General features: G+C 59.1%; 69 protein-coding genes (2 of these 69 cut by a window edge). 22 read left to right on the forward strand and 47 right to left on the reverse strand.

Annotated elements, in window-relative coordinates; genetic code table 11:
* Positions 1–273 carry the end of a L,D-transpeptidase gene (locus tag NCN06_RS08100; protein ID WP_226398437.1) on the forward strand. It extends 384 nt beyond the left edge of the window, so only the last 273 of its 657 coding nucleotides appear in the window; the start codon falls outside the window, past its left edge; it ends in the stop codon at positions 271–273.
* Here NCN06_RS08100 and hisIE read toward each other — a convergent pair.
* A complete protein-coding gene (gene hisIE / locus NCN06_RS08105) occupies positions 270–938 on the reverse strand; it encodes a bifunctional phosphoribosyl-AMP cyclohydrolase/phosphoribosyl-ATP diphosphatase HisIE (protein WP_226398438.1) in 669 nt (222 codons plus the stop codon). The two genes, NCN06_RS08100 and hisIE, sit on opposite strands and share 4 nt — an antisense overlap.
* Before the next feature lie 67 nt (positions 939–1,005).
* Between hisIE and NCN06_RS08110 the strand changes: the two genes are divergently transcribed.
* The gene (locus tag NCN06_RS08110) at positions 1,006–1,482 is read left to right on the forward strand and encodes a 6-carboxytetrahydropterin synthase (RefSeq protein WP_226398439.1); all 477 of its coding nucleotides are present in this window, start codon (positions 1,006–1,008) and stop codon (positions 1,480–1,482) included.
* Here NCN06_RS08110 and clpB read toward each other — a convergent pair.
* The gene (gene clpB / locus NCN06_RS08115) at positions 1,468–4,056 is read right to left on the reverse strand and encodes an ATP-dependent chaperone ClpB (RefSeq protein WP_250398846.1); all 2,589 of its coding nucleotides are present in this window, start codon (positions 4,054–4,056) and stop codon (positions 1,468–1,470) included. The genes NCN06_RS08110 and clpB overlap by 15 nt on opposite strands.
* A 144-nt stretch (positions 4,057–4,200) precedes the next feature.
* Between clpB and NCN06_RS08120 the strand changes: the two genes are divergently transcribed.
* Positions 4,201–4,410 (forward strand): DUF8662 family protein, encoded by a 210-nt coding sequence (locus NCN06_RS08120; protein ID WP_115023525.1) that lies wholly within the window; start codon positions 4,201–4,203, stop codon positions 4,408–4,410.
* 61 nt (positions 4,411–4,471) lie between these two features.
* Here NCN06_RS08120 and NCN06_RS08125 read toward each other — a convergent pair whose 3' ends face one another.
* From NCN06_RS08125 to NCN06_RS08185, 13 genes are all read right to left on the reverse strand, one after another.
* Positions 4,472–4,750, reverse strand: coding sequence for a hypothetical protein (locus NCN06_RS08125; protein ID WP_226398441.1), 279 nt, complete (start codon positions 4,748–4,750; stop codon positions 4,472–4,474).
* Positions 4,751–4,769: 19 nt separating this feature from the next.
* A complete protein-coding gene (locus tag NCN06_RS08130; protein WP_226398442.1) occupies positions 4,770–5,165 on the reverse strand; it encodes a hypothetical protein in 396 nt (131 codons plus the stop codon).
* Positions 5,165–5,422 (reverse strand): Nif11-like leader peptide family natural product precursor, encoded by a 258-nt coding sequence (locus NCN06_RS08135; RefSeq protein ID WP_226398443.1) that lies wholly within the window; start codon positions 5,420–5,422, stop codon positions 5,165–5,167. Before NCN06_RS08135 ends, NCN06_RS08130 begins: the two co-directional genes overlap by 1 nt.
* Positions 5,423–5,427: 5 nt before the next feature.
* On the reverse strand, positions 5,428–5,787 hold the full coding sequence (locus NCN06_RS08140; RefSeq protein WP_226398444.1) for a c-type cytochrome: 360 nt from the start codon (positions 5,785–5,787) through the stop codon (positions 5,428–5,430).
* Between the two features lie 132 nt (positions 5,788–5,919).
* The gene (gene petE, locus NCN06_RS08145) at positions 5,920–6,279 is read right to left on the reverse strand and encodes a plastocyanin (RefSeq protein ID WP_186571870.1); all 360 of its coding nucleotides are present in this window, start codon (positions 6,277–6,279) and stop codon (positions 5,920–5,922) included.
* A 7-nt stretch (positions 6,280–6,286) separates the two neighbouring features.
* A complete protein-coding gene (locus NCN06_RS08150) occupies positions 6,287–7,306 on the reverse strand; it encodes an NAD-dependent epimerase/dehydratase family protein (RefSeq protein WP_226398445.1) in 1,020 nt (339 codons plus the stop codon).
* Positions 7,303–8,361 carry a uroporphyrinogen decarboxylase gene (gene hemE / locus NCN06_RS08155; protein WP_226398446.1) on the reverse strand — a complete coding sequence of 353 codons (1,059 nt, stop codon included), beginning with the start codon at positions 8,359–8,361 and terminating at the stop codon, positions 7,303–7,305. Before hemE ends, NCN06_RS08150 begins: the two co-directional genes overlap by 4 nt.
* An 81-nt stretch (positions 8,362–8,442) precedes the next feature.
* On the reverse strand, positions 8,443–10,740 hold the full coding sequence (glgB, locus tag NCN06_RS08160) for a 1,4-alpha-glucan branching protein GlgB (protein WP_226398447.1): 2,298 nt from the start codon (positions 10,738–10,740) through the stop codon (positions 8,443–8,445).
* A 60-nt stretch (positions 10,741–10,800) separates the two neighbouring features.
* Entirely contained in the window at positions 10,801–11,511 is a 711-nt protein-coding gene (locus NCN06_RS08165) for a DUF3887 domain-containing protein (protein ID WP_226398448.1), read from the reverse strand.
* Positions 11,512–11,521: 10 nt separating this feature from the next.
* On the reverse strand, positions 11,522–13,126 hold the full coding sequence (locus NCN06_RS08170; RefSeq protein WP_226398449.1) for a CocE/NonD family hydrolase: 1,605 nt from the start codon (positions 13,124–13,126) through the stop codon (positions 11,522–11,524).
* Positions 13,116–13,382 carry a DUF8664 family protein gene (locus tag NCN06_RS08175; RefSeq protein ID WP_502988833.1) on the reverse strand — a complete coding sequence of 89 codons (267 nt, stop codon included), beginning with the start codon at positions 13,380–13,382 and terminating at the stop codon, positions 13,116–13,118. Before NCN06_RS08175 ends, NCN06_RS08170 begins: the two co-directional genes overlap by 11 nt.
* A 61-nt stretch (positions 13,383–13,443) precedes the next feature.
* The gene (locus tag NCN06_RS08180) at positions 13,444–13,845 is read right to left on the reverse strand and encodes a DUF4332 domain-containing protein (RefSeq protein WP_226398451.1); all 402 of its coding nucleotides are present in this window, start codon (positions 13,843–13,845) and stop codon (positions 13,444–13,446) included.
* Complete coding sequence (locus tag NCN06_RS08185) at positions 13,845–14,282, reverse strand: Ycf51 family protein (RefSeq protein WP_166016685.1); 438 nt, start codon at positions 14,280–14,282, stop codon at positions 13,845–13,847. Before NCN06_RS08185 ends, NCN06_RS08180 begins: the two co-directional genes overlap by 1 nt.
* A gap of 66 nt (positions 14,283–14,348) precedes the next feature.
* Here NCN06_RS08185 and NCN06_RS08190 point away from each other — a divergent pair, with 66 nt between their 5' ends.
* From NCN06_RS08190 to NCN06_RS08210, 5 genes are read left to right on the forward strand one after another with little or no spacing between them, the layout of a single operon-like run.
* Complete coding sequence (locus NCN06_RS08190) at positions 14,349–18,791, forward strand: translocation/assembly module TamB domain-containing protein (RefSeq protein WP_250398847.1); 4,443 nt, start codon at positions 14,349–14,351, stop codon at positions 18,789–18,791.
* 3 nt (positions 18,792–18,794) lie between these two features.
* Positions 18,795–19,703: an ROK family protein gene (locus NCN06_RS08195; RefSeq protein ID WP_250398848.1), complete on the forward strand. Its 909-nt coding sequence runs from the start codon at positions 18,795–18,797 to the stop codon at positions 19,701–19,703.
* 8 nt (positions 19,704–19,711) lie between these two features.
* A complete protein-coding gene (locus tag NCN06_RS08200; RefSeq protein ID WP_250398849.1) occupies positions 19,712–21,019 on the forward strand; it encodes a glutamate-5-semialdehyde dehydrogenase in 1,308 nt (435 codons plus the stop codon).
* Positions 21,019–21,390 (forward strand): dihydroneopterin aldolase, encoded by a 372-nt coding sequence (locus tag NCN06_RS08205; RefSeq protein WP_226398455.1) that lies wholly within the window; start codon positions 21,019–21,021, stop codon positions 21,388–21,390. The genes NCN06_RS08200 and NCN06_RS08205 overlap by 1 nt, the downstream gene beginning before the upstream one ends.
* Positions 21,387–21,974 (forward strand): esterase/lipase family protein, encoded by a 588-nt coding sequence (locus tag NCN06_RS08210; RefSeq protein WP_226398456.1) that lies wholly within the window; start codon positions 21,387–21,389, stop codon positions 21,972–21,974. Before NCN06_RS08205 ends, NCN06_RS08210 begins: the two co-directional genes overlap by 4 nt.
* A 2-nt stretch (positions 21,975–21,976) precedes the next feature.
* Here NCN06_RS08210 and NCN06_RS08215 read toward each other — a convergent pair whose 3' ends face one another.
* Genes NCN06_RS08215 through thrS form a run of 6 tightly spaced genes read right to left on the reverse strand, consistent with a single transcriptional unit; the run spans position 21,977 to position 29,936 of the window.
* Positions 21,977–24,082, reverse strand: coding sequence for a M3 family metallopeptidase (locus tag NCN06_RS08215; protein WP_226398457.1), 2,106 nt, complete (start codon positions 24,080–24,082; stop codon positions 21,977–21,979).
* A gap of 1 nt (position 24,083) precedes the next feature.
* Positions 24,084–25,619 carry an NAD(P)H-quinone oxidoreductase subunit 4 gene (locus tag NCN06_RS08220; protein ID WP_115023507.1) on the reverse strand — a complete coding sequence of 512 codons (1,536 nt, stop codon included), beginning with the start codon at positions 25,617–25,619 and terminating at the stop codon, positions 24,084–24,086.
* Positions 25,620–25,676: 57 nt separating this feature from the next.
* Positions 25,677–26,624 carry a homoserine kinase gene (thrB, locus tag NCN06_RS08225; protein ID WP_226398458.1) on the reverse strand — a complete coding sequence of 316 codons (948 nt, stop codon included), beginning with the start codon at positions 26,622–26,624 and terminating at the stop codon, positions 25,677–25,679.
* Positions 26,625–26,638: 14 nt separating this feature from the next.
* The gene (locus tag NCN06_RS08230; RefSeq protein WP_226398459.1) at positions 26,639–27,673 is read right to left on the reverse strand and encodes a glucokinase; all 1,035 of its coding nucleotides are present in this window, start codon (positions 27,671–27,673) and stop codon (positions 26,639–26,641) included.
* A 35-nt stretch (positions 27,674–27,708) separates the two neighbouring features.
* A complete protein-coding gene (locus NCN06_RS08235) occupies positions 27,709–28,104 on the reverse strand; it encodes a DUF1824 family protein (protein ID WP_250398850.1) in 396 nt (131 codons plus the stop codon).
* Positions 28,104–29,936, reverse strand: coding sequence for a threonine--tRNA ligase (gene thrS / locus NCN06_RS08240; RefSeq protein WP_250398851.1), 1,833 nt, complete (start codon positions 29,934–29,936; stop codon positions 28,104–28,106). Before thrS ends, NCN06_RS08235 begins: the two co-directional genes overlap by 1 nt.
* A 3-nt stretch (positions 29,937–29,939) precedes the next feature.
* Here thrS and NCN06_RS08245 point away from each other — a divergent pair, with 3 nt between their 5' ends.
* Entirely contained in the window at positions 29,940–30,296 is a 357-nt protein-coding gene (locus NCN06_RS08245; protein ID WP_226398462.1) for a DUF2605 family protein, read from the forward strand.
* Here the strand turns inward: NCN06_RS08245 and NCN06_RS08250 are convergent.
* The 5 genes from NCN06_RS08250 to NCN06_RS08270 all read right to left on the reverse strand — a co-directional run bounded on the left by NCN06_RS08250 (position 30,281) and on the right by NCN06_RS08270 (position 34,281).
* A complete protein-coding gene (locus NCN06_RS08250) occupies positions 30,281–30,874 on the reverse strand; it encodes a glycoside hydrolase family 24 protein (RefSeq protein ID WP_226398503.1) in 594 nt (197 codons plus the stop codon). The genes NCN06_RS08245 and NCN06_RS08250 overlap by 16 nt on opposite strands.
* Before the next feature lie 312 nt (positions 30,875–31,186).
* The gene (gene trpS / locus NCN06_RS08255) at positions 31,187–32,200 is read right to left on the reverse strand and encodes a tryptophan--tRNA ligase (protein WP_226398463.1); all 1,014 of its coding nucleotides are present in this window, start codon (positions 32,198–32,200) and stop codon (positions 31,187–31,189) included.
* A 3-nt stretch (positions 32,201–32,203) separates the two neighbouring features.
* Entirely contained in the window at positions 32,204–32,818 is a 615-nt protein-coding gene (locus NCN06_RS08260) for a DUF8668 family protein (RefSeq protein ID WP_250398852.1), read from the reverse strand.
* 16 nt (positions 32,819–32,834) lie between these two features.
* Positions 32,835–33,362, reverse strand: a complete 528-nt coding sequence (locus NCN06_RS08265; RefSeq protein WP_226398465.1) for a hypothetical protein — start codon at positions 33,360–33,362, stop codon at positions 32,835–32,837.
* Entirely contained in the window at positions 33,355–34,281 is a 927-nt protein-coding gene (locus NCN06_RS08270) for a cation diffusion facilitator family transporter (protein WP_226398466.1), read from the reverse strand. The genes NCN06_RS08265 and NCN06_RS08270 overlap by 8 nt, the downstream gene beginning before the upstream one ends.
* A gap of 145 nt (positions 34,282–34,426) precedes the next feature.
* On the opposite strand from NCN06_RS08270, the gene NCN06_RS08275 reads away from it, so the two are divergent.
* Both NCN06_RS08275 and psbA read left to right on the forward strand, forming a co-directional pair.
* The gene (locus tag NCN06_RS08275; RefSeq protein WP_226398467.1) at positions 34,427–35,707 is read left to right on the forward strand and encodes a YcjF family protein; all 1,281 of its coding nucleotides are present in this window, start codon (positions 34,427–34,429) and stop codon (positions 35,705–35,707) included.
* Positions 35,708–35,850: 143 nt separating this feature from the next.
* On the forward strand, positions 35,851–36,927 hold the full coding sequence (psbA, locus tag NCN06_RS08280) for a photosystem II q(b) protein (RefSeq protein ID WP_166016669.1): 1,077 nt from the start codon (positions 35,851–35,853) through the stop codon (positions 36,925–36,927).
* A gap of 114 nt (positions 36,928–37,041) precedes the next feature.
* Here the strand turns inward: psbA and NCN06_RS08285 are convergent, their stop codons facing one another.
* Positions 37,042–37,218 (reverse strand): galactose oxidase, encoded by a 177-nt coding sequence (locus tag NCN06_RS08285; RefSeq protein ID WP_226406685.1) that lies wholly within the window; start codon positions 37,216–37,218, stop codon positions 37,042–37,044.
* A 169-nt stretch (positions 37,219–37,387) separates the two neighbouring features.
* On the opposite strand from NCN06_RS08285, the gene NCN06_RS08290 reads away from it, so the two are divergent.
* Together NCN06_RS08290 and NCN06_RS12860 are read left to right on the forward strand one after the other, a co-directional pair.
* The gene (locus NCN06_RS08290) at positions 37,388–37,585 is read left to right on the forward strand and encodes a hypothetical protein (RefSeq protein WP_115023495.1); all 198 of its coding nucleotides are present in this window, start codon (positions 37,388–37,390) and stop codon (positions 37,583–37,585) included.
* Between the two features lie 85 nt (positions 37,586–37,670).
* On the forward strand, positions 37,671–37,826 hold the full coding sequence (locus NCN06_RS12860) for a DUF8642 family protein (RefSeq protein WP_226398470.1): 156 nt from the start codon (positions 37,671–37,673) through the stop codon (positions 37,824–37,826).
* 168 nt (positions 37,827–37,994) lie between these two features.
* Here the strand turns inward: NCN06_RS12860 and NCN06_RS08295 are convergent, their stop codons facing one another.
* From NCN06_RS08295 to NCN06_RS08325, 8 genes are all read right to left on the reverse strand, one after another.
* Positions 37,995–38,441, reverse strand: coding sequence for a hemagglutinin (locus NCN06_RS08295; protein WP_350223188.1), 447 nt, complete (start codon positions 38,439–38,441; stop codon positions 37,995–37,997).
* 109 nt (positions 38,442–38,550) lie between these two features.
* Positions 38,551–38,952 (reverse strand): OsmC family protein, encoded by a 402-nt coding sequence (locus NCN06_RS08300; protein WP_115023493.1) that lies wholly within the window; start codon positions 38,950–38,952, stop codon positions 38,551–38,553.
* Positions 38,953–38,969: 17 nt separating this feature from the next.
* A complete protein-coding gene (locus NCN06_RS08305; RefSeq protein WP_115024262.1) occupies positions 38,970–39,152 on the reverse strand; it encodes a PM-15 family protein in 183 nt (60 codons plus the stop codon).
* A 57-nt stretch (positions 39,153–39,209) separates the two neighbouring features.
* The gene (locus NCN06_RS08310; RefSeq protein ID WP_226398472.1) at positions 39,210–39,752 is read right to left on the reverse strand and encodes an ATP-binding protein; all 543 of its coding nucleotides are present in this window, start codon (positions 39,750–39,752) and stop codon (positions 39,210–39,212) included.
* Entirely contained in the window at positions 39,745–40,179 is a 435-nt protein-coding gene (locus tag NCN06_RS08315; RefSeq protein ID WP_226398473.1) for a nuclear transport factor 2 family protein, read from the reverse strand. Before NCN06_RS08315 ends, NCN06_RS08310 begins: the two co-directional genes overlap by 8 nt.
* A gap of 14 nt (positions 40,180–40,193) precedes the next feature.
* Positions 40,194–41,093, reverse strand: a complete 900-nt coding sequence (locus NCN06_RS08320; protein ID WP_226398474.1) for a DUF481 domain-containing protein — start codon at positions 41,091–41,093, stop codon at positions 40,194–40,196.
* Between the two features lie 4 nt (positions 41,094–41,097).
* Complete coding sequence (locus tag NCN06_RS12785; RefSeq protein WP_255453056.1) at positions 41,098–41,223, reverse strand: hypothetical protein; 126 nt, start codon at positions 41,221–41,223, stop codon at positions 41,098–41,100.
* An 80-nt stretch (positions 41,224–41,303) separates the two neighbouring features.
* Positions 41,304–41,573 carry a hypothetical protein gene (locus NCN06_RS08325; protein WP_115024260.1) on the reverse strand — a complete coding sequence of 90 codons (270 nt, stop codon included), beginning with the start codon at positions 41,571–41,573 and terminating at the stop codon, positions 41,304–41,306.
* A gap of 96 nt (positions 41,574–41,669) precedes the next feature.
* On the opposite strand from NCN06_RS08325, the gene NCN06_RS08330 reads away from it, so the two are divergent.
* Complete coding sequence (locus NCN06_RS08330) at positions 41,670–41,894, forward strand: hypothetical protein (protein ID WP_115023489.1); 225 nt, start codon at positions 41,670–41,672, stop codon at positions 41,892–41,894.
* Here the strand turns inward: NCN06_RS08330 and NCN06_RS08335 are convergent.
* Positions 41,877–42,647, reverse strand: a complete 771-nt coding sequence (locus NCN06_RS08335) for a sulfite exporter TauE/SafE family protein (protein ID WP_226406693.1) — start codon at positions 42,645–42,647, stop codon at positions 41,877–41,879. The two genes, NCN06_RS08330 and NCN06_RS08335, sit on opposite strands and share 18 nt — an antisense overlap.
* Before the next feature lie 34 nt (positions 42,648–42,681).
* Entirely contained in the window at positions 42,682–43,179 is a 498-nt protein-coding gene (locus NCN06_RS08340; RefSeq protein ID WP_115023487.1) for a hypothetical protein, read from the reverse strand.
* 77 nt (positions 43,180–43,256) lie between these two features.
* Between NCN06_RS08340 and NCN06_RS08345 the strand changes: the two genes are divergently transcribed.
* Positions 43,257–43,427 carry a PM-15 family protein gene (locus tag NCN06_RS08345; protein WP_170951140.1) on the forward strand — a complete coding sequence of 57 codons (171 nt, stop codon included), beginning with the start codon at positions 43,257–43,259 and terminating at the stop codon, positions 43,425–43,427.
* A gap of 148 nt (positions 43,428–43,575) precedes the next feature.
* Here NCN06_RS08345 and NCN06_RS08350 read toward each other — a convergent pair whose 3' ends face one another.
* Positions 43,576–43,734 carry a hypothetical protein gene (locus tag NCN06_RS08350; RefSeq protein WP_226398476.1) on the reverse strand — a complete coding sequence of 53 codons (159 nt, stop codon included), beginning with the start codon at positions 43,732–43,734 and terminating at the stop codon, positions 43,576–43,578.
* A gap of 188 nt (positions 43,735–43,922) precedes the next feature.
* Here NCN06_RS08350 and NCN06_RS08355 point away from each other — a divergent pair, with 188 nt between their 5' ends.
* The 4 genes from NCN06_RS08355 to NCN06_RS12865 all read left to right on the forward strand — a co-directional run bounded on the left by NCN06_RS08355 (position 43,923) and on the right by NCN06_RS12865 (position 45,211).
* The gene (locus tag NCN06_RS08355; protein ID WP_115024259.1) at positions 43,923–44,141 is read left to right on the forward strand and encodes a CP12 domain-containing protein; all 219 of its coding nucleotides are present in this window, start codon (positions 43,923–43,925) and stop codon (positions 44,139–44,141) included.
* Positions 44,142–44,251: 110 nt separating this feature from the next.
* Complete coding sequence (locus tag NCN06_RS08360) at positions 44,252–44,749, forward strand: DoxX family protein (RefSeq protein WP_226398477.1); 498 nt, start codon at positions 44,252–44,254, stop codon at positions 44,747–44,749.
* 108 nt (positions 44,750–44,857) lie between these two features.
* Complete coding sequence (locus NCN06_RS08365; RefSeq protein WP_170951142.1) at positions 44,858–45,013, forward strand: hypothetical protein; 156 nt, start codon at positions 44,858–44,860, stop codon at positions 45,011–45,013.
* Between the two features lie 6 nt (positions 45,014–45,019).
* A complete protein-coding gene (locus tag NCN06_RS12865; protein ID WP_502988832.1) occupies positions 45,020–45,211 on the forward strand; it encodes a DUF8681 family protein in 192 nt (63 codons plus the stop codon).
* 282 nt (positions 45,212–45,493) lie between these two features.
* Here the strand turns inward: NCN06_RS12865 and NCN06_RS08370 are convergent, their stop codons facing one another.
* From NCN06_RS08370 to rpsU, 3 genes are all read right to left on the reverse strand, one after another.
* Positions 45,494–45,913 carry a hypothetical protein gene (locus NCN06_RS08370; RefSeq protein WP_250398854.1) on the reverse strand — a complete coding sequence of 140 codons (420 nt, stop codon included), beginning with the start codon at positions 45,911–45,913 and terminating at the stop codon, positions 45,494–45,496.
* 252 nt (positions 45,914–46,165) lie between these two features.
* Positions 46,166–46,405: a hypothetical protein gene (locus NCN06_RS08375; RefSeq protein WP_226398479.1), complete on the reverse strand. Its 240-nt coding sequence runs from the start codon at positions 46,403–46,405 to the stop codon at positions 46,166–46,168.
* 215 nt (positions 46,406–46,620) lie between these two features.
* Positions 46,621–46,797 carry a 30S ribosomal protein S21 gene (rpsU, locus tag NCN06_RS08380; protein ID WP_009790002.1) on the reverse strand — a complete coding sequence of 59 codons (177 nt, stop codon included), beginning with the start codon at positions 46,795–46,797 and terminating at the stop codon, positions 46,621–46,623.
* Positions 46,798–47,056: 259 nt separating this feature from the next.
* Between rpsU and NCN06_RS08385 the strand changes: the two genes are divergently transcribed.
* Positions 47,057–47,212, forward strand: coding sequence for a hypothetical protein (locus NCN06_RS08385; protein ID WP_166016653.1), 156 nt, complete (start codon positions 47,057–47,059; stop codon positions 47,210–47,212).
* 12 nt (positions 47,213–47,224) lie between these two features.
* Here NCN06_RS08385 and NCN06_RS08390 read toward each other — a convergent pair whose 3' ends face one another.
* From NCN06_RS08390 to NCN06_RS08410, 5 genes are all read right to left on the reverse strand, one after another.
* Entirely contained in the window at positions 47,225–47,542 is a 318-nt protein-coding gene (locus NCN06_RS08390; RefSeq protein WP_115023476.1) for a hypothetical protein, read from the reverse strand.
* A gap of 311 nt (positions 47,543–47,853) precedes the next feature.
* On the reverse strand, positions 47,854–48,351 hold the full coding sequence (locus NCN06_RS08395) for an early protein (E6) (RefSeq protein ID WP_226398481.1): 498 nt from the start codon (positions 48,349–48,351) through the stop codon (positions 47,854–47,856).
* Positions 48,352–48,354: 3 nt separating this feature from the next.
* A complete protein-coding gene (locus tag NCN06_RS08400; RefSeq protein WP_250398858.1) occupies positions 48,355–49,731 on the reverse strand; it encodes a DUF2130 domain-containing protein in 1,377 nt (458 codons plus the stop codon).
* A 236-nt stretch (positions 49,732–49,967) separates the two neighbouring features.
* Positions 49,968–50,369 carry a DUF1499 domain-containing protein gene (locus tag NCN06_RS08405; protein WP_226398482.1) on the reverse strand — a complete coding sequence of 134 codons (402 nt, stop codon included), beginning with the start codon at positions 50,367–50,369 and terminating at the stop codon, positions 49,968–49,970.
* On the reverse strand, positions 50,366–50,530 hold the full coding sequence (locus NCN06_RS08410; RefSeq protein ID WP_226423303.1) for a hypothetical protein: 165 nt from the start codon (positions 50,528–50,530) through the stop codon (positions 50,366–50,368). The genes NCN06_RS08405 and NCN06_RS08410 overlap by 4 nt, the downstream gene beginning before the upstream one ends.
* A gap of 36 nt (positions 50,531–50,566) precedes the next feature.
* Here NCN06_RS08410 and NCN06_RS08415 point away from each other — a divergent pair, with 36 nt between their 5' ends.
* On the forward strand, positions 50,567–50,743 hold the full coding sequence (locus tag NCN06_RS08415) for a DUF8681 family protein (protein ID WP_226398483.1): 177 nt from the start codon (positions 50,567–50,569) through the stop codon (positions 50,741–50,743).
* 198 nt (positions 50,744–50,941) lie between these two features.
* Here the strand turns inward: NCN06_RS08415 and NCN06_RS08420 are convergent, their stop codons facing one another.
* A complete protein-coding gene (locus NCN06_RS08420) occupies positions 50,942–51,115 on the reverse strand; it encodes a hypothetical protein (protein WP_226398484.1) in 174 nt (57 codons plus the stop codon).
* 183 nt (positions 51,116–51,298) lie between these two features.
* Here NCN06_RS08420 and NCN06_RS08425 point away from each other — a divergent pair, with 183 nt between their 5' ends.
* On the forward strand, positions 51,299–51,458 hold the 5' portion of the coding sequence (locus NCN06_RS08425; protein ID WP_170952120.1) for a hypothetical protein. It continues 17 nt past the right edge of the window; only the first 160 of its 177 coding nucleotides appear in the window; its start codon is at positions 51,299–51,301; the stop codon falls past the right edge of the window.

The raw sequence follows: 51,458 nt of genomic DNA on the forward strand, positions 1-51,458 counted from the left end.
AAAGGTGATGGGGAAACCGGTGAATACGGCATCGGCTACATCAGCCTGGCTCCTGTTCCGGCAACCGAGCAGCCCTTTCGCTTCAACACCTACGACGGCGTCTTTCGCTGGTACAGCTTTGCCATTCACGGCACCAACGACGAGACCAGGATCGGCAAGGCGGTGACTGGAGGTTGCATCAACACCGGTCAGCTCACCATGGGGGTGCTCTTGGACACGGTGGAGCTCGGCGATGAAGTGGTGATCAGCAGCGACAGCCCCTGCTTGCCTTAATGCCGGCGCGGGGCACCCCGTCGCGCTGTCAGTACTTCCTGAACTTTCCTCCAGCTGACACCGTGATGGGCCAGGGCGACCTGCATGTGGAAGACGATGTCAGCGGCCTCACCCGCGATCTCGTCGGCATTGTCGTCTTTGCAGGCCATCACGAACTCAGCGCTTTCCTCGCCAATCTTCTTGAGGATGCTGTTGTCTCCCCCCGCCAGCAGCTTGTTGGTGTAACTGCCCTGCTCCGGTTGGTCACGTCTTCCCTCGATCACTCGGAACAGTTCGGTGCAGGCATCCGTTGGCGGCAGCAGAGCTGCTGTTCCACCAGGAGTTCTTTCGTCACTGTTCTCGAAGAAACAGCTGCGGGCACCGGTGTGGCAGGCCACATCCCCGGTCTGCTCGATCGTCACCAACAGCACGTCGGCATCACAGTCGTAGCGGATCTCACGCATCGTCTGGATGTGACCGCTGGTGGCACCCTTGTGCCAGAGCTCCTGGCGTGAGCGGCTCCAGTAATGCACTTCACCGCTGCGCAGGGTCGCTTCGATCGCTTCCCGGTTCATCCAGGCCACCATCAGCACAGCCCCGTCCAGCCAGTCCTGCGCCACAGCTGGAATCAGCCCCGCTTCGTTAAAACGGAGTTGGTCAATGAAGGCGGGGCTGAGGGGCTGCATCAGGCCTCAAACATTCGGGCAACGCCTGAATCTTCCCGCAGCGTGCTCCATTCCGCGTTTTCCCCCCTTGCTCGTTTCTCCGACCCCTTACAGCTGCAGCAAAGCCTTCAGCGGATATCCCTGCTGTCATCGGCAGTGGCGTCACGAAGGACATTGCCGCTTCGTGCATGGGTACAGCCGCAGTTTCAACCTCTGGTTCGCCGCAACTGAGCTGGATGCCTGCGGTTTTGTCGTTGATTTCTCCAGCCTTCGCCCTTTCGAACAACAGCTGCGGCAGCAGTTTGACCACACCTTTCTGGTCAATGCCGATGATCCACTGCTGGCGGAGTGGCAGCGGCTGCACGACCTCGGGGCCCTGGATCTCCGCGTGATGGAGAACGTGGGCATGGAGGCGACGGCGGCCTTGATCTGGGCTTGGGCCAACAAGCTGCTGCAGGAGCGCGATAGCGGTCGCACCTGTTGCTATGCGGTGGAGGCTCGGGAGAACAGCAGCAACGCAGCCACCTATACCGCTGTTCCCCCGTGGTTCTCAGCGCAGAGCTAACTGGTCAGCCTCCAGCTCCACGCTGATCGCCTGCCCCTCGCCGTAACGACCCGCCAGGATCGCCTTGGCAATGGGTGTCTCAAGTTCCCGTTGAACAGCCCGTTTCAGCGGTCGTGCCCCGTACACAGGGTCATACCCAGCACTGGCGAGCCAGTCGGCGGCCCCGTGACTCAGGTTGAGCTCCAGCTTGCGGTCAGCCAGCCGCTTGCGTAGGCGTTCCACCTGGAGGGTGACGATCTGGCGCAGCTCCTCCCGCCTGAGGCTGTGGAAGATGATCTGATCGTCCAGACGATTGAGAAATTCCGGCCGGAAATGGGCCCGGAGAGCTTCATTCACCCTGGCTTCCATCGCTTCATGCTGCTCGGGATCAGCGGCCAGCTCCAGGATCGATTGGCTGCCGATGTTGCTGGTGAGAATCAGCACCGTGTTGGTGAAGTCCACGGTGCGGCCTTGCCCATCGGTGACGCGGCCGTCATCGAGGATTTGCAGCATCACGTTGAAGACATCGGGGTGGGCTTTCTCTACCTCGTCGAACAGGATCACGGCGTAGGGCCGACGACGCACCGCTTCTGTGAGCTGGCCCCCTGCTTCGTAACCCACATAGCCTGGGGGCGCACCGATCAAACGACTGACGGTGTGCTTCTCCATGTACTCCGACATGTCGATGCGCACCATCGCGTCATCGCTGTCGAACAGCCGGTTGGCGAGTGCTTTGGAGAGTTCGGTCTTGCCAACACCGGTGGGGCCGAGAAAGAGAAAGCTGGCGATGGGGCGGTTCGGGTCGCTCAGGCCTGCCCTGGATCGTTGGATCGCATCCGCCACCGCGGTGACGGCCTGGTTCTGGCCGATCACCCGCTGATGCAAGTCATCCTCCAGCTGCAGCAGCTTCTCCATTTCGCTCTGCACCAGCCGCGCCACGGGGATCCCGGTCCACTTGGCGATCACCTCGGCAATGTCGTCTTCACTCACCTCCTCCCGCAGCAAGCCTTTCTCGCCAGGCTCCTCCGAGGCGATCTGGGCTTCCTGCTCGAGCAACTGCTTCTGCAGGGAGGCCAAGGTGCCGTATTCCAGTTCCGCCGCTTTGTTGAGGTCGTAGCTGCGCTTGGCTTGTTCCACCTGCAGCTGCACCCGTTCGATCTCTTCTTTAAGCGACGAGAGCTCGTCGATGGCGCCTTTCTCCTGCTGCCACTGGGCATTCAGCGAACTTTGCTGTTCGCCCAGTTCCGCCAGTTCCCGTTCGATCCGTTGCAGCCGTTCCTGGCTGGCACTGTCGGATTCACGGCCGAGGGAGAGCTTTTCCATCTCCAGCTGCAGGATCTTGCGATCGATTTCATCGATCTCCTCAGGTTTGGAGGTGATCTCCATCTTCAGGCGCGCGGCGGATTCATCCACCAGATCGATCGCTTTGTCGGGCAAAAAGCGGTCAGCGATGTAGCGGCTGCTCAAGACAGCAGCAGCCACCAGGGCACTGTCGGCAATGCGGACGCCGTGGTGCACCTCATAGCGCTCTTTGAGACCGCGCAGGATGGAAATCGTGTCTTCCACCGTGGGTTGATCCACCAACACTTGCTGGAAGCGTCGCTCCAGGGCAGGGTCCTTTTCGATGTGCTGTCGATGCTCATCAAGGGTGGTGGCACCGATGCAGCGGAGTTCTCCCCGGGCCAGCATCGGTTTGAGCAGGTTGCTGGCGTCCATGGCTCCACCGGTGGCTCCTGCGCCCACCACCGTGTGGATTTCATCGATGAACAGCACGATCTGGCCTTCGGAGGAGGTGACCTCCTTGAGCACAGCTTTGAGGCGTTCCTCAAACTCGCCTCGGTATTTCGCTCCAGCGATCAGGGCCCCCATGTCGAGGGCGATGAGCTGACGATTCTGCAAGGCCTGCGGTACGTCACCGTTGACGATCCGCTGTGCCAGTCCCTCCACAATTGCGGTTTTGCCAACCCCCGGTTCGCCAATCAACACGGGGTTGTTCTTGGTGCGTCGGCTGAGGATCTGGATCGTGCGTCGGATCTCCTCGTCCCGCCCGATCACCGGGTCTAGCTTGCCGTCACGGGCAGCTGCCGTCAGGTCCCTCCCATACTTTTCGAGGGATTCATAGGTCCCCTCTGGGTTCTGATCGGTCACCGTCTGGTTGCCTCGCACAGCAGTAATGGCTTCTTTGAGTTTGGTGGTATCGACGCCCGCTTGGCTGAGCAGTTGCCTTCCGCAGCGTTCATCGTCCGACAAGGCCAGCAACAGATGTTCGATAGCGATGTAGCTGTCGCTGAATCCATCACGGGCTGTTTCTGCTCGATCCAGGCAGCTGTTCAGGGAACGTCCCAGAAAGACTGATTCCGGTGGAGATCCAAGGCTGGGTTGCTGCTTGAGATGGGTCTCGACCGACGCTTGGAAATTGGCGACGTCGACACCTGCTTTGCTCAGAATTCGGCCAGCCAAACCGTTCTGCTGCAGAAGAGCCAGCAGCAGATGCTCCGTTTCAAGGTGCTGATGTTTGCTGGTTTGCGCCAGTTGCTGGGCGGCGACGATGGCGGCCCAGGCTTTTTCAGTGAACTGTTCCGCCGTGGGTTGCATCTCTGATGCGCTTCAAACTCCGTTCACCGTATGGCGATTGATGCGAGGCCCGAGGGGGCAAACCGAAGGATTCGGTTGGGTGCTCTCACCAGGGGGCGGCAAACCGGAATGGGTTTTTAGAGTTCGCCGAACTGAGAAGGGCCGATGTCTGATCCACAGCTGGTGGAGTCTCTCGTCCAGAAGAGTTTGGCGCTGTCGTCGACAGCTGGCGGAGAGCTGGAGCGCAGCTGTTGGATGGTCGTCCATGAGCACCATCACGGGGTGAAGCCGACGGAGTACGACATCCGCGAGATTGACGAAGACCTCTACCTCGGTGTGCTGAAGGCTGCCAAACAGGCCCATCCCGCTTCGTGAGATTCAGTCTCATTCAGGGTCTGATTTGGCGTGTCAGGACGTGCGCTGAGTTGATGCTTGATCAACCGTTGAGGAGCTGCCTCAGCAATGCACGGTGAGCGTTTTCGGCCTCAATCGTCTCTCGCATCTCCTTGGGAAGACGGGCTTCCAGGATGTCCTGCTTTTTCATCTCCGTGGCGTAGCGACTTTTGAAGTCGCTGAAGTTGTTCAGGTAGGCCGTCGCGATCTCTGGGGTGAAGGCAATGACCTCAAGTGCGTGTTTGAAGTGGAGGTAGGAGACGGTCCAGGCGACCAGTTCCTCAAAACTCTCTAGGCCCAGGGGGTTGTCGGGAAGCGTCATTGGGTCGTGGTCGGTTGGTTCAGCCGAAACCCTCGGCCTTGGCTTGGTCGGTCAGCCCCCGCAATTGACCGTTGAGCAGTGCATCGCGCTCGCGGTCAGCCCCCACATGGGGTGCAACTTCCACCCCTGCGACCTGCATGGCCTGCATGGCGTCTGCTTCCTCTGCTGATCCTGTTTCGCTGCTGAGGTAGCGCTCCACAGTGGCTGCGCCGGTGGCATCCGCTGCGAAGTACACCGTTCCCGGGCCGCGGCGCACGACGGTTTGACGTCGCTGCCTTCGGCGTTGTTGCACGCTCGCCCAGAGCCGGCCTTGATTGGCGGTCATGAAGGCGTTCAGATCGGCGGCATCGGTGTCTTCGGCCAGAGCCATGCTGGTGCCATCAATGAAATCACTGAGCAGGGTGACAACGGCCATCAGGACGGTGTTGATTGAGACGGTCTTGATTGAGAGGGTGGTGATTGAAAGGAGCGTTGGATCCTGCTGGTTTCAAACCAGCGAGTGATGGCTGATTCCTGAGCATCGTCGCTGAGATCTCGCTGGATAACGTCGAAGCCATGGCGCTGGGCCAGGGCCAGTAATTCGATGTCATCGCTGCAACGCGCAGCATCGCGTCGCAATCCCTGGTGATGCTCGATCGCCCGCAGAAAATCTTGAAGAGCTTCACGACTCATCGCACTTACCAGCCCAATTCAGCCCGTTGTTCGACGTAGGTGGCCACCGCAATGATCTCCTCTTCACTCAGTTTGTCGGCATAGCCGGGCATTGCATTGAGGCCATCCTCGATTTCGTGCTCAAGAGCCTCCAAAGGGGCGCTCGTATAGGCCTCGACGTGGTTGCTCAAGTCGCTGATCTTCAGCGTGCGTTTGGCGCTGATCACATTGCCGCCTCCCATGTGACAGGCCGCGCAGTTGCTGTTGAAAATCTGCTCGCCTTGCTCAAAGGCTGATGTGTCAATCGCCATCGCCGGGGCTGACAGCAGATCAGTCGAACCGACGATCATCAAGAGCGTCAGGATCAGGCCTGCAGCGCGTGCCATCAAAATCCGTCCAATACTCCAAGGTATCCATCGTTTCTGGCAAAAAAAAGAACCCTGAGCTGTGATTGACACACAGCTCAGGGTTTTCAGTTCAATTGGGATGAAACCTTAATTTCTAGAGAAATTTTGGAATCACTCGACGATCACTTTGCCGACCATGCCAGCACCACGGTGGGGCTCGCAGTAGTAGTCGTAGGTGCCAGCGGTAGCGAAGGTTTCTTCCCAGGATTCGCCGGGGTTGAAGGCGAGATCGGAGTGGCTGTACTCATCGTTGCCTTCGAAGACAGCGTTATGAGGTGCCAATTTGTTGTTGACAAACTTGACGGTGTCGCCTGCCTTGATGTTTACGGTTGCAGGCTCGAAAGCGAGCATGCCGGCGTCGGTGCCTAGCTTCACTTCAACGGTGGCAGCTTGAGCTGTGCCGACGTTGAGGCCGATCAGCATCAGGAAGGCGCAGCAAGCAGCTGCAACGGTGCGGATGACGGAGCGCATGAAAGAGCTATGTCGATCCAGCAATTTTACGCTCTGCTCTGGGGGTTCCGCGGTTGGGCAATCCGGAATCACAAAGAACTGTTGCTAAGTCGGGAGCATGGCTGCTGCCACCGAAGCGTTCCGGCTGCGTCACCGGGTCATGAATGAAGTGTCGCTGGCGAATGCTGAATCGGTCCCAAGCGTTCACTTCAATGGGGAGAACGCGGATTAGCGTTTCAATCAGCCATGGCCAGAGCGGAATGCCTGGCGTGCGAGCAACACCGCGCCAGCGGCAGAGGGTGGCCACGGTGTCGTTCACTGAAATGGCTGGTTGACCCATGACCACGCGGCGCAGCGCCCCTTGACCGGGCTCACGGTTTGGCTCATGGGGATGTGTTGCCAACAGGCCGCAGATGCGGGCGATGTCTTCCGCATGGATGAAGTGGAAGCTCGCATCCACCCGCAGCCAACGGGCCAGCCACAGCCAACGGCTCACTTCAACCAAGCCTTCGGTGAGATAGCTGGTGGGGAAGGGGCTGGTGCCATCGACCCGTCCGCCAAACACCAAGGTGGGAAACACGGCGATGATTTTGCTGGCCAGGGGGTGCTCTTCCAGATCCCTGAGGCAGCGGGCCTTGGTTTGGATGTATTCCGTGCCGTAGGCCAGCGCTTCCGGCAGTGGACGTAGGTGCCGGTCGAGCACGCTGGCCGTTGAGAAATAGATGACCTGTTCCAGCTTGGCTGGATCCAGAAGCTCAAGCATCCGCTTCACGGCCACCACATTCACCTGTTCGGCCCGCTCGGGATCACCCCAGGCTGTGGCGGTGTGGATCACCCGGTTGATTGTTGCCAGCTCATGGGCAAACCGGTCTGTGTCCCGAAGATCCCCCACCAGAAGGCGGATGCGGGGGTGGTCTGCAGGAACAGCATTGAGCTTGGCGGGGTCCCTCAGCCAGAGAAGCAACTCTGCCTCGGAATTCTCCAGCAGCCAGCGGGAGACGTACTGACCGACGCAGCCGCTGGCGCCGGTCACCAGGATGCGGGTCAAACGGCAGCCCCGAGACGGTCCATCACGCTCTTGCCGGAGCGGAAGAAGGCTTCACCGTTCTCCTCGGGAGTTCCCGGCAGGATTCCATGGCCCAGATTGAGGATGTGCTTGCGACCGCGGGCCTTGCGGACGCAGTCATCGATGCGAGCCTCGATCGCCTCTGGGGTGCCGAACAGCAGGCCGGGGTCCACATTGCCCTGAACACCGATGTGCTCCGGCAATCGCGCCAGGGCTTCCGCCATGTCCACCGTCCAATCCAGCGAAATGATGTCGACGCCGGTGTTGGCCATCCGCTCGAGAACACCTGCGCTACCGGAGATGTAGAGGATGAAGGGGGTATCAGGGTGCGTCTGCTTGACCAGATCCACCACTTTTTTCTGATAGGGCGCAGCAAAGGTGTCGTAGTCAGCAGGGCTCAGCTGGCCAGCCCAGGAATCAAACATCTGCACCACCTGTGCACCGGAATCAATCTGGTAACGCAGGTAATTGGCGATCGACTCAGCGAAGTGGTCGAGCAGCTTGTGAAGGATGTCGGGCTCGCGGAAGGCCATGGCCTTGATCACCGCGTAGTTCTTGCTGCTCTTGCCCTCCACCACGTAGGCGGCGAGGGTCCAGGGGGCACCGACGAAACCAAGAACAGCCGCCTCGTTTCCAACGCTTTGGCGGAGACGTCCCAGAACTTCGCCCACGAAGGGCATCGACTCGGCTGGGTTCAGCGGGTGCAGGGCATCCACCTGGGCCATGCTTCGGATGGGGTCGCCAATTTGGGGGCCTTTGCTCTCAATGATGTCGAAGTCAATCCCCATCCCCGGTAGGGGCGTGAGGATGTCGGAGAACAGGATCACGCCGTCAGGCTTGAAGGCATGAAACGGCTGCATCGAGATCTCATAGGAGAGATCAGGGTTTTCGGACCGCTCACGGAAGCTGGGGTACTTGTCACGTAGGTCCCGGTAGATCTTCATGTAGCGCCCGGCCTGGCGCATCATCCAAACCGGAGGACGCTCCACCGATTCACCTCGCGCAGCACGCAGGAGCAGGGGTAAAGAGTCGCTCATCAAGCCCGGTCAGGTCAGCCGAAAACTTACCTGAATCAAAGGCTCCACTAGCGCTTCACCCCCTAATAGTCATCACCTTCGTCACAGGATGTTGTCAGGGTCGCTGCTACTGAGGCTGCGTTTCGGGTCGTGCTTGAACACCACCAGGCTCAGCGGTGGCAGGCAGAGATCCAGGGAGTTCTCATAGCCATGGATGCCCCACTCTTCCGTCGGTTTGCCGCCCATGTTGCCGAGGTTGCTGCCGCCGTATTTGGCCGCATCGGAGTTGAAGATCTCCTCGTAGAAGCCCGCGAGCGGAACGCCCACGCGGTAGTTGGAGTGGCTTTGGGGAGTGAAGTTCGCCACCACCACGAGCCAGGTGCCGCTGCTGCTCTCCCGACGCATGAAGCTGATGACGGAATGGCGGTTGTCATTGCAGTCGATCCACTGGAAGCCGAACTGGTCGAAGTCGTCACGCCAGAGGGCCGGTTCCGCCTTGTAGAGAACGTTGAGGTCATCCACCAGTCGCTGGATGCCTTTGTGAGGTTCGTAGTTGAGCAGATCCCACTCCAGATCCCCCCAAACGTTCCATTCGGCCCGCTGGCCGAATTCCATCCCCATAAAGATCGTCTTCTTGCCGGGGTGCGTCCACATGTAGGCCAGCAAAGCCCTTGTGTTGGCGTACTTCTGCCAGTCATCTCCTGGCATTTTGTGCAGGAGATGGCTTTTGCCGTGCACCACTTCATCGTGGCTCAGCGCCAACATGAAGTTCTCGGTGTAGGTGTACCAGATCGAGAAGGTGATGTTGTTCTGATGGAACTGGCGGAACCACGGGTCCAGCTCGAAGTAATCGAGCATGTCGTGCATCCAACCCATGTTCCATTTGAGGTTGAATCCGAGCCCTCCGATGTCCGTTGGCTGCGTCACCATCGGCCAGGTTGTTGATTCCTCCGCAATGGAGAGGGCCCCGGGGTAGTGCTGGAACAGCACGTGGTTGGCTTGCTGGAGGAAGCGGACCGCCTCGGTGTTCTCCCGCCCGCCGTTCTCATTCGGGAGCCATTCCCCATCGGGACGCAGGTAGTCGCGATAAAGCATCGAGGCCACCGCATCCACACGAATGCCATCGATGTGGAATTGCTCGAACCAGAAGATCAGATTGGCAACAAGGAAGTTGCGAACCTCATTGCGGCTGTAGTTGAAGATCAGGGTGCCCCATTCCTTGTGTTCCCCGATCCGTGGATCGCTGTGTTCGTAAAGGTGTGCACCATCGAAGAAAGCAAGGCCATGGGCATCCTTCGGGAAATGGCCGGGAACCCAATCGATGATCACCCCGATCCCTTCGGCGTGGCAGCGATCCACGAAGGCCCGGAATTCATCAGGCGTTCCGTAGCGGCTGGTGGGGGCGTACCAACCCGTCACCTGATAGCCCCACGACCCATCGAAGGGGTGCTCGGTGATCGGCATCACCTCGATGTGGGTGAATCCCCTCTCCTTGACGTAGGGAATCAGGCGATCGGCGAGCTCGGCATAGGTGAGGAGGCGAGCACCGGGCTTCATATCCGCCGCAGGAACCGGTTTGCGCGGGGTCCCGTCGGGTTGAATCCACGGCTCCTCCGCTGAGGCGTGGATCCAGCTGCCCAGGTGCATTTCGTACACCGAGATGGGTTGATCGAGCGCGTTGCTGCTGTCGCGCTTCTGCATCCACTCCTGGTCGTCCCAGCTGTATCCGTTCAGGCGGGCCACCACGGAGCTGTTGTCCGGGCGGACTTCGTGCTGGAAACCGTAGGGGTCAGCCTTTTGGTAGCAGTGGCCGTCCTGGGTGCGGATTTCGTATTTGTAGAGATGGCCTTCATTGAGTCCGGGAACGAACAATTCCCAGATGCCACCGAGACGCTGTTGCATGGGGTGGTGGCGTCCGTCCCAGGAGTTCAGATCTCCGATGACTGAGACGCTCAGAGCGTTGGGAGCCCAAAGGCAGAACATCACACCCGTGATGCCTTCTCGCTCGGTGAGGTGGGCACCCATCTTTTGCCAGATGTGGTGATGGTTGCCCTCAGCAAACAGGTGGCGATCCATTTCGCCCATCCATTCACCACGGAAGGCCCAGGGATCGTGCTGTTCGTGAACGATGCCGCCTCGTTCGACTCGGACCCGGTAGTCCAGGCCAGGGTCCTTGCCGATCTCTGCCTCAAACACCCAGGGGTGGTTCGGCGTGGTCATGGCGATTTGTTCGCCAGCCACCAGCAGGGTCACGCTTTGGGCCTCTGGCATCCACATCCGCACGGTCCAACCCTGATCTGAGGGCTGGGGACCGAGCACCGCGAACGGGTGGTCATGGCGACAATTCGCCAACCGTTCGCCGTCCTGCACCATCCAGTCGAGGACTGCGGCGACACCCATGGGAGACCTAAGAATTGGGCGCGATGTTAAGCCTGATTTACGAAACAAATCCGCTGATCTTCAGACGAAGTCCCTGGAAATGTCGACGTTGATGATCCGACCACGTTCGTCGAAGATCACAAACAAGTTTGATGTGGCCTTGCCGAAGGCAACAGCCACGAGGACGAGTTGCTGATCCCCCCCCTGGTGGGCGATTACAGCGTCCTTGACCTTGCGGAAACCACCAGCGACTCGGCTGAGCTTGGTCCACTTGCGTTCCAGGTCTCCAGGAGCCAGCTCTTCCTGAAGTTGCAAGGACATCTTGGACCTTGCGGCAATCCAACGGCCTGCCGCAAGGTCCCGGGTGAATTCCAGCGCTGTTGTTTCGATGGGTTGGATCTGATCGGTCCACTTCCAGGCGAGCAGCTTGCCGTCCTCGTCCAGCACCATCAGCATCCCTTCGTCACCGGATGCGGTGGTCACGACAGCGTCAATCGTGGTCGTGTTGTAGCCGGGAATCACGCTGACAATGCGGCTCGCTTCGATGGCTACGCGTTGGTCAAGGCGAGCCTGGACGGTCTTGACATCAACACTGGTCTGGACTGGAGCGGCTAGGGCGCCATGCATCACGTTCCCTTGGCGTTCCTTCAGAGCCTCCAGCAGGACTTCAGCGGCCGCTGTTGCCTGGGCTGGTGTGAGTTCAGTCCTGGTTAGCTCCTCCGCTGCTGCGGGACTGATCAACCCCATCGGGGCTGACAGAGCGATGGCCAGCAGGGCAGCAGAGAGCTTCAAAGCACAAACATCAGTCGAGCTTCAGTCTGCCGGAGGTAAAGGGGTTCAGCTGCAGGGTGGAGTCAGCAAGCTCGAGTGTCAGCGTCACCACACGATGCTCCTGGCTTGGTGCTCCGCAGGGCACGCCGTCGTGCCCAGGGTTGACGCCAATGGCAGGCCACGCTGCTGCTGCGATTGAGATCCGCAAGCGATCTCCCTGAGCCAGTGCGGCCTGAAGGGGTTGAAGGGTCACGTTGCGGATCGCTGATGTCAGCGCCTCTTCCCCTCGTACTCGCAGGACGCCCGTACTCAGTTGCTCAACTGTGTTGCCGTCAGCAGGCAGGCGCGACAGGCTGATGCAGAGATCAAACCCTGGCTGGTCTGCTTGGGCGTTCAGCAGCAGCAACGGCTGACCCGACAGCAGCAGTTCAGCCCCCAAAGGTTCAGAGGTGAATGTTGCGACATCGCTGCGTTGATCAACCGCATACCGGTCAACGGGGCCAGGGGTTGTTCCGAGGTGTCCACCAATGGCTGGAACCGGTCGCCAGGGGTCATGAACGATGCTTACGCCGCCCTCTCCCTCTCCATCCGTCACGAGCGCACCGTCGTGTGGATCGATGCAGGACAGTCCCTGGCTGCGCAGTCCCCATGAGATCGCTTCGACCGCGTCTGGTGCGGGGATGGCGTCCCAGTGATGGTGCGTGATGTTCCAGAGCTGGCTGGTTGGCGCCGGCTTCAGTGGTGGTCGATCCTGTAAGTGCTCTTGGAAGAACTGCAGCAAGAGCTGCTGGGTTTCCGGCCACCACTGCAGGTGGGAGGCCGGTCCGATATGGAGTGATGGCTGACCTCCAGCGGCTTGGCTGCGACACCAGAGGTCGAGAAGGCCTACCAAATGCGGGTCCCACCATCCGCCGATTAACAGCATCGGGCGTTGGAGCCAGTTCACGGGGGGGTGATGAACCGTCCATTGCTGCTCCTGGGCCGGGTCGCTTTGCAACCATCTCCAAGCCATGCCATCGGGGTCATGGCGTTCCAGCAGTGCAGGCCCGTCCCGCAGGTAACGGTTGTCTTCCAGGCTTCTGCGGATCTCCAGCCATGCCGTTGCATCACCGCGTCGCTGTGCCTGAAGAGCGGCGAGCTGGAGCCCCCAGCCGAGTCCAAGGTGCCACCAGTGGGCACCTCCTTCACAACTCCAGTGGCGACGTTCGTCCAGTCCGGTCATCGCCGGTGTTGTGCAATCCGGTGGCGGCGTGGATTCAGCTGCGGTGAGCTGGGTTAATCCCTGATACGAAAACCCGTAGGCCCCAAGGCGGCCATTGCACTCCGGCAGTTGGCGAACCCAGGCGTGGGTGGCGGTGGTGTCGGCCGCTTCCTGACCAAATCCCCCGAAGCTGCCCTCAGATTCCCCTTGACCTCGCACGTCTTGAACGACGACTAGGAATCCATGGGAGGCCCACCACGTTGGATGGGCGTAGGTGACCGTTGAGGCGATGCGGCTTCCATAGGGTTGCCGCATCAGCAAGGCAGGCCAGGGTCCGCCATGGCTGGGGTGCCAAAGCCTCGACTGCAGCACGACGCCATCAGGAAGCGTCAGCGCCGCATGGCGGCAGTGAACTCCATTGGTCTCAGCGGACATCGGGGCAATGCATCCCCACGACGTAGGTCACCAGGATTTCCGCATCCTGAAAGTTCAGGTTCTGACTTGTGGCGATCTTGCGGGTGGCTTTCTTGGAGTAGGCCGATTGTCCGTTGTCGTTCATGTCCCGGAATGAACGACACATCGCCTTGGCTTTTTCAGGATTGCGTTTGACGCTGTTGAGCAAATCTGAATCAGCAGCACCCACAAGTGAGGGAGACCCGATCAGAGCCAAAGCAACCAGAGCTGTGCGCAGGGGGGACAACCTCATCAATTCTTCTTACGCAGGATTGGACAGCAAGTCAGGGCTCTTGGGGTCAGTTCGCAAGTTGTTTGGCGCGTCGGATCCAGTCGCCGGCCACCTTCAGATCCACGACGGCGGGCCTTTTGGTCCCGAGGCTGCGCTCCAGCCTGCCGGTCTGGCGTACGAGGCGCTCGGGGCTGCACGCCGCTAAAGCGGCTGGTGTGGCAATGCCGGCATGCATCAGCAGCGCGGCGTCCTGGGGGGGGAGATCCAACCCGCAGACCAAGTTCGCCATGCCCCGTAGCCGTTTGAGATTGCGGGCCGATGCCTGACCGCTGCGGGCCAGTTGGCTCAACTCCAGATCCGTGAGGTCGCGGATGGCCGACCAGTGGTTGATGCCAGCCTGATCAAGCTCCTTTTTTTCCCTGCGAAACGACTGGGGAAGCTCCTGAATCGTGTCGTTGAAGTTCGGCATCAACGAAAGGTCTTGCTGACCTCGCCAAGGATGACGGGGCGGCCCTGGCCGTCGCCTTCTGTCTGGATTCCCCGTAACCGCACCAGCACAGTGCTGCTGCTGCGGCCGGAGCCACGCAGGTTCCCTTCCAGTTGCTCCAGGGTGGCCTGGACTGTTGAAGGCGCTAGGTCGGTCGGAACCTGTGCCACGACCAGGTCGTTGCCGTTGTCGAACACGATCGGCGCCCGTACAGCGCCCTCCACCACCACGGGTGGTGTGTAGCTCACGCCGAATGCCCAGCAGCTGACCGCCAGCAACAGCGTGAAGCTGCTGACGCCGACCAGGCGAAAACGGATGCCCCAACGGGCGAGGAAGGCAACACCTGTCAGCACTCCCAGCCCAAGACCGGACCAGCCCAGCCAGGGAGCGGCAGTAAGCAGCAGCTGATCGAAGGACATGGGGTCTGGTGGACTGAAAACAGTCTCCTTATATTGCGCGAGATTCCGGGATGTCCGTCGCGTCTGATGGGGAAAACGCGGCGCAGAGCCTTGCTAGCAGCGGGCAGTTTCGTTCTGATCGGTGCTGGAACAGCGGTTTTCATCGCCCTTGATCGTGTTGCGGAGCGCACCGTTGCCCGCTTCCGTCCCACCTTGGAAAGAGCTCTTTCGGCTCCTCTTGGTCATCCGCTGAAACTCGGTCCCTACAAGGGATTACGCCCTTGGGGAATGGCTATTGGCCCCAGCCAGATCCTGCCGTCAGAGGCGGATCGTTCTGAACTAAGCCTGGCGGGGTTTGAGGTCAGCCTTGCGCCCCTGGCCAGTCTTCGGCGTTTGCAGCCGGTTCTGCAGATCACCCTGCACAAGCTGCGCGGCCAGTTAGAGGTCAATGAGGCAGGTCATTACTGGACGTTTGGACCTGCGAGCGGCGAAGGCGACCTGCCGCGGCTTGGTATCCAGTACAAGTTGGCTGATCCCGCGTGGCTGCGTTTCGGCCCTCAGCGGCAGACCCTTGAACTCCGCAGCCAGGGCTCGGTTTTGCTGGGGGAGGCATTTTTCAGCACCGAATCTTCACTGCGCTGGGTCGACTCCAAAGGCTCGTTGCGCCTGGATGGTCAAGGGCACTGGGATCGCCCCAGCTTCAGGCTGCGCAGTCGGCTGGATCGGCTCAACCTGCAACCGTTCGGGACGGTCATGGCCCCCGCGGGGGATTTGGATGCCTCAGGACAACTGCAGGGCGATATCCAGATCAGCTGGACCGGTGGCGCCTTGAACTGCCGGGGTGGAGTCAGGCTGAACCGTCTCAAACTTGCGTCAGTCCAGAGCCGTCGCCTCAGCATTGGTTGCAAGGGTGATCAACTGAAGTTGGAGCCCGCAACACTGCGTTTCGGATCGTTTGAGGCTCTGGCCTCAGGCTCCGTGGCTTTGAACAAACGCTTTGATCTTCGCGCTGAAGTTCGCAGCTCAGATGTCAGCCCCGCGAGCAAGGATCGCTTGAAGCTCCGGATCCAGGGCCCCTGGGAGGAGCCCCGGTGGAGTGCCGATGGTCAGCTCCAGCTGCCCGAGACCATGGGCCTCAACACAGCTCTGACGTTGGATGGTCAGTGGCGCACCCCTTGGCTTCAACCTCAGCAACCGGCTGTTTTGGTGGACCGGCTCCGGCTCAGCGCCCCTGGACTTCGCTTCGGGCTTGCTGGAACGATCGGATCCAACCTGGATCTGCGCAGTACCGAGCTGCAGATTGATCCCCGCTTCTGGTCTGCCGTCCCGTCGCTTCAGGCAGGGTTGGGTCAAACCGCTCCGATCCTTGGAGCCGTTGACGTCAGTGGTGCTTTGGCCTCACCGGATCTGACCCTGAAGCTTGGCCAGGCGGTGAATCCTCTTCTGGAGCGCTGGTCGTTCCAGACCCGATGGTCCACGGCTGATTCGGCTCTGGTGCTGGATCGCTTCACCAGCCCGATGCTGCGGGCGGAAGCGCGCCTGCCTTTGCAACTGGAGCAGGGGCGGCTGCAAGCCGGTGAACTGCAGAGCGGCTTTGAACTCAAACCTCTGGAAATGAGCCGCTTCAGCCCCTTGGTCGGCACGCCTTTGAACGGCCGGGTGGCGGCGCGGGGGCGGCTGAACGGTGCACTGTCAGCCCTTCAGACAGATATCAGGCTGATGCTGGACCAACCCCGCTTCGGGGCCTTGCAGGTTCCCGAGCGTTGGCAAGGGCGCCTCAGTGGTGTGCTCGGCCGTGGCGCTCGTCTTGAGATGGCGGCCCAGCAGCCCTCAGTGCCCGGCTTGCTCGTGGCCGAGCTCGCCGCAGATGGTTGGCCTCAGGCCGTGCGTCTGGACCGTGGCGAGGGGCAGTTGCGCCTGGATGGTGTGGCGCCCAGAGGTGGGCAACGCCGCTACCGATGGAGTGCAGCGGACCTCAACATCGATGGTCTTCGATTCATCGTTACGCCGGTCAACCAGCCCAAAGCGGTGGCTGGCCAGCTGACGGGTGAGGGGAGCCTGGCCATGGCCCCGTTCGCGGTCAGTGGGTCTGCTGCGATCGCTGAACCCTCCTTGGCAGGAATCGCCATGGAGAGCCTCAATGTGGAGGGATCCCTGACGGACGGACGTTTTCAGGCAGATGCAACGCTTATCCCCCTGGTAGGCAGCATCCGGCTGAAGGGCCGTGGAGATCTAGGTGGGCGGATGCATAGCCAGATCGAGGCGGAAGGTCTTGATGTCACCTGGCTGACGCTCATTTCCCGTCAATTGAGAGGGAACGACACCCATCCCGGTCTGGCCTCTGGGCGTGCCGAGGATCTCGGAACTCTGTTCATCAATACTTTCGGCGGTTCCCTCGATGGGCAGTTACAAGCGTTGGCGCAATCGCGACGTGCTCTCGAGGCTTATGCCCTGGCCCATCCCAGCAAAGGACCAGAACTGGAGCGCTTGGAAGGACGGGTCAATGTTTCGGGAACGATCCAGGCTCCTGATCCAAAGCATCTGAAGGCCGATCTCATCGCCAAGGCCCATCTGTGGATTGAAGGGGACGACCAGGCCAAGGCTCTCCAGCTCGAACCCATGGTCGCCACATTGCGTGGGCCGTTGTTCGGTGGATCTGGTGACCTCTCGCTGCTGCAGGTCCCGCTACCGCTGCTGGCGTTGCTGGCACCTGTTCCGCCGCAGCTGCGCGGCAGCGTTGGCATCCGCGGCCGTTACGACCTCAGCGGAGATGCGCCCCTGCTGGTCTCCGATTTGGTGCTCGAGTCCGCAAGTCTGGCGGGCCAACCCCTGCAGTTGGAGCAGCGATCGGTCATCGTCGACCATGATTTGATCCGCCTGGATCTCGCCCTGAGGGGGGGGGACAGTAAGGAACCCATCATCGTTTCGGGGGTCGTTCCCTTCGACCCCGATGCCGATCTGAACCTGAAGATCGAAAGCCATGGGGATGCCCTTGGCGTTTTGACGCTTCTGGCGGGCGATTCGCTGACGGTCAAGCAGGGGGGCACGGATCTGCGACTTCTGTTGCGCGGGCCCCTGAAGCAACCCCAAGCCAATGGCTTTCTTGTCGTCACCAACGGTGACCTCAGCATCGGTGAACAGGCGCTGAGCCGGATCAACGCCTCGGTTCTCTTCGATTTCGATCGGGTGTTGGTGCAACGCCTTGAGGCCGAGGTGGGCCGCGGCGGCAAGTTGAGTGGATCAGGAACGCTCGGCCTGTTTGCTCCCCGGAGCGATGCTCCACCCCTCACCTTGCAACTCAGCCAAGGTCAGATTCGTCAGCCGATCGTGCAGTTCCAGGCCGATGGTGAACTGCAGGTCTCCGGTGCTTTGTTGCAACCCATCATCTCTGGAGATCTGACCCTGTCTCGAGGCACGCTTCGGCCGCAGTCCGGATTCTTCGGACGGCTGCGGCGGCGCGGACTTCAAACCCTCGTTCCCACCGGTGTTGAGGGCCCCTCAAAGGAGGTACAGCCCGGTTCCGAATCGGTGATGCAACTCCTGGCGGAGAAGTGGGACTTCCAGGAACCTCTGGTCCTAATGGGCCCCAACCGATCCATCCAAGGTCCGGATCAGCTGCAACGGTTCATGCCGAAACTGTCGGCTATCCGCTTTGAAAATCTTCGACTGGCCCTGGGCCCTGATATCGAGGTGCTGATGCCCCCTTGGATCAGCTTCAAAGGGGGAGGCGCCGTCACGTTGAACGGCCCCTTGGATCCCTCCTTGGAGGCGCGAGGCTTGATCCGGCTCAAGTCCGGCAGGATCTGGATTCCTCCCCTTGCTCCACTGCGTTTGGATCCGCAGGCGGCGAATGCAGCGGTGTTTACTCCCTCGCTGGGTCTGGTGCCCTATGTGGATATCGCCATGCAAGCCAGGGTCTCCGACACCGTCAGCGCGGGCAGCAGCGATCAGATCACCAGTGCCAACCTATTTGCTTCCAATGGCACGGGCAGCGCTTATGCCGAGGGTGGTCAGCTCCGCTTGGTGAAGGTCATGGTCCAGGCCACCGGGCCGGCCAACCGTCTGGTTGACAAAGAAAATCTTGTTCTACGCAGCACACCACCTATGAGCGAGCAGCAGCTGTTGGGTCTGATCGGTGGTAATTCCCTGGCCTCTTTGGGCGGAAACGGTGGTGCTGCTTTGGCCACGATGCTGAGTCAGTCGCTGCTCTCACCTGTGCTGGGCACCTTGACCGATGCCATGGGGCAACGGCTCCAGGTGGCGATTTTTCCGACCTACGTCAACCCCGATGTGAAATCAGAGAAGGAGCGCACCTCCGGCCAGATTTCGCCAACACTCACAGTGGTGACGGAGTTTGGTGTGGCGTTGACCGACAAGTTCGACCTCTCCGTTCTGGCTGCACCGAACACGACAGATGTTCCTCCCCAGGCAACCCTCTCTTATCGGCTGACGCCGAACACCACCGTGTCTGGGGCTGTGGATGCCAACGGCACCTGGCAGAGCCAGTTGCAGGTGTTCTTCCGGTTCTGAGTCATGCCTGTTGCGCAGGTGATCGGTGTGGATCTCGGGGGCACGGCGATCAAGCTGGCTCGGATCTCTTTCGATGGCACGGTGCTAGCGGAGGCGCAATGGCCCACACCGCAGCCCGCCGTTCCTGGCGCCGTGACCATGGCCCTTTGTGAGGCCATCGCAAAGATCGACCCGGAGCACCAGGCCGAGGCGGTTGGCATCGGGCTTCCTGGTCCGATGGATGCGGCTGCCCGGGTGGCGCGGGTTTGCATCAACTTGCCCGGCTGGGAGGACGTGCCGCTGGCGGACTGGTTGGAGTCACGGCTCAATCGCCGGGTCACCCTCGCCAATGACGGCAACTGTGCCGTGGTGGGTGAGGCCTGGCTCGGTGCTGCCCAGGGTGTGGAGGATGTGGTGCTGCTCACCCTCGGCACCGGTGTGGGAGGGGGAGTGCTCCTGCAGGGGGAGTTGTTCACGGGCCACAACGGTGCGGCGGCGGAACCGGGGCTGATCGGGTTGCAGCCCGATGGTCCGGCCTGCAACAGCGGCAACCGTGGCTCCCTGGAGCAGTTCGCGAGCATCACGGGCCTGCGGCGGCTCTGCGATCGCGATCCTCGCCAGCTCAGTGCAGAGGCCGATGCCGGTGATCCGGCTGCCGTTGAGGTCTGGAACCGTTACGGCGAGTGTCTGGGCTGTGGCGTTGCCTCTTTGGTTTACGTGTTTACCCCTCAGTTGGTGTTGCTGGGTGGTGGGCTGGCGGGTGCAGCGCATCACTTTCTCCCGTCAGTACGCCGCGAGGTGGAGTCGCGGGTTCAGGCCGTGTCGCGGGAGGGGTTGCGCATCGAAGCCGCCTGCCTTGGTAATGGCGCCGGACGCCTTGGGGCTGCGCGGCTCGCCCTGCAGCGGCTGAACGGGATGATGGCTCCAGATTGATTGCGTTGATGTCCAGCGTTCCAGAGCCTTCCGCCGCGCTGTTGCAGCGTGCAGCGGCTGTCCGTCGTGCTGCTGTTGATCTGGGGCAGACTGATGACGGCCAACGGGCGCTGGCGCTCCAGGCGATGGCGGATGCCCTGACCGAGCGTGCCGGCAGCATCCTGGCTGCCAATCGTCAAGACCTTGAACGGTCTGCAACCGAGGGACTGGCACCGGCCCTGATGGCCAGGCTGAAGCTGGATGAAACCAAGTTGGCTGCAGCGATTGATGGCGTCCGCAAGGTGGCCAGCCTGAGCGATCCACTGGGCTGTCGCCAGTTGCATAGGGAGCTGGATCACGGATTGGTCCTGGAACGGGTTTCCGTCCCGCTTGGGGTGGTGGGTGTGATCTTTGAAGCCAGGCCTGATGCGGTCATGCAGATCGCGTCCCTGGCGATCCGTTCGGGAAATGGTGCCCTGTTGAAGGGGGGCAGTGAGGCGCGCTGCACCAACGAGGCCGTGATGGAAGCCTTGCAGGCAGGTCTGGCGGCAAGTCCGGTGTCTGCCGATGCCCTCGCGCTGCTCACCACACGTCAGGAGAGCCTGGCGTTGTTGCGTCTGGATGGCCTCGTGGATCTGATCATCCCCAGGGGCAGCAACGAACTGGTTCGCTTCATCCAGGACAACACCCGCATCCCGGTGCTCGGCCATGCCGATGGGGTCTGCCATCTCTTCGTGGATGCTGCGGCCGACGTTGATAAAGCCGTTCGGGTGGCGGTGGACAGCAAGGGCCAGTACCCCGCAGCCTGCAATGCCATCGAAACGTTGCTGGTGCATCGGGCCATTGCCAAGCCTTTTCTTGCTGCAGCACTGCCGGCATTCGCGGCTGCCGGGGTTCAGCTGCGGGGCGATGCGGAGAGCATGGACCTTGGTGTGGCTGAAGCGGCCACGGAGGAGGACTGGAGCACCGAGTATCTGGATCTGATCCTGGCAGTGAAGCTGGTGGATGATCTGGAGGCAGCTACCGACCACATCCGCTCTTACGGGTCGCGTCACACCGAAGTGATCCTCACCGAGGATTCCAAGGCTGCTGATCGCTTCCTTGCGGCGGTGGATAGCGCCGGGGTTTATCACAACTGCTCGAGCCGGTTTGCCGATGGTTTCCGCTACGGATTCGGCGCTGAGGTGGGAATTAGCACCCAGACCCTGCCGCCCCGGGGACCGGTCGGTTTGGAGGGGCTGGTGACGTACCGCTACCGGTTACGCGGCGAGGGCCACATCGCTGCCGACTACGCCAACGGCAGCTGTGCCTTCACCCACATCGACCGGCCCCTCTGATGGATTGCATCGGGGTGCGGGAGCTCCGCTTGTGGGCCCATGTCGGGGTGTTGGAGCACGAACGCCGGGATGGCCAGTGGTTCAGCCTTGATTTCAGTGTTCAGCTCGATCTGACTGCCGCCGCCGGAGCCGACGACCTGAGCCGGAGCCTTGACTACAGCGTGGCGATTCAGGCCCTGCAAGCTCTGTCCCAGCAGGTTCGTTGCTTCACGATCGAGCACTTCAGCGAGCAGGTTCTGGATCGTCTGGAAACGCTGTACGGGCCCATCCCGGTCTGGCTGCGACTGACCAAATGTGCTGCACCGGTTCCAGGGTTCAACGGTCGGGTGTTCGTGGAACGCTCGCGTCACGGGGGGACGTCGGCGCTGTGACCACTCCCCTCGTTCTGGTGCATGGTCTCTGGGACACGCCCCGCCTCTTTCACCGCCTGATTCAGGAACTTGACCAGCCGGATCGCCCGTTGCTTGCGCCGCACCTTCCCCATGGTCTGGGGTGGGTCCCCTTACGTCAGTTGGCGTCTCGCTTGGATCAGCACATTCAGGAGCGCTTCGGTTCAGACACCGAAGTTGATCTTCTGGGGTTCTCGATGGGGGGAGTGATCGGGAGGATCTGGTTGCAGGAGCTGGGGGGGGTGCAGCGCACCAGGCGCTTCTTCAGCGTGGGCAGTCCACAGCAGGGCACCCTTGCCGCCCAGCTGATGCCCCGCCCGCTACTGGCCGGCGCTGCAGACATGAAAGTGGGCAGTCGCCTGTTACGGCAACTGAATGGACAGCCCAAGGCCCTGGCTGCTATCGAGTGCTGCAGCTTCTTTTGCCGCTGGGATCTGATGGTGTGTCCAGGCTGGAGGGCCGTTCTGCCGATGGGTCGTCGCGAGGGCCTCCCCGTTTGGACCCATCAGCAGTTGATTAGCCATCCCGCCGCCCTTCGACGGCTTTGCAGCACGTTGCGCGACTGAGTTCAGGCCGCGGCAACCAGGCCGGAATGGCGAATCAGCGCCTCGGTGCTTGCAGGGCGGCCGCGGAATGCTTCGAAGACTTCCGAAGGGGAGCGGCTACCACCCAGGCTGAGCACGGTGTCGCGGAAGCGAGCTCCGGTTTCACGAACCCGATCCTCATGATCCAGACCCACCTCCTCAAATGCTGAGAAGGCATCCGCACTCAGCACTTCAGCCCATTTGTAGGAGTAGTACCCGGCTGAATAACCGCCCGCAAAGATATGGCCGAAGGAACAGAGGAATTGATCCTCCGGGATCGGAGCCATCACTGTGGTGGTCGCGGCGATCTCACGGCGCAGCGCGTCGGGCGTAATGCCGAGCTCCGGAGTCCACTTGCTGTGGAGGCGAAGGTCACTGAGGGCGAAGTGAACTTGCCGCAGGGTGGCCAGTCCCGCATTGAAGGTGCGACTGCTGCGTAGCTTGTTGAATTCAGCCTCAGGCAGAGGTTCACCGGTCTTCCAGTGGCGCGCCATGCCCATCAATGTGGCGTGATCGAGGCACCAGTTCTCCATGAACTGGCTGGGGAGTTCAACGGCATCCCATTCCACGTTGCTGATGCCGGCGGCTTCCGGTTCTTCAACGGTGGTGAGCATGTGCTGGAGCCCATGGCCGAATTCATGGAAGAGGGTCTCCACCTCCTCGAAGCTCATCAGGCTGGGGGTGTCTCCGACAGGTGGAGTCTGGTTGCAGATCAGATAGGCCACCGGCAGCACCACCGATCCATCCGGTTGCTTCTTCAGGCCGAGGCATTCATCCATCCAGGCCCCACCGCGTTTGCTCGCCGGCCGGCTGTAGGGGTCCAGGTAGAAGCCAGCGATCGGTATGCCATCCGAGCGTTTCACCCGGAAGAAGCGAACATCGTCGTTCCAGATCGGTGCCTCGCCATCGGCGGCGACAATCTCCACGTCAAACAGCCGTGAGCAGAGGCTGAACAGACCGTCTAAAACCTTCGGCAGTGGGAACCAGGGGCGCAGAGCTTCTTGATCTAAGTCGAAACGGGATTGGCGCAGTCGCTCTGACCAGTACGCGACATCCCAGGGGGCCAAGTCATCGGCTTCCGGGGCTTGGTGTTCCCGGGCGATGGCTTGGAGATCCCGCAGTTCCTGCTCAGCTGCTGGATAGGCCGCAGCGCGGAGTTCTTCCAGCAGTGCTTCGACCGCCGGCACGTCATCGGCCATTTTGGCGCTGAGGCTGAGATCAGCCCAGTGGGCATACCCCAGGCGAGCGGCTTGTTCTCTCCTCAGGGTCAGGATTTCTTCAATCAACGCACGGTTATCGAGTTCTCCCTCGCTTGCTCGACCCACGTGAGCGCGATAGGCCTGTTCTCGCAGGGCACGGTTTTTGGCATGGGTCAGGAACGGCAGGTAGCGGGGCATGTCCAGCCCAAGCAGCCAGGGGCCGGATTCAGCGGAAGCCTCAGCGTCCCCTGCCTCACGCGCTGCTGCGGCCAGCGCTTCCAAAGCCCTTTGCGGCAGGCCTTCCACCTCGTTGGGTTGGGTGAGCTTCAGGGTCCACTGCTGCGTGGCATCGAGGACGTGGTTTCCGAACTGGGTGGAGAGTGCTGCCAGACGCTCACTGGTGCGGTTGAAGGCTGCTTTCTCATCGCCACTGAGGCCAACCCCGCGCTGCTGCATCGACAGCAACTCTGATTTCAGAATCCTCTGTTGGGTTGCGTTCAGCGGATCGGCAGGACTGCTTTGCAGTGATTCCAGGGCCTGATGAAGAATCTGGCTTTGCCCCAGGCGGTTGCTGAGACGCACAACATCGGGCTGCTGGGTGGCATGGGCATCGCGTAGCTCGGGAGAATTGCAGACGCCATTGAGGTGAGACACCACACCCCAGCTCCACCGCAGCCGTTCGCCGATGGCCTGAAGCGGCTGCATGACCGCGTCCCAGGAGAGTCGGGACGGGCCCGCTAAGGCTGATTCCAGAGATTTCTCAAGCTCAGTGAAGGCTCGATCGAGCTGTTCGAGGAGAACAGGAATGTCTTGGCTGACCAGCTCTGGCGAAATGGCCTGAAACTCGGGAAGCCCTTTGCCGCGAAGCAGGGGGGAAATAGAGGTCGTCATTTCAGCTGGCGATGAACTGCAGGGCGAGGGCATTGGTGGAGGCCTCGTAGAGATCCATTGCGACGCGAGGCCAGATTCCGATCACCAGGGTTGGTACCAGCAGGCTGAGGCCAATGATCAATTCCCTAGGCCTCATGTCATTCACGCTGGCAAGTGCAGGAATCCTTGGGCCAAAGAACACTCTCCTGCACATGGAGAGCAGATAGATCGGTGTGAGTACAAGACCGATGGCGGCCAGAAGCACGGTGATCGATCGGAACAGTGAAGTGAAGGCTTCCTGGCTGGTGATGCCAAGGAACACGGTGATTTCACTGATAAAGCCGCTCATGCCTGGCAGCGCCAGCGATGCCAGGGAGCTGGCCAGGAAGAAGGCGAAGGTGATGGGCAACGCTTTCGCCAACCCCCCCATGTTTGGAATTGAGAGAGTTTTTGTTCGCTCGTAAAACACCCCTGTCACGAAGAACATCGCGGCGGCGATCAGGCCGTGGCTGACCATCTGAAGCATCGCGCCGCTGATCCCCAGTGCATCCACGGCACCGATCCCCACAAGGACGAATCCCATGTGACTGACTGAGCTGCAAGCGATCCTGCGCTTCACGTTGTCTTGGGCAAAGGCGTTGAGGGCGCCGTAGACGATGTTCACGATCCCGAGGATCACCAGTGCAGGAGCGAGGGTGTAGTGCGCATCCGGCAGCATCTGCACGTTGAAGCGGAGCAGCGCGTATCCGCCCATTTTCAAGAGCACACCTGCCAGAAGCATCGAAACCGGCGCATTCGCCTCACCGTGGGCATCCGGGAGCCACGTGTGCAGAGGGAACATCGGCAGTTTGACGCCGAAGCCGATCAGGAAGCCCAGGTAACACAACAGACCAAAGCTGCCGCCGGGGGAGCGAGCGGCCAGTTCAGTGAGGTTGAACGTAAAGGAATCGCCCGAAAGGGCCAGCGCTAAACCACTGATCAGGATCAGCAATGAGGCAAGCGCTGTGTAGAGGATGAATTTGGTCGCGGCGTATTGGCGGTTCTGTCCGCCCCAAATAGCGATCAACAGGTAAACGGGAACCAGCTCCAATTCCCAAGCGAGGAAGAAGAGCAGGAAGTCTTGGGAGAGAAAGACCAGGCCCTGGGCAGAGGCCTGAACCAGCATCAGGGCGAAGTACAGCCTTGGTTTGCGCTCAACCGACCAGCTGGCGGCTACTGAGAGCAAGGTCACCAGGCCGCTGAGAACGACCAAAGGCGCGGAAAGACCATCCACACCAAGGGACCACTCCAGGCCGAGGGCCGGGAGCCAGCTCACACGCTCCACCAACTGGAGGCCTTCAGCGCTGGGGTCGAAGCGGGTGGCAAACACCCCCATCATCAGCAGCAGATCGACCAGAAGGACGATGAGCGTGATGATTCTGGGCGCCGGGGATGGCTTGTCCTCGCTGGCTGGCACCAGTGGCAACACCAGGGCTGCTGCCGCCGGCAGCAACACAATCAGGGATAACCAGGGGAATGGACTGCTCGAGACAGCAAGCTCTGCTAACCCAGCGTCCATTCCCTGTCTGCAATCTTTAACAAAGCTAACAGGGCTGAACCCTCGGTTTAGGTGGATCTACTCATCTTCCGCAGGTTGCCAGTGGCTGCCTGAGGTCTGCAGATTCAGCACCGGTGCACGGCTGGCGACTCCCGCCGCTTCCCACGCTTTGACCATGGCGCGGCTGACGCCTGGGCCTTTGTCTTCCGAGCAGAGCGCCAGGACGCTCGGCCCTGCACCGCTGATCGCGCAACCCCAGGCTCCAGCGTCCATTGCCGCCTGTTTGACCTGGTCACCGCCTTTGATCAGCCGCCAGCGGTAAGGCTCGTGCAGTCGATCATGCATGCCGTCGGAGATCAGGTCACCATTGCCGGTGCGGAGCCCTTGAAGCAGCAGGGTCAGGGCGCCCAAGTTCACCACCGCATCGCCAACGGGGATGGCCTTGGGCATGGCGCGGCGGGCTTCGCTGGTGCTGAGGCGAATCGATGGAATCGCAATAACGGCCTTCACACTCGGCGTCCATTCGCAACGAACCACACGCCAGCGCTGGGATGCAGCCTTGGCGGTCATGCAGAGCCCCCCCAGAAGAGAAGGCACAACGTTGTCGGGGTGCCCTTCAATATCAATGGCCAGTTCCAGCAGCTTCTCCTTGGAGAGGGGTTCACCAACGAGGGCATTGGCCCCCATTAATCCGGCCACAATCGCCGTGGCACTGCTGCCCAGTCCCCGTGCAGGTGGCACCGCAAGCCGAACCCGTGCTTCCAGCGCAACGGGTTCGAGCCCAGCCGCCTTCCATACCCGTTGCGCCGCTCTGTAAACGAGATTCTCTGGCCCACCGCGGAGGTGGCTGCCCTCCGAACCTTCAATAATCAGCTCAAACCGTTCACCACCGCCTTCGATCCGACGCATCGCGAAACGGTTGTTCAGATCGAGGGCAGCACCGAGGCAGTCAAAGCCTGGTCCGAGATTGGCGGTAGTTGCCGGTACGTCAACGACCACTTTCTGACCGATGCGCGGCTGCGACATCGCTGATCCTCTGCTCAGGCCAGTGTCCCACCTGACTCCGCCAGCATCTGTGCGCGGCAGGCGGCACTGAACAGTCCGGCATCGGGATCGATCACGGCTGTGACCTGCAGCCCTTCAATCAGCTCGCGGAAGCGTCCCTTATCGCGCATCGCCTTGAGAAAGCTTGCGGATCGCAGTCCTTTTAATTGTTTTGATGCGGTGCCACCACCGACCCAGAGGCCTCCTGTGCAGAGTTCTTGCAGGGCAAGGTCGCCTGCCGCTGATCCATAGGCCTCGAGCCATAACTGCAAAGCGCGCTGCATCAAAGGGTCTCCCTCTTCAGCCGCGAGGCTCACCTGAGCCGGAAGATCGTTGGGGCTGTTGCGTCGCCAGGCTTCGGCAACGCTGCGCAGGGGGTGCATTCCGGCATCGGGTTTTTGAAGCAGCCAGTGGGCCACATGCCCCAGGCCGGTGCCACTCACGATGCGCTCGATCGACAGCCTGCTGACGCCGAGATCCTGTTTGAGCCAACAGGCCAGGTTCCATTCCGCTTCATTGCGCGGGGCGAACTCGCGGTGCCCTCCCTCGCTTGCCAAGGCAACCAAGCCCTGTTCGGTCCGCAGTCCCCGTGCCATGCCAAGACCGGTGCCGGCACCAAGAATCGCCAGGGGGCCATGATCCTGTTCACCGTTTTGAAGGATCACTTGCTGGCTGTCATCGAAGTGGGGCAGTCCGTAAATCAGCACGCCGAAGTCGTTGACTAGCTCGAGACGTTCCAATCCCGCTGCATGAGCCAGGTCGGCCTCCCGGAGCCGCCAGGGCAGATTGGTAATCCGAGCCTCCCTGTGACGTACCGGACCGGCGACGGCGATGCAGGCATGAGCAGGAGCTGCAAGATCGGCTGGACGATCGTTGAGGAAGCTGCCGAGCATCGGCTCGAGAGAAGACCATTCCCCGGAGCGGAAGCGCTGCTGATGCAGCAGGCGAAGCTGACTCCCGTCACTCTCGTAAAGAGCAAGCAGGGTCTTGGTGCCTCCCATGTCCCCTGCAAGGAGTGTGGGGGTGGCCATACAAAGCCGCGGTATCTCCTACCAGCGTGGGAAGGTCAGGAGAAGAAGTCCAGTGGAAGTGGTCCCCAGGTGGTGCTTTGCGTGGTTTCGTCCTCGCCGTGCCCAGTGATCAGAATTCCTTCGCCGAGGCCGTGCTCGATCCGAATCCGGATTGTCCCCCCCCTTTGGTTGGCTTTCAGAAAAACAGGACCCGGTCCCTCCGGGCTGTCGACAAGCTCCATGGACTCCCACTGTTGGCTTTTCTCCAGATTGCGCAGCGCTGAGAGGGCCTGATCCATGGAGGGGGCCATGACGCCAATGGTGAACCAATGGGCAGTGGCCATCGCCTGGTTGAGCTCTTGGCGGAGCTGATCTCTGGTCTGAGGAAGCAGCTCTGGTGCTCCACGCAAACGCGCGAGATCGGCCAGGTTGTTCACAGGGGACTCCGTCATCAGTTCAGCTCCAGGCCTGCAGCGCGTTGGTTGTTGGCCGTCTGGGCAGCTCTGAGCAGGTCGGCCACTGCTGTGGCCCCGAGATCACCATCCCGGCGACTGCGCAGGCTCACAGCGCTCTGCTCCGCTTCTTTCGCACCGATGACGGCCAGAACAGGGATCTTCATCTGTTCGCCGGTGCGGATCAACTTCCCGAGGCGATCGCCGCTGCGGTCGACTGTGGCGCGTACCCCGGCCTTGGTGAGCTGGTCCAGCAGCTGATCGGCGTAGGGCTGCACTTCGTCGGTGACCGGCAGCAGTCGCACCTGTTCAGGGGCCAGCCAGAACGGGTAATCGCCGGCATAGTTTTCGGTCATGATCCCGAAGAAGCGCTCCAGCGAGCCGAAGATGGCGCGGTGGATCATGATCGGACGCTGCTTGCTTCCATCGGCGGCGATGTAGTCGAGCTTGAAGCGTTCCGGCAGGTTGAAATCCAGCTGGATGGTCGAGCACTGCCACATCCGGCCGATGGCGTCTTCGATTTTGAGATCGATCTTCGGGCCGTAGAAGGCGCCGCCCCCTTCGTCGATCTTGTACGCCCAGCCCTTGCGCTCCAGGGCCTCGATCAGTCCTTTGGTGGCGAGGTCCCAGACGTCGTCATCTCCGATCGACTTCTCCGGTCGGGTGGAGAGGTTGATCTCGTAGTTGCTGAAATCGAAGGTGGAGAGGATGCGCTCGGTGAGATCGAGGATTTTCAGAATCTCGTCGCTGATCTGCTCCGGCAGGCAGAACACGTGAGCATCGTCTTGGGTGAAGCCGCGCACGCGCATCAGGCCGTGCATCACGCCCGGTCGCTCGTAGCGATACACAGTCCCGAGTTCGGCCCAGCGAATCGGCAGTTCCCGATAGCTGCGCAGCTTGCTGGCGTAGGTGAGCACGTGGAACGGGCAGTTCATCGGTTTGAGCTGGTATTCCCGTTCGTCCACCTCCATCGGACCGAACATGCTTTCGGCGTAGAAGTCGAGGTGGCCTGATGTCTTCCAGAGGCTGATGTCGGCCACGTGGGGTGTGTAGAGGAGCTCGTATCCGCCCTCGAAGTGGGCTTGACGCCAGAACTCCTCGATCAGCAGGCGCATGCGGGCGCCGCGGGGGTGCCAGAACACCAGGCCTGCACCGGCTTCATCCTCGATGGAGAAGAGGTCGAGGTCTTTGCCGATGCGTCGGTGATCCCGGCGCAGGGCTTCGTCCTTGCGACGTTTGTGCTCCGCCAGTTGTTCGGGGGTTTCCCAGGCTGTGCCGTAGATGCGCTGCAGCTGCGCTTTGGTTTCATCGCCACGCCAGTAGGCGCCTGCCACGCTTTCCAGCTCAAAGGCCTTGGCGTTGAGCTGCCCCGTGTGGTCCACGTGAGGTCCTGCGCAGAGGTCCCACCAGGCCTCACCCAAGGTGTAGAGGGTGATGGGCTCCTGAAGGCCTTCGAGGATCTCCAGCTTGTAGGGCTCGTTTTGGGCCTTGATTTTTGCTTCGGCCTCGCCGCGGCTCACCTCAACCCGTTCAAGGGGCAGTTTCTTGTTAATGATCTTGATCATCCCTTTCTTAATGGCCTTCAGATCGGCCTCTGTGAAGGGATCGGGATTGTCGAAGTCGTAATAAAACCCGGTTTCGGTCCAAGGTCCGATGGTGACGCGTGCCTTGGGAAACAGCTGCTGCACAGCCATGGCCATCACGTGGCTCATCGAGTGGCGGATTTTGAGCAGTTGATCGCTTTCGCTGGTCTTGGGCAGAACCACTGGTGCTGAAGGGGCTGGGGTGGTTGCTGCAGCGCTGCTCACCGGTTCAGGTACGAGGCCCGCCATCCTATGGGCGAGACCCGAGGGCATCACGTGGGCGAGTCAACCAATCGGGACGCTGGTGCTCTGCTGGATGAACTGCTGGCTTCCCTTCTCGATGACTTCGAGCACTGGTTTCAGCGCGGGGAGGAGCTTCTCCAGGCCTGCCCGGATGCGGTGATGTCGCTCAAGGAGCGTCAGGGCATGGAGCGGCGACTGCGGGACGGCAAGAAGGCGATTGCAGCCACACGTGCCCTCGTGGCTGCCTCAACACAGCCCATGGCCGTTTCCATGGAGGTCATGAACCCGTGGCACGGTTTGGTCACGGAGGTGTGGGCCCTGGCCGCGAAGCTGGGTTCCTCCCGTTCTCCTCAGGCACCCAGCTGACTTCTCAGCTGGCGCAGGTTGCTGCTGTAAAAGCTTGCCAGCTCCTGATGACTCTTCACCGGTTGCCCGTAGGCGGAGTGACCGGCTTTGGTTGGGAAGGATGCCCATTCGGGTGCCAGCTTTGCCATGGCGTCCTTGGTAAGACCCTGCCGATCAATCTCATCGAGAGCACCCCTTCGCTCCGCGAGATGCAGTGCGGCCTGATCCTGGTGCCTGGGTTCGAAGCTGGACAGCCTGAGTTCCTGGGCGACACCTTTCCAGGTCTTGGGCAGGAACTGATAAGCACCCGCAGCGGCGCTGGTGTAGCGCTTCACGATCACCCGCTCTGGATGACGGGAGAGGTCCTGGAACTGACCTCCCCCGTACATGATTTGGTAGCCCTTGTCTTCACCGTCTTTCCAGGTGCCTTCGGCGTAGCGGATGGTGTTGAGCAGTGCGCGTCGCTCAGGCGTCAACTCGTAGCGACCTCCCTCGTTACCTGACGACAGGGAGGCGCGACTGCTGTCGCTGTCGTCGATATCTGTCAGGAGATCTTGGGGGCTTTGGGGGGGCTGTGATGCTCCTGCGCAAAGAACCATTCCTGCGCTCAGCGCTGCACCGACCAGAGGTCGGCTCCAACGAGAGGTTTTGTTGAACGCAGCAAAAAGATGACGCACGCAGGACAATCAGGTGGACGGTCAGAGTGCTGGCCCACGACGCCTCTGCGCGAGATCGGCTCCTGAGGGGTTGACATGGTGGTATCGCTGTGTCTACGCAAGTGAGAGCGTCCTGAGAGTCTTCCGGGACTCATTGCTGTCGCTGCGATTGTTTCCGTCAAATCTCTTGGGGTATGGGGCGAGGCCTTGTCCCTTGTATTGATAAGAGCAGCTGATGGTTGTCTTTGGTCGTTATCAGGCTCGTCGGGCAAAGCCCAGGGCCTCTCGAACCCGCTCCAACGTGGCGTTGGCCACGGTTTCGGCTTTTTCGCGTCCCGTGCTCAGCACCTGGTCGAGCTCCGCGGGGTCGCTCATCAGCTCGCGATAGCGCACCTGGATGGGCTCCAGGGCGTTCACTGTGGCTTCGGCCAGCATCGGTTTGAACTGCCCCCATCCCATCTCGGCGCATTCGCTGGCGGCCTGCTCCCTTCCCTTGCCGCTGAGGATCGCGTAAAGCCCCAAGAGGTTGTCAGTTTCTGGTCGATCCGGGTTGTCGAATTCAAGTCCCCGCAGGGGGTCGGTTTTGGCGCGTTTGATCTTTTTGGTGATTAGCTCTGGAGGGTCCAGCAGCGTGATGCGACTTCCCTCATTCGGATCGCTCTTGCTCATCTTGCTGCGACCATCAGTGAGGCTCATGACCCGAGCGCCCTCCTTGAGGATCAGCGGTTTCGGAACCTTGAGTACGGGCGTTTCCTTGTCACCGAAACGGGCATTGATGCGCTGCTGAGCGATGTCACGCGCCAGTTCTAAGTGCTGCTTTTGGTCTTCACCGACGGGCACAAGGTCAGCGTCATAGAGAAGGATGTCGGCGGCCATCAGCACCGGGTAGTCCAGCAGACCCACGGAAACGTTGTCCCCTTGCTTCACCGCCTTTTCCTTGAACTGGATCATCCGTTCCAGCCAATTGAGCGGTGTGACGCAATTCAGGAGCCAGCAGAGTTCGCTGTGGGCTGCCACCTGGCTCTGCACAAACACCGAGCAGCGCTTGGGGTCCATGCCGCAGGCCAGATACAGCGCAGCCGTGGAGCGAGTGTCCTCAGCCAGACGGCTGGGGTCATGGGGAACGGTGATGGCGTGGAGATCCACCACACAGACAAAGGTGTCGTGGCTCTCCTGCAGGTCAACCCAGTTGCGGATGGCACCAAGCCAATTGCCGAGATGCAGCGCTCCTGTCGGTTGCACCCCGGAAAGAACCCTTGGCCGGCTCATCAATCAGTCCTCTGTCGTTTGGGTTTTGGTCTCGTCCGTCGACACCTCTAAGGCCGATCCATCCGCAACGGGGGCCGAACTGGTGGCGTCGATTGGGGCCGCTTCAGATTCCACTACCGACTCCACCACCGGCTCCACCGCCGATTCCGCTACGGGTTCAGCCTTTGCTTCGGGTTGGGGTTTGGCAGGGCGAGCAAACGGGTTCGGACGGGAACCCCTGCTGCTGCGCTCGTCGTCGAACCGGCGACCGCGGCCACCTCCATCACGACCACCTCCATCACGACCACCTCCATCACGACCACCGCCATCACGACCACCGCCATCGCGGCGGCCACTTCGGGCGGGCTGATTGCGTTGTTGCTCGATCAGAGCGTCGAGTTGGCCGTCCTCCAACATCTGCCCCAGGCTGCGGACCGCGAAACCAAGGACCGCAACGGTGGAACGGAGATTGAAGGCCTCTTGTAGCGCCCTTGCCGAGCGCATTTCGTTGTCGCTCAGACGAATCCGAAAGCCTCCGCCTTCGCGGCCGCCGGCACGGTTGCCACGACTGCGCTGGCCGTCACGGCCGCCGTCTCCCTGTCCCGCCTGATGTTGGGGATCGCTGTAGGAATCACTCATGGCCCATGGCCTGGAATCAGGCGCAAGTGTGACGCATCACCGGGGTGTTTTCGGTGATCCAGAGCAGCTGGTGGCATTCAACGCTGTTCTTTCGAGCGAGCACCAGCATCGGAACAGCCGTGATCCCCCGTTCGATCCGCTCGCGGTAGCTGCTCACCAGTTGTCGGTACCGCTGGGCCGTCCATCCGTGGATGGCCGTGTCCCGGCTGCTCCAATACTCCCGGAGAGCTCTCTGGCAGTCCTCCATGCCGAAGTCATGCCAGCAGCTCTGCTGGGCCAAGAGTGGATCCATCCCCTGCTGAAGCAGGCGCCTGTAATGCACCAGTTCCGGGGCTTCATCACGCCCGTCCGGGGTAAGTAGGCGATGCAGCTCCGTGAGGGGAGTTCTGGACAGCCTCAGCCAGCAGCGTTCCTGCAGCAAAACTGGCAGTTGCCAAGACCAGCCATCGGCGCGGCCGACTTCGTCGAGTACGTCGATCAGGCCCCTCTGTTGACGCTCTGTCAGCCCGGCGAGCGGCGTCACTTCGGTGTCGGCTTCAGCCATGGGCTCCGGTGTAGGTGATCCAGTCCTCCACGTAGTCCTTTGGTTCCAAATGGATGGTGCACCGCACCGGGCCGAAGGTTTCCTCCAAGCGCTCCTCCACCTGCTCAGTGATCTGGTGCGCCTTGGTGAGATCGTCGGCATCGACAACCATATGCATTTCGATGAAGATCTGCTGACCCAGCACGCCGCGGCTGGCGATGTCGTGGCAATTCATCACCCCGGCGGTGGACATCGCTTCGGCGTAGATGGCTTCGGGGGCAATCGCCATGTGGTCCACCAGCCAGGGCAAGGTGCTGCGCAACACCTGCGAGCAGACACGGATCAGCAGCAGAGCCATGGGGATCGCCAAAGCAACGTCGAGCCAGCTCACCTGCAGCCATACCGCCCCTGCCATGCCCACTAGCACCACCACGGTGGTCCAGACGTCACTCGCCGCATGCTGGGCATCCGCCTTGAGCAGGTTGCTGTTGAGTCGCCGACCTTCCCGCAGCTCATACCCTGCAAGCAGGAGATTGAACCCCAGCACAAGGGTGAGCAGCACAAGCTCCTGGCCCGTGACACGAATGGGTGGCAGCCCCTCCAGGAGCCGCTCCCCTGAACGCATGAGGATTTCGATGGCTGTGAACAGGATGAAACCTGCGATTCCAAGGGCTCCGACCGCCTCGTATTTGCGATGTCCATAGGGATGATCGCGATCCGGCCGTGGATCGGAGAGCTTGTTCGTGACCAGTCCCGTGAGGCTGGAGAGGGCATCGGTGGCGCTGTGCATGGCATCCGCGATCACCGCCAGGGATCCACTCATGACCCCCACCAGAAGCTTCAGAAGCGACATGGTGATGTTCAGGCCCAGAGCCACCATGAGAACCCTGCGCACCCCCTTGCGGTTGTCGACCATCGGGTTGGGATGACTGTGTGTCATGGCTGAACCCGTCTTCTTCCCAAGTTATGGAGAAGTCTTCCCTCTGACCTGAAGTCCTGGTTTCAGGAGTTGGGTTGAGCTAAGAAGGGCCACTGCTACAACAGACTCTCTGTTGAAATTCCCGGCTTCATTGCCAGATCTGGTGATGCCACCAACGTCGCTGCTGCGGCCGCTGGCCGTGGCCGGAGCTGGGCTGCTTGCTGGACACTGGCTGATCAGTGATGTCATGCATGTTCCCGGCGGAGGACTGGGCCTCCTGGCTGCTGGTGGCGTGGTGATCTGGCTCGGCCGCAAGCCCAGCAAACCGCGGTTCGCAGCACCGGTGTCTCTGGATGGATGGATTTCTCGCTGCCAGGAGGTGCTGGATCAGTTCGCACGTTTTGAGCAGCAACCATCCGCGGATCTAGCCCGACGCGCTGAATTGAAGTTGGTGGTGGAGCGCAGCGGTCCTGTGCGTATGGCCATGGTCGCCCTGGGGAACCATCAGGGACCAAACGAAGAAGACCTCAGCCGATCTCTTGCAGGCTCGGTGTCTTTGAGCCTGTCGTTGTGCCATCCCTTGATCACTGAGGGCAGCCGCTGTTGGCCTCGTGGGCTGGTGGATCAGGACCTGATTCTGTTCACCCTGGGCACTCCATTGCTGGCTTCAGACCTGCTTTGGCTTCAGCAGTTGCCGGATGATCAACCCGCCTGGCTGCTTGTGACTCCCGAGGGTCAGGAATCGTCGCCTGATGCCATCTCTGCTCTCCTCGCTGATCTCCCCGATCGCTGGCGTGAGCGAATTCTGGTTCGGGATCCTTCGATGTCGCTTCGGGCTGCTTTAGGGCCTTTGCGCCGTTTGCTGAAACAGGCGGCTTCCGAGACGCGGCCGCGGCTTTTGGCTGATCTTCACCGGCGCTGGCAGCGCGACTTGGAGTCGCTCCGGCGTGAGCGCTTTCTGCAGATCCAGCAACGCACCCAATGGGTGGTTGCCGGTTCTGTGTTGGCATCCCCAGTCCCAAGCCTTGATCTTCTTGCCGTCGCGGTGGCCAACGGATTGATGATCAAGGAGATGGGAGAGATCTGGGGAACGTCGCTGCAGCCAGAGGTGCTCAGGGAAGCGGCGGCGCAGCTGGCGCGTGTGGCGCTGGCCCAGGGCGTGGTGGAGTGGACCGGACAAACCTTGCTGGGTCTGGCCAAGTTGGATGGGGGGAGCTGGCTCATCGCTGGAGCGATGCAAGCCCTCAGTGCGGCCTATCTCACCCGCGTGGTGGGACGTTCCATGGCGGATTGGCTGGCGGTCAATGCGGGCGTGGATGAGCTGGATCTTGTGGCGTTGAAGCAGCAGGCCCCGTTGCTCGTGGCCCAGGCCGCTGAGCAGGAGCGGCTGAACTGGAACGGCTTCGTTCAGCAATCACGCGATTGGCTGCTTCATTCAACTTCATGAATGCTTCATGAAGTGCTTAATGAAGATTGATTGAGACCTGATTCTGATTGTTTAAATCTCATGTAACGGAAGGTTCCGTCCATAGGCTTGGTCCACCTATCCCTTTTTTTCTGGGGAGAGGTTCATTCGTCTTCTTTTCTTCTATGTCCACCGCAATTCGCAGCGGACGCCAGAGCAATTGGGAAGCCTTTTGTCAGTGGGTTACCGACACCAACAACCGCATTTACGTGGGTTGGTTCGGCGTACTGATGATTCCCTGCCTCTTGGCGGCCACCATCTGCTTCACCATTGCGTTTATCGCAGCACCCCCTGTCGATATCGATGGCATCCGTGAGCCTGTCGCTGGCTCCCTGATCTACGGCAACAACATCATCTCCGGTGCTGTTGTTCCTTCTTCAAACGCCATCGGCCTGCACTTCTACCCCATCTGGGAAGCTGCTTCCCTCGATGAGTGGCTGTACAACGGCGGCCCATATCAGTTGGTTTGCTTCCACTTCCTCATCGGCATTTCCGCCTATATGGGACGTCAGTGGGAACTCTCCTACCGCCTGGGCATGCGCCCCTGGATCTGCGTCGCCTACAGCGCTCCGCTGTCTGCCGCGATGGCCGTTTTCCTGGTCTACCCCTTCGGTCAGGGCTCCTTCTCTGACGGCATGCCCCTCGGCATCTCTGGCACCTTCAACTTCATGTTGGTGTTCCAGGCCGAGCACAACATCCTGATGCACCCCTTCCACATGTTGGGCGTCGCAGGTGTCTTCGGCGGCAGCTTGTTCTCCGCCATGCACGGCTCCCTGGTGACCTCCTCCTTGGTGCGTGAAACCACCGAGAGCGAGTCCCAGAACTACGGCTACAAGTTTGGCCAAGAGGAAGAGACCTACAACATCGTGGCTGCCCACGGTTACTTCGGTCGCCTGATCTTCCAATACGCCTCCTTCAACAACAGCCGTAGCCTTCACTTCTTCCTGGGTGCTTGGCCTGTTGTCGGCATCTGGTTCACGTCCATGGGCGTGTCAACCATGGCCTTCAACCTGAACGGTTTCAACTTCAACCAGTCCATCCTGGATAGTCAGGGCCGTGTCCTGAACACCTGGGCCGACATGATCAACCGTGCCGGCCTCGGCATGGAAGTGATGCACGAGCGCAACGCTCACAACTTCCCCCTCGACCTGGCTGCTGTTGAGTCCACTCCTGTGGCTCTGCAGGCTCCTGCCATCGGTTGATCTGGAATCAACCTGTTCCTACTGGAACAGACCAAACGATTCAGATCAACTGAATCGGAAAGCCCCCTCTCACGAGGGGGCTTTTGTTTCTCACTGTGGGGGATTTGAAGCGAATTAGGCCCCCTCTGGGCACCAGCCGATCTCCTTCTCCAGTCGCTGCATCCACTGGTGGCAGCGGTGATCAAGATGTGCTCCCTGGGGGAGCAATTGTTGATGGCGTGCGCAGACCGGCTGAGTGACTCCTGCCTCGGCAAGGGTGTGCTGAAAGTGCTGGCAGGTGAGGCACACCATGAGAGATCGACTGGGCCGTAGCTGCCCAGCGCCCATCGGTGGCCAAGTCCCAGCAAGGGGTACGTTCAAGGACTCCATAGCCATGATTGTAGTAATTATGTACTACTCCCTAGGTTTCTCGCTGTCAACGATTTGGCCATGGTGAGCCGGCGTTAGGGAGAATGTGGATATGAGTGAGTCCCGCGCCACGCTCCAGTTCGATCTGGATCTCGAGGCTGTTCGCCTGCTCCATCGCTCGGTGAGCTTTCATCTCGAGAAATGGCCTGGGGGGCCGGATCCAAGGGAGCAGGAGGCACTGCAGACGATGAAGACCTTGCTCACGGCAGCATTGCTGGAGTTCAGCCTCGATCAGGACGGCCAGCGCTAAAACCCGCCTCCTTCACTCGTCTTCATGGAAGCTGTGACAGAGATCCATCGGCGACCTACAACTCCTTCAGTCGGTTGAGAGCGCCATGGAGCAACAGCAGGCTGGAACCTGGGATTCTGTTGAGGCATGCCTTGAGTGCATCACCACCTGCTCGGTGGATGATGGCGAGTGCGTGACCACTTGCGTTCGGACACATCTCGGTGACGAGGAAGAACTCTGGACCAGCAGTCTTTGTCTCTGAGCTGTCACTCTGAGTTGTCACCGTGGGTTGGTTGATCGCAATTGCAATCGTCTTATTGCTGTCTTTGCTGGGATGGCGCTGGAATCAGCTGGAGTGTGCAGCGGATAACGCCATCAGCGACCGATTGGTGAAGCGCATTCGTCGTCATTCACGACGACGGAAACACCATCACTGAGATCCGTGATCTCTGCAGATGTGCCCATCTTTCCAGCTCCAGATCCATGGAACCGTTGCTTTTGCTTTCCGGAGATCCTCTTGTGCTTGAAGTCGTATGGGGATGAATTCCGTTCTGTAATCAAATTCGCGATCACGCATGGACTGGTTCAGAACCAGACTGCCGTCGATGCTGGAAACTGAGCGGTGGTAGGTCCCGATCGGGATTTGGAGAGCACCCATCGCGCGGATCAAATGAATGATGTGATGGGGGTGGTCCCAGGCTGGATTGAGCAGCGTGAAGGTCCGAGCCCCTTCCAACACCAGGTTGTTGTCCACCTGATGACGGTGGACGTAGTACTGCTCTGAGCCGTCTTGATCGGGGGGGGACGTGGCGGCGCCATGGTGGGCGACCACGTCGGTGCCATTGCTCCCAGGGACCCCAGCATCAAAGAAGGTCACCGATGGAGTCTCTCGGAAGATATGAATCGGTATGAAGTGAAGTCTCACCGTTCCTCCTCTTGCTCTTCTTATCTCCGCTTTAAACCCGTCTTTGGATCGATGCGGATGATCAGCACCAGATCAAATCAATCGTCATGGATGGCTCAAGATTGCGTTTCACAGGGCAGTCATTCACAACACGTTTGAACAACTGAACCTGCTCCTCTGACAACCCTATCGGCAGGGTGATGCTGACCCGAAGTGTCTCGATCCTGCGGGGCCCCGATTGGCTCATGATTTTTTCCACCGATGCTTCTGCATCAGTAACCGTCCAATTTCGGCGTTTGGCCGTGATTCCCATCACGGTCAAGATGCAGGTGCCAAGAGCGGTGGCCAACAAATCTGTTGGTGAAAAGCTTTCACCACGTCCGTCGTGATCAGGCGGTGCATCGGTGTGCAATGCCACGCCTGAGGGCCCATGTTCTGCTGAGCAGTGCAGATCGCCGGTGTAGCGGCAGGAAATGCGCGTCATCAGGGCACTGCCTTTGTTCAGGCCGCCGGCATGCGGCAACCCAGCTGAATCGTGCCTTCGTCGATGAGTCGGCCGAGTCGCTGCGCGACGGCTTCCTCGGTTCGCGTGAATTGATCTTGTCGGTCGGTCACCCACGCCATTTCACCGTTGGTGATCACGCCGGTGGACATGGCTTCCAGAAACAGTTCTCCGAGAGTCATGGCACTGATGCTGTTCAAATCACGTTGATGGGACTCAAAGGGGCGTGCATGACCTGCTTACCTTTCTTCATGGCCAAGAATGGTTTGAAGTGCTCGATTGATCTGTTCTTTGTGGTCTGAGCTGGCGGGATTGAGGCGAATCAAACTTGAGAATCCCTCTCTCTTGTCGGGTCGATCAGCACGGCTGGTCAGCGTTCGGTGCATCGCATGAATCACCTGTTCCGGCACCATTCGTTCACGGGACCGGTTCCAGACAAGGCAGCGGTCCAGCGGTGTCTGTAGCCACCAGCCGATCCACTTCAGGCGCCTCACCCCTAGATCTCTGTGCATCAACCGTTGGCGCCAGCTGAGTTGCGCATGGGTGGCATCCAAAAGCACGTTCTCGCCAGCAGCCAGGGCGCTGTCGATGGCTTCATGGAGGAGGGGTTCGAGTTCAGGCCAGGGACCTTGAACGTTTGCGTCCCCCCAAAGCTGTTTCCTCAGCGCGTCGTTGGAGATCACCCTTGCACCGAGCAATGGAGCGAGGATCGCGGCGAGGGTGGACTTTCCACTGCCGGGGGGACCGATCAACAGATGCCCCTGCTGTGCTGCTTCAGGCAACGAACCGTTTGTACAGCCATCGCACCAGCCCACCAATCACAGGAACAGGAGCGAATGTGGGACCGACGAAATCGAAATAATCACGATGATCCCCGATCTTTCCATCTGGATTGAAGCTGAGTCGGGTTGCGCCGGGATAGATGAATTCAATCCCTTTGATTTTTAGGCCCATGCGCCATTCAACGAAGGCTGTTTCTCCGCTCACCGCCACCGTTTCTGTTTCCAGGAAAACGTCATCACAGCGCTGCATCAGACCTTCCTGGGCAAGGATGTAAGCGTCAATTCCCTGCCGTTCCTGGGTTGGATCGGTGAAGTGAACGTCGTCGGCGTAAACAGCCTTCCATTGTGCAGCTGTGGGGCCGGGTGTTCCGTAGGGCTTGGTGAACAGGGCACGGATCTGTTCTGCGTCCAGCGGCGGTTGAAGCATGGGTGGTGTTGTCATCAGAAGTCGGCGCCCACCTGAGCTGTGATGGTGTTGTTCACCTGTGGAGTGCTCATGCTTTGGTAAATCGATTGAACCCGCAATGTTGTGAACAACTTGCTGTTCACGGCGGGGTAGTAACGGACCTCAGCGGTAAGGGTGTTGCCTGGTTGAATCTCGTTCGCCCAGACCGTTGTGAATTGGTTTTGAAGTCCAAACTTCAGCGTTGGCAAGGGTTTCCAGCTGAGATCTGCGGTGAGCGTTGCGCCGCCGTAGGTGTTGCCGCAAAACGTGTCGCTGGGACAGGTGATGCCTCCTCCGCTCCACTGCACCGAAGGACCGATGGACACGGTGAAATCAGTTGTTTCTGACTTCATCAGTGGGAAAGCCACACCGATGTTTCCCAGAACGGTGTTCACCCCGGAATCATTGGTGCCGTTGTACTGGTAACTGCTCAAAGCAAACAAATCGAGGTTGGATCCGATTGGTTTGTCGTATCGGAGTTCCGCAGATCCCTTCTCTGTATCGATGGAGAGTGCCTCCCCCGAATCCTTCGACTTGCTTGCATTGAAACTGCCACTCAACGACAGCTTCTGCTGTTCATCTATGTAGCGGGTTTTTCCGGTGAAGCTGATCGACATGGAGCTGTCGCCGTCCTTCTCATTGCCGATCAGACCCGCGGACACAGAGCTTGTCCAGAGGGGCTTGGTTTCGGCCGGTCGGAGTTGTTCTGCGGTGAGTTCCAACCGCCCCAACTGGGGGTGGTTGAGCACCGTCGTTCCATCCTCTGAGTTCCGCTCAATCAGTTCCCCGTGAAGACTGTCGCCGTTGCGCAGGGTCAACGTGACGGTTTCGGCCCAGCTCAGGCTGGGGAGCATGCCGAGGGACAGCAGTCCAGCGGTGGCGAGAAAACGGTGCATGGCGTCAGTTGAAAAAACCTTTGGACTGCAGCCAAAGGCCGACGGCGAGCAGTGGCCCGAAGCCGGCGATCAAAACTGTGATCTTCAGCCGCAGTGGTGACACCTGCGGGTCGTTCTGGCGAAGAGCCATGGCTTGGAACAAAGGTCGATGAACTTAGACGGTGCGCTACGTCAGTGCCTGTTCCCATGACGACCGACGTGATCTCCGCTTCAGAGCTCGTACTCCTCTTCAAATTGTTGGATCAGCCCCTTGTAAAGCGCGAGCAGGCCTTCTGTTTCTTCGCAGAATCCGTCGGTGGTGTACTTAGCGATGAGATTCACCACGGCGCTTCGGATCTGCGTGAAGGCGCCGAGGTACTCAGCCTGGATGTCTTCATTCCGGATGTCGTTGATCAGCGCGCCCACTAGCTCAATTTTTCGCTTGGCAGCGGCCATTTCCGCTTCCATGTCCTTGTTGAGCTTGCGGCGTTTCTTCGGCATCCCCTCAATCGGATCAATCACCGACATTACGGGAGCCGCCGGCCCTCCTTGTTCAACCAGCTTCCCTTAGCGTTGAGAGGATTAACCCCTGGGCTTGTGGATCGGACCTTTCGTGGCGTTGCTTATGTGTCCGTCTGGGTGGTGATTTGGGGAACTGTGGCGTCCCTGATGGACTGGATGCTGCTGACGGGTGAGGTCTATGAAACAGCCAGTGCTGGTCAGGCGGTGACGTTCATTGCCTACGGGGCTGCAACGGTGGTACTGGCAACGCGATTCTCTGGGCGTTTCCTTGAGGGCTCCGATTCAGAGACAGCGGATTAGAAGAGATCCCCCCATCAGCAGCGCCAAGATTTCGAAGGATCGTTTGACCAGACGACTACCTTTCACAAGTGAGTAGTGGGCGCCCAGAAAGCCTCCGATGAGTGACCCGAGAACCAGTGCTGGCAGCCAGTCCCAGCGGATCTCTCCGCTCAAACCCAGCACCAGCGCTCCCATCCCATTCCATCCCAACCCCACCAAAACCAGCGTGTGGGCTACGGCTCTCGCGTAGCTCAGTCCGAACCAGCGCACCAGCCAAAGGGTGACAAACAAACCTGTCCCGGAGGTCAGCGAACCGTTGAGGATTCCAATAATGAACAGTCCGCAGGCTCCGACTCCGACGGTGCTGGCAGTCAGGGGGCGGGGCTCGTCCATCGTTCCCAGATCTGGTTTCCGCGCCGAGTAAACCCCCAGCCCCAGCGTCAGCAGACCGAGGCTTGCGGTGGCCGCTTGATCTGGCAGGGCAAGAACCATGCTGGCGCCCAAGCAGACCCCCGGTAAACCGGCACCGAGCACCACTGCAGAGCGTTTGAGGTCAAGACTGCTGGCTCGCCAGTGACGCCCCGTCGCTCCGAGCCCCAGAGCAACGCTGGCAACCTTATGAGTGGCCAGTGCCATGGCAAATGGAAGGCCAAGAAGGATGAGCGCTGGGAGTTGAACCAGTCCAGCGCCACCGCCCGCTAGTGCTGATAGGCCATTGGCTCCAATGGCAATACCCAAGAGGGCGATTTGGGTTAGCAGTTCGGAAACACTCATGCCTGCTTGGCTTGGCGCATCGCGATAGGCCTGTTCAATCTCGTGTCAGGAAGGCAATGGGCACCGAAAACGTGATGATGCGATGGGGCTCCCCAGGGAGAACGGCGACGCAGGCCACCTCTCGGTCAGCGTGGGCCTCACGAGACTGCACGACGAAGGCCGTGGCGTCTTCGATGCTCCACATTGGGGCATCACCGCTACGGCGTTCATCCCTGTAAGCCTGCCAAACCTCTGCGAAAGCCTCTCCCTCCTCTCCGTTCTTCATTTCGGTGAGAGCTTGTTCCAAGCCCACGTCTTCAAAACGCTCGAACAGCTGCACCATCAAAGGGTGAGCAATGGTGGATGAGGCCTTCAACGTCGAGTTGATCGTGCCGATTGCACTCACGATCAGTTTCGGTTTGGTGCGTCTTGCATCGATCACTCCGACAGGCAGGCTCAGATCCCAGCTTGGATGTCCGCTGACGGCACAGGCCAGATCAAACAGTCCCACGCTGCATTGCTTGATCAGGTTCTGAATGGTCTGCCGATCCATAGTTCTGTCGTTCGCGGCCCGATTCGCCGTTTGCACTCCAGTGTTGCCAGGATGGCCTTCGAATGGTGACGTTGAGGATGTCCCTGGTTCAGATTTACCTTGATGCTGTCACCCACCAGGTGATCACCACCGAAGAGCTTGCTTACGTTTCGGGCAATCAGGATGGCTTTGATCGCACTGAGTTGAAGCTCACAGCGCGACTCGAACATCTGATTGGTGTTGGCAATATCAGTATTGGAACGCGCTAGCTAGCCAAACAAAATCCGCTGCAGTCGATTAAGCAATTGCCGAATCGTTCTTTTTTCACGACTGAAAATCATTCGGCCATGTGACAACATCGCTCAGCTCACCCGATTTCAGCATCTGATAGGCGGGAAAAGATGCGGAGTCAAGCCTTCAAGGGAGTGCCACAACACCCGACCATGTCTGGAGAACATCGGGTGCCCCCTGGGTCAGGGCCGATACGGCGCTAGCCGAACCAATCCCGATGCCGAGAACAACCCCTATGGCAAAGACAAGAAGTCCTGTCAGAACACTGCGATCGGAAAACGACATGCACTGGATGATCAGCCTCCCTGACTTTCCTTCGGGGAGCGTCAGATGGCTACCGCGATGTCACAGGACGTGATGGGTTCTTGGGAGGATCTGTTGTGTGCTTTCGACCACAAAGGTAGATCTACCGACTGATCGAAATGGGTCGTCTTCGCTAACAACCCAATGTCAGCCAGATGACGGACCAAGTCATGAAAACGATTGACGAGCACATTCAGAAGGATCAAGAGGAGTTCCTCAAGGCCCTGTCTGATCACAACGACGGCAAAGTGCGTCATCTCACGGAAGAGCTGCAGTGGCTGTTGGATCACAAAAAGGAATTCCCCGATGATCCCCATGACCCCTCTCCCCTGGAACTGTTCTGTGAGCAGAATCCCGATGAGCCCGAGTGCCTGGTCTATGACGACTGAGTCGCCCAGGCGAGCTGAGTAGAAGTACTCATCAGTAGCCCGCCACTTGGCGCGGACCCGCACTGCAACACACAACTTATTTAAGTTGTGTGTAGTCGACTAGCTCTGCAGTGATTCGCGCCATCCTTTCCCGTCCCATTGCAGGCGACCTTGGTCTGCTTGTCCTCCGGGTGTTCACGGGGGCTCTGCTGATTCACCACGGCTACGAGAAGCTCGCCAATATCGAAAATTTTGCCGATGCATTCGTTCGTCCGTTGCATCTGCCCTTTCCGATCTTGCTCTCCTACGTCGCGGCGTTCTCGGAGGTGATCGGAAGCTGGTTGCTGATCACAGGATTGTTGACGCGGATGGGGGCATTGGCGGTTGCAGGAACCATCTCCGTCGCCATCTATCACGCCATCGTCACAGCAGGCTTCAACATCTATCTCCTCGAGCTCCTGGGGCTGTACTTCGCAGCAGCTGTTGCCGTGTTGGCCTGTGGCCCTGGTGTGTTCTCCATTGATGAGCTCATTGCTCGTCGTCTAGAGCCAGACATGGAGTTTTCCGCTGAGCTGAATGAAGGCTTCGCCAAGAGCGGTGTTCTTGAAGAAGCAGTTGTCGGACGCTGAACACCTCGTTTGATCGTTTGACCTAGCCCCGCCTTGCGGGGCTTTTTTGTTGGCTGGCTACGGTTTGGGGTGAAGAGGCGTCAGAATCGAAAGAGTTGGTTCAACGCGATGAAAGAGGTCAGTCTGTTGGAGATGATTGGTCGTTCATTGGCCAAGGTTGCTGCCGGCGCTGGTGTCGCAGCAGTATTGATCTGGCTGACTTACGTGCTGCTGGATTTTGGACATATGCAGTCTGGCTTCACCCTGCCTCAATCCAGTTATTGAGCAAGGATGGAGTGGAATGATTTCGCGACACCCTTTCTGATCATCTCCTCTCTCCTGATTGCACTGCAGATCAGTTGGATTGGAGTCATGCTGAGACAAAGACGTCGCAGACGCTTAGGGGAACCACTCAGTTCCACGGCTTTTCGCCGTGAACTTGAGAGGATCTTTTACCAACTGAGTGAACACCCTGAAACATGAAACAGCTGCCTGGCCAACGGGGAATAAACATGCCTCGTTGGCTGAAAACCGGCCTTGCCGCAACGATCACTCTGGTGAGCACTATTTGGCTGCTTTCGCTACTTCCTTTTTTATTGCTTGCGGCGTTAGTTTTGTCAATTTTGCTTATCCCTATCACCCGACGACTCCGACGAGACATGGAAGAAGCTGGATTCAGTGTTGATGGATCGTTAAAGAGAGAACATCGACGTGATGTCAACATCACTCCCTGGCATCGCCAACTCCGAAATGTTTGGAGAGACGTCAGCTCCGGAAAAGGTCTTTAGCCATCGAACGATAACGACCAAGAGAACTTCCTCCCCGTCTGGCACGTGTTGATAAACGTTGCCCTGGAAGAAGATGCAGAGGGGCGTAATTCACGAGTTTCGGTTCTGAACGCTCTTTCTGTTCAGCTGCCAACACTTCGGCAATGGCTTCAGCAGTGGTCGGTGTAAGTGTTGGGTTTTGCGAAACCGCTTCCACCTTGATTGGCTTGATTTCAACAGGCGAGGTGTCACCTTGTCCGGTCAGTTTGGTTGAGCCGAGGGGCCATAGAAAGACAAGACTCAGCAGAAGAGCGACTGCGGCAGTCAGGGTGCCAGTGAGTCCAAACGCCAGGCCCTGAAAATTCCAAAGCAGCCCCGAACAAGCCATGCCAAGGGTTCCGATGGTGGCGAGGATCAAGCCGAGGAGTGAAGCCTGAGGTGCTCTGACTTTGAGCGGCTGCGTGTCTTCGCTGGCTGCAACGGGTAGGACTCTCGGTTCAGGCCTCAGCAATACAAAGCTGATCCCCAAAAACACCAACGATGTCACGGTGCTGCCGAGCCCCAAAGTGCGACCCTGAAAATTCCAAAGCAGACCTCCACCGGCCAGGCCTGAAACACCGAGTGTTGCCAGAGCAAGACCACTGAAGAAGGGAAGACGATTACGCATGACTCAGTTGCTCCGGTTCTGGATGGCGGCGTAGGCAATGGCTCCGCCGCTGATCACTGTCAAAACTCCAGCGCTCAACAGGAAGCCCACCAACATGGCGAATCCCAGAAAAGAGCCCAGAAGAGACATTTTGATTCGAAGCAGTTTTGACTTCATCAGCAACACCAACAGCAAGACGATGGTGGACTTCAGGCCGGCAATTTTTGCTGCACTGATGGGACAAAATGGGTTGAACAACACCATCGGGTGGTTTTTGTCGGTCTAAAGCGTTGATTAAGTCTGGCGAAAACAGAGACGTACCGTGACATTCCGCCCATAGGAGACGTGCGGTTCAAGCAGTACACAAGCCTTGGACGTTTCTGGTGAAACCGATTCCCTCGGCGGTGTCTGTTAGGGGCAATTGATGGCTCATAAAAAACGGGCCCTGGGGCCCGTTTTGTCTAATCGAGATTGCCGGATCAGCGGCGGCGGTTGCGGGAGCGTTGCTTCAGCTTGCGCTTGTACTTCTCAACGGGGGTTTCGTGGTGACGGATCCGACGCAGATCAGAAAAGATGCCGGCTTTGGCGACGGAGCGTTTGAAGCGACGCAACGCGGATTCAATACCTTCGTTCTCGCCGACTGTGACCTGACTCATCCGTTCCCCGAAAGAGAGCAATAAACATCGACTTTAACAGCCATCCCCCCCCTGCCAGGCGTGACAAGCCTTGGCGAGTCAGCTCGAAACGCGCTCAGCAATTCAGCAGTGGCTCAACGGTCTGATGCCCCGCTTCGGCTTTAAGACCTATGGACTGCTTTGCTGCCTGCATCCTTTTGCGTGACGCTTGTTGAAGAGATGGTGGCGCTTCCACGCTTCTGCTTTGGGATAGGTCCATCACCTTCAGCAGGTCTTCGTCTTGAGCATCACGCACTGCCCCCTGTGCATTGGCCTGGCTGTTCTATCGGCAGTTCGATTCCTTGCCCATTGCGTCATGGCGGTTCAACTCGAACGCAGCACAGCAGGAGAGTCCACCCATCCCGCCATGCTTCTGGGGACCGTGTTTGAGATTTGAAGGAAGGCTCCTTCAGGGATCTTTGGGATCGATCAGCTGGAGATAGGCCATGTCAGACCTTTGTAGAGCTTCGTCGTCATGGGGTGCCTCACCGCTGAAGAGGAGTTGAAGGATGCGACCACGATCCATGTCACGGTCGACCACCTCTTGCCACAAGCGTGAGGTGAGTTCAGGATCACGCCATTCGAGCTGGGCATCGATCAGGGCTCGGGTCATGGCGAAGTAGCTCTGCCGATCATTGCGGAGCCGGTCTTCGGAAATGCTCTGTTGAACCGGCGGCTTCAGCAGGCTGCGGATTCTTTCCGAGGCGGCTCTAAGCATCTTTGGCATCTTCGTCTTGCGACTTAGCTCAGTCTGATTCGGCCCTCACGGCTGACAACAGAGTGAAATGCCTATGACGGCAGATAATTGAGTATTTGAACTCACCCCAGCGGAACGGTAGCGCTGATGACTTTTTGTAAAGTAAACCCAGTTATGTTGAGTCGACCTCTCTAAAGCCCGTGGAAATACTTGTGCTTGCAGCCGTATTTGTCCCTTTTTCTGCACTCGTTATGAATGCATTTTCTGGTGACTCTGAAGACGATTTCGACTTTCTTTAATGGAATCCAAACTCCTAGCATTATTGGCATTCGGTGCCGCAATTATGACCCTGTGGGCCTGGTTGATGGCGAATTTGCCGCAGATGGCGTCTGACCAGAACAAGCCAAGCAGCCGCCGTTGATGCGATAAGGCGCCAAGTGTCCACGAAGGCAGGTGGTTCCGCGAAAAAAGAGTTTTTTCCCTTGCTCTCGAGCATGAGCATCAGTGAGGGGCAGCTTCAGCCAGCGCTCGGGAACTTGTCCTGCCAATTTCGATCTGGCCTCAACAGCTGCTTCGCGGCGTTCTTTTTCCTCACGATCGTTTTTGCGATAAACCCCTTCAATCTGGAGTTCTCTCGCACAACGCTCGCAAGCGTTCACGGTGGGTTTGCGACGCGCTGTGTTGAGCGACAATTTGTCGCTGGGTACCTCTCGCTCCGCTCCACAGCTGCAGCGGCACCACCAGTAAACGTTCCCTGCTTTGGTTCGACGTTCGGAAGCGCGCACGACAGTGAGCTTGCCGTAAACCTCGCCAATGCGGTCGCGTGGGCTGGAAGGCATCGTTTAGGCGGATTGTTGGTCAGCTGAATTTTCTAAATCGGCAAACTTGGCTTCCATCGTTGGATTTCTGCGGGTCAACTTTTTAACGGTGACATCCTGCGCTTTGTCATTGGCGAGGCGAAGATTTCGATCAGCTCCCATCAGCGCATCCTTGGTTTTTTGGAGATGATCAATGGATTTATCGATTTCATCAATCGCGGTTTGGAAGCGTCTCGAGGCAAGGTCGTAGTTTCGTGAGAATGCCGTTTTGAAGGTTTCGAGATCGTTCTCGAAGTTAGTTACATCAATATTCTGAGCTTTTACAAGAGCAAGCTCTGCCTTGTACTCAAGCGATTTCAGGGCAGCATTGCGCAGCAATGTAATAAATGGAATAAAAAACTGTGGCCGAATGATGTAGGTTTTTGTATAGCGATGAGAAACATCAACAATTCCTGAATTATACAACTCATTTTCGGGCTCGAGGAGCGATACAAGAACTGCATACTCGCAGTTCTTTTCATTTCTATCTTTATCGAGCTCTTTGAGAAAATCCTCGTTTTTCTTCTTGGTGGCTGTTGTGTCGGCTTCGTTTTTCATCTCAAACATAATTGAGATGATTTCATTGTTGAGTTCGTCTTGGTCGCGGAAGATATAATCGCCTTTGCTACCACTGCGCGCATCGTTGTCTTTTTCGAAGTAGGCCTTCGGGAAAGCAGCAGCACGAATGCGGTTGAATTCGGTTTCGCAGTGCTGTTCAAGGGTTTCTCCCACCATTTTGGTGGAGAGTCGCGCTTTCATGTCGCGCAGTCGTTCTATGGCTTGATCTCGGTCACTGAGCTGGGTTTCATAGCGTTCCTTGAGCGATTGTGATTCCAGTTGATGCTTCAGCTCTGTTTCGTTTAAAGCGCTTTGGAGAGCATCTCGTTGCTTTTCAACCGTGCTCACCGCTTCATTCACTGCTAGCTGCTGTTGCATCGAACCGGCATTCAGCTGTGACTGCAAATCACGAAGCTCACTATCTTTCTGAAGCGTCACCGCCTGCATCTCTTTGGCGAATTTGGTCTCTGCGAGGCGTTGCTGTGTCGCCTGTTGTTCACGCATTTGCTGTAGTTCGGCGGCGATGCGATCTCGTTGCTTCTCGGCTTTATTGACAGCATCTTTAATCGCTAATTCTTGATGCATCGCATTTTGCTTAAGTTGGGCTTCAAGCGTCTGCATTTCTGTGTCTTTTTTGGCAATGGCCAATTCGATGGCATTGCGCTTGTCCTGTTCCGCCAGTGCAAGTCGTTTATTCAGTTGTTGTTCAAAGTCTCTATCTCTGACCTGTTTCAGGATGTCGGCATAGCCGGCTTCATCCACCTTGAAGGCTGTGTTGCAGTTGGGGCAGATGATGTCGTGCATGTCTGACGTTTTGTGTTGTTCGATCGCGCCACGTCGTGGCATTTTATCGGGCTCTGGCTAATACGAGTTCAGATCATTGGTTCATGCCGTGTCTGATTGGTTTGACCCTCGCGCGCTTTTGGAAACTGTGCTAGTCGCAGGCATTGTGGTGATAGCTGCTGTCGGATTCGTGGCGGGGATTAAGGAGTTGATCTTGGATGTGCGCAATATGCGTCGAGCCAAAGTGTGAGGATCCTTCAGCGCTCTAGGGCCGACCGCAGCTCCGAAATCCTTGCGGTATTCACACCAAGGTCAGAGTCACCAATCCGAGACTCGGAGCGTGCCTGAATCTGGCTCTTGTCCTCGTCTGCGAATACTTCTAGGTCGTCAATGAAGCCGAAGAATGCGCTGCTTGCCTCCGCATGGAAGTAGGCCTCCCTCTCGTTGACGACAACCATTCGGGGCCTCTGCCGAACCAGCGTGTTCAGCTTGTTGAAATCTGCGGTTGGATCGGAGCTCGTCCAGACTTCCCTTGCGCAGTGAGCGGTCGTCTTGCAAGCACGGAGCTCACCGTTGCTGACTCCCAAATCGGCAGGAACGGGGCCGACGAGATGGAACAACATCAGGATTGGAGCCAGTAGGCCGGCAAGAAAGGTCACTGGTCTCTGCGGGAACGACCGCTCCAGTTGAGCATCCAAAGCCAGACCCCGAACAGGGTTCCTACCGGCATTGCAATCACCACAAGCTGGCTGATCACGAGTTGACGAGCTTCAGGATCCACGTTTGTGCTGGTTGGAGGTCCGACAGAGCTGATGGGCACCAGCTTCGCCATCATGGTGATGATGCGTGGGAGACGATGTCGAATCCAAGCTGGATTGTGCTGGCCTGGTTGGTTGTGGCGTTTGCTTCTGCCGTCAAGTTTTGGTCGATAACGCGTCCTTACCGCAAGAAAGCTGCCCATTTCAATCAACAAACTGTTGATGAAGCCCGTCAGCGCTTGGAACGACGCTGGCGCAAAGACAGCAAGGTGTAGCGGCTAACGCTCAGCAATCACCCATGCTGTTGCTGCTCTCTGTCGCACGTAAAGATCAGCAAGTTCTCTGGCAAGGGTTTTCAACGTTTCCAGGTCATTGGTGTCATCGATGGATCGCTTGATCGATTCAGCTTCGAATTGCTGAGTCAGACTTAGGTTCACAGCTCACCCAAGAAGTGCGACAACTTTAATCAAACGTTATTTGCGTTGTGAGCTGGCTGCCGCCCGTGAGCGTGCGATCTCCTTCTGCCATGCCAAGAGCAGGTCTTTGCTCATCTCCTGAAGCTCTTTGACATCTGTGATCGTGCTGATGTCTCGAGTCCGCTGTTCCAAGTCGAACTGTTGGCCAAGTGTCAGAGCAATGGGCTCCATGGTGACGTCGGCAAGTTGGGCTCAAATTATCGGTCTGCTCCTGCGTCGTCGTAACAACAGGTACGTTTCAGGTCGGATGTGTTCTGCTGCATACATGGTTTTGATGACAGAGCATTGCCTGTTGTCGCTTTTTGGTCTGTCTCGTCTGGTTATTTCTCAGGATGGGATTGATTGATGGTTTTCATGCACTTTTCCTGGTCGCAACATCTTGAGCTCGCTCGATCTGTTGAGGCTGCTGGCGATCAGGAGCGAGGTGCTGCTCTCGCACTGATGGGGGTGGGGCTGGCGCTTCTGCTGCGTGATCTTGAACAAGACTTACTCAACGTGCCGAGTTCTTTGGCTC

Origin of the sequence: Synechococcus sp. MU1648, from assembly GCF_023630615.1 — a bacterium.
In the GTDB taxonomy this organism is placed as follows: Bacteria; Cyanobacteriota; Cyanobacteriia; order PCC-6307; family Cyanobiaceae; genus Parasynechococcus.

Excerpts from the sequence above, each read along its gene's own strand:
- hisIE (WP_226398438.1), bottom strand. The coding sequence starts at position 938 with ATGCAGCCCCTCAGCCCCGCCTTCATTGACCAACTCCGTTTTAACGAA.
- clpB (WP_250398846.1), bottom strand. The coding sequence starts at position 4,056 with ATGCAACCCACGGCGGAACAGTTCACTGAAAAAGCCTGGGCCGCCATC.
- NCN06_RS08120 (WP_115023525.1), top strand. The coding sequence starts at position 4,201 with ATGTCTGATCCACAGCTGGTGGAGTCTCTCGTCCAGAAGAGTTTGGCG.
- NCN06_RS08125 (WP_226398441.1), bottom strand. The coding sequence starts at position 4,750 with ATGACGCTTCCCGACAACCCCCTGGGCCTAGAGAGTTTTGAGGAACTG.
- NCN06_RS08130 (WP_226398442.1), bottom strand. The coding sequence starts at position 5,165 with ATGGCCGTTGTCACCCTGCTCAGTGATTTCATTGATGGCACCAGCATG.
- NCN06_RS08135 (WP_226398443.1), bottom strand. The coding sequence starts at position 5,422 with ATGAGTCGTGAAGCTCTTCAAGATTTTCTGCGGGCGATCGAGCATCAC.
- NCN06_RS08140 (WP_226398444.1), bottom strand. The coding sequence starts at position 5,787 with ATGGCACGCGCTGCAGGCCTGATCCTGACGCTCTTGATGATCGTCGGT.
- petE (WP_186571870.1), bottom strand. The coding sequence starts at position 6,279 with ATGCGCTCCGTCATCCGCACCGTTGCAGCTGCTTGCTGCGCCTTCCTG.
- hemE (WP_226398446.1), bottom strand. The coding sequence starts at position 8,361 with ATGAGCGACTCTTTACCCCTGCTCCTGCGTGCTGCGCGAGGTGAATCG.
- glgB (WP_226398447.1), bottom strand. The coding sequence starts at position 10,740 with ATGGGTGTCGCCGCAGTCCTCGACTGGATGGTGCAGGACGGCGAACGG.
- NCN06_RS08170 (WP_226398449.1), bottom strand. The coding sequence starts at position 13,126 with ATGTCCGCTGAGACCAATGGAGTTCACTGCCGCCATGCGGCGCTGACG.
- NCN06_RS08180 (WP_226398451.1), bottom strand. The coding sequence starts at position 13,845 with ATGCCGAACTTCAACGACACGATTCAGGAGCTTCCCCAGTCGTTTCGC.
- NCN06_RS08185 (WP_166016685.1), bottom strand. The coding sequence starts at position 14,282 with ATGTCCTTCGATCAGCTGCTGCTTACTGCCGCTCCCTGGCTGGGCTGG.
- NCN06_RS08190 (WP_250398847.1), top strand. The coding sequence starts at position 14,349 with ATGGGGAAAACGCGGCGCAGAGCCTTGCTAGCAGCGGGCAGTTTCGTT.
- NCN06_RS08195 (WP_250398848.1), top strand. The coding sequence starts at position 18,795 with ATGCCTGTTGCGCAGGTGATCGGTGTGGATCTCGGGGGCACGGCGATC.
- NCN06_RS08200 (WP_250398849.1), top strand. The coding sequence starts at position 19,712 with ATGTCCAGCGTTCCAGAGCCTTCCGCCGCGCTGTTGCAGCGTGCAGCG.
- NCN06_RS08205 (WP_226398455.1), top strand. The coding sequence starts at position 21,019 with ATGGATTGCATCGGGGTGCGGGAGCTCCGCTTGTGGGCCCATGTCGGG.
- NCN06_RS08215 (WP_226398457.1), bottom strand. The coding sequence starts at position 24,082 with ATGACGACCTCTATTTCCCCCCTGCTTCGCGGCAAAGGGCTTCCCGAG.
- NCN06_RS08220 (WP_115023507.1), bottom strand. The coding sequence starts at position 25,619 with ATGGACGCTGGGTTAGCAGAGCTTGCTGTCTCGAGCAGTCCATTCCCC.
- thrB (WP_226398458.1), bottom strand. The coding sequence starts at position 26,624 with ATGTCGCAGCCGCGCATCGGTCAGAAAGTGGTCGTTGACGTACCGGCA.
- NCN06_RS08230 (WP_226398459.1), bottom strand. The coding sequence starts at position 27,673 with ATGGCCACCCCCACACTCCTTGCAGGGGACATGGGAGGCACCAAGACC.
- NCN06_RS08235 (WP_250398850.1), bottom strand. The coding sequence starts at position 28,104 with ATGACGGAGTCCCCTGTGAACAACCTGGCCGATCTCGCGCGTTTGCGT.
- thrS (WP_250398851.1), bottom strand. The coding sequence starts at position 29,936 with ATGGCGGGCCTCGTACCTGAACCGGTGAGCAGCGCTGCAGCAACCACC.
- NCN06_RS08245 (WP_226398462.1), top strand. The coding sequence starts at position 29,940 with ATGGGCGAGACCCGAGGGCATCACGTGGGCGAGTCAACCAATCGGGAC.
- NCN06_RS08250 (WP_226398503.1), bottom strand. The coding sequence starts at position 30,874 with ATGGTTCTTTGCGCAGGAGCATCACAGCCCCCCCAAAGCCCCCAAGAT.
- trpS (WP_226398463.1), bottom strand. The coding sequence starts at position 32,200 with ATGAGCCGGCCAAGGGTTCTTTCCGGGGTGCAACCGACAGGAGCGCTG.
- NCN06_RS08260 (WP_250398852.1), bottom strand. The coding sequence starts at position 32,818 with ATGAGTGATTCCTACAGCGATCCCCAACATCAGGCGGGACAGGGAGAC.
- NCN06_RS08265 (WP_226398465.1), bottom strand. The coding sequence starts at position 33,362 with ATGGCTGAAGCCGACACCGAAGTGACGCCGCTCGCCGGGCTGACAGAG.
- NCN06_RS08270 (WP_226398466.1), bottom strand. The coding sequence starts at position 34,281 with ATGACACACAGTCATCCCAACCCGATGGTCGACAACCGCAAGGGGGTG.
- NCN06_RS08275 (WP_226398467.1), top strand. The coding sequence starts at position 34,427 with ATGCCACCAACGTCGCTGCTGCGGCCGCTGGCCGTGGCCGGAGCTGGG.
- psbA (WP_166016669.1), top strand. The coding sequence starts at position 35,851 with ATGTCCACCGCAATTCGCAGCGGACGCCAGAGCAATTGGGAAGCCTTT.
- NCN06_RS08285 (WP_226406685.1), bottom strand. The coding sequence starts at position 37,218 with ATGGTGTGCCTCACCTGCCAGCACTTTCAGCACACCCTTGCCGAGGCA.
- NCN06_RS08290 (WP_115023495.1), top strand. The coding sequence starts at position 37,388 with ATGAGTGAGTCCCGCGCCACGCTCCAGTTCGATCTGGATCTCGAGGCT.
- NCN06_RS12860 (WP_226398470.1), top strand. The coding sequence starts at position 37,671 with ATGGAGCAACAGCAGGCTGGAACCTGGGATTCTGTTGAGGCATGCCTT.
- NCN06_RS08300 (WP_115023493.1), bottom strand. The coding sequence starts at position 38,952 with ATGACGCGCATTTCCTGCCGCTACACCGGCGATCTGCACTGCTCAGCA.
- NCN06_RS08305 (WP_115024262.1), bottom strand. The coding sequence starts at position 39,152 with ATGACTCTCGGAGAACTGTTTCTGGAAGCCATGTCCACCGGCGTGATC.
- NCN06_RS08315 (WP_226398473.1), bottom strand. The coding sequence starts at position 40,179 with ATGCTTCAACCGCCGCTGGACGCAGAACAGATCCGTGCCCTGTTCACC.
- NCN06_RS08320 (WP_226398474.1), bottom strand. The coding sequence starts at position 41,093 with ATGCACCGTTTTCTCGCCACCGCTGGACTGCTGTCCCTCGGCATGCTC.
- NCN06_RS12785 (WP_255453056.1), bottom strand. The coding sequence starts at position 41,223 with ATGGCTCTTCGCCAGAACGACCCGCAGGTGTCACCACTGCGGCTGAAG.
- NCN06_RS08325 (WP_115024260.1), bottom strand. The coding sequence starts at position 41,573 with ATGCCGAAGAAACGCCGCAAGCTCAACAAGGACATGGAAGCGGAAATG.
- NCN06_RS08335 (WP_226406693.1), bottom strand. The coding sequence starts at position 42,647 with ATGAGTGTTTCCGAACTGCTAACCCAAATCGCCCTCTTGGGTATTGCC.
- NCN06_RS08340 (WP_115023487.1), bottom strand. The coding sequence starts at position 43,179 with ATGGATCGGCAGACCATTCAGAACCTGATCAAGCAATGCAGCGTGGGA.
- NCN06_RS08345 (WP_170951140.1), top strand. The coding sequence starts at position 43,257 with ATGTCCCTGGTTCAGATTTACCTTGATGCTGTCACCCACCAGGTGATC.
- NCN06_RS08350 (WP_226398476.1), bottom strand. The coding sequence starts at position 43,734 with ATGTCGTTTTCCGATCGCAGTGTTCTGACAGGACTTCTTGTCTTTGCC.
- NCN06_RS08355 (WP_115024259.1), top strand. The coding sequence starts at position 43,923 with ATGAAAACGATTGACGAGCACATTCAGAAGGATCAAGAGGAGTTCCTC.
- NCN06_RS08365 (WP_170951142.1), top strand. The coding sequence starts at position 44,858 with ATGAAAGAGGTCAGTCTGTTGGAGATGATTGGTCGTTCATTGGCCAAG.
- NCN06_RS12865 (WP_502988832.1), top strand. The coding sequence starts at position 45,020 with ATGGAGTGGAATGATTTCGCGACACCCTTTCTGATCATCTCCTCTCTC.
- NCN06_RS08375 (WP_226398479.1), bottom strand. The coding sequence starts at position 46,405 with ATGGTGTTGTTCAACCCATTTTGTCCCATCAGTGCAGCAAAAATTGCC.
- rpsU (WP_009790002.1), bottom strand. The coding sequence starts at position 46,797 with ATGAGTCAGGTCACAGTCGGCGAGAACGAAGGTATTGAATCCGCGTTG.
- NCN06_RS08390 (WP_115023476.1), bottom strand. The coding sequence starts at position 47,542 with ATGCCAAAGATGCTTAGAGCCGCCTCGGAAAGAATCCGCAGCCTGCTG.
- NCN06_RS08395 (WP_226398481.1), bottom strand. The coding sequence starts at position 48,351 with ATGCCTTCCAGCCCACGCGACCGCATTGGCGAGGTTTACGGCAAGCTC.
- NCN06_RS08400 (WP_250398858.1), bottom strand. The coding sequence starts at position 49,731 with ATGCACGACATCATCTGCCCCAACTGCAACACAGCCTTCAAGGTGGAT.
- NCN06_RS08415 (WP_226398483.1), top strand. The coding sequence starts at position 50,567 with ATGTCGAATCCAAGCTGGATTGTGCTGGCCTGGTTGGTTGTGGCGTTT.
- NCN06_RS08420 (WP_226398484.1), bottom strand. The coding sequence starts at position 51,115 with ATGGAGCCCATTGCTCTGACACTTGGCCAACAGTTCGACTTGGAACAG.